The organism is Bacteroides sp., assembly GCF_030151085.1.
Taxonomy (GTDB): domain Bacteria; phylum Bacteroidota; class Bacteroidia; order Bacteroidales; family Bacteroidaceae; genus Bacteroides.
The window spans coordinates 57,672-112,894 of the sequence record NZ_JASLER010000060.1 but is presented as its reverse complement, the minus strand read 5'-3'; the positions used below and the strand labels follow the sequence as shown (position 1 = coordinate 112,894).

40 protein-coding genes (1 of these 40 only partly in view) are annotated in these 55,223 nt (G+C 40.7%); 24 read left to right on the top strand and 16 right to left on the bottom strand.

Features of this window, described 5'->3' with window-relative positions; all coding sequences use genetic code 11:
* Window positions 1-411: alpha-L-fucosidase (locus tag Q1W14_RS12695; protein ID WP_300701918.1), on the top strand; the 411-nt coding region annotated here is incomplete at its 5' end.
* Between the two features lie 126 nt (window positions 412-537).
* Window positions 538-1,233 (top strand): zinc metallopeptidase, encoded by a 696-nt coding sequence (locus Q1W14_RS12690; protein ID WP_300701916.1) that lies wholly within the window; start codon window positions 538-540, stop codon window positions 1,231-1,233.
* A 130-nt stretch (window positions 1,234-1,363) separates the two neighbouring features.
* Here Q1W14_RS12690 and Q1W14_RS12685 read toward each other — a convergent pair whose 3' ends face one another.
* Window positions 1,364-2,584, bottom strand: a complete 1,221-nt coding sequence (locus Q1W14_RS12685; protein WP_300701914.1) for a transglutaminase-like domain-containing protein — start codon at window positions 2,582-2,584, stop codon at window positions 1,364-1,366.
* A 275-nt stretch (window positions 2,585-2,859) separates the two neighbouring features.
* Between Q1W14_RS12685 and hisS the strand changes: the two genes are divergently transcribed.
* The 4 genes from hisS to Q1W14_RS12665 all read left to right on the top strand — a co-directional run bounded on the left by hisS (window position 2,860) and on the right by Q1W14_RS12665 (window position 7,758).
* Window positions 2,860-4,221, top strand: coding sequence for a histidine--tRNA ligase (hisS, locus tag Q1W14_RS12680; RefSeq protein ID WP_300701912.1), 1,362 nt, complete (start codon window positions 2,860-2,862; stop codon window positions 4,219-4,221).
* A gap of 203 nt (window positions 4,222-4,424) precedes the next feature.
* On the top strand, window positions 4,425-4,583 hold the full coding sequence (locus Q1W14_RS12675; protein WP_300701910.1) for a hypothetical protein: 159 nt from the start codon (window positions 4,425-4,427) through the stop codon (window positions 4,581-4,583).
* 173 nt (window positions 4,584-4,756) lie between these two features.
* Window positions 4,757-5,842 carry a HAMP domain-containing sensor histidine kinase gene (locus tag Q1W14_RS12670; protein ID WP_300701908.1) on the top strand — a complete coding sequence of 362 codons (1,086 nt, stop codon included), beginning with the start codon at window positions 4,757-4,759 and terminating at the stop codon, window positions 5,840-5,842.
* A complete protein-coding gene (locus tag Q1W14_RS12665) occupies window positions 5,839-7,758 on the top strand; it encodes a hypothetical protein (protein ID WP_300701906.1) in 1,920 nt (639 codons plus the stop codon). Before Q1W14_RS12670 ends, Q1W14_RS12665 begins: the two co-directional genes overlap by 4 nt.
* On the opposite strand, the gene Q1W14_RS12660 is transcribed toward Q1W14_RS12665, so the two are convergent.
* Window positions 7,759-8,610 carry a bile acid:sodium symporter gene (locus Q1W14_RS12660; protein WP_300701905.1) on the bottom strand — a complete coding sequence of 284 codons (852 nt, stop codon included), beginning with the start codon at window positions 8,608-8,610 and terminating at the stop codon, window positions 7,759-7,761. It lies immediately after the preceding gene.
* Between the two features lie 200 nt (window positions 8,611-8,810).
* On the opposite strand from Q1W14_RS12660, the gene Q1W14_RS12655 reads away from it, so the two are divergent.
* A complete protein-coding gene (locus Q1W14_RS12655; protein ID WP_004290132.1) occupies window positions 8,811-9,083 on the top strand; it encodes a co-chaperone GroES in 273 nt (90 codons plus the stop codon).
* A 42-nt stretch (window positions 9,084-9,125) separates the two neighbouring features.
* Window positions 9,126-10,763, top strand: a complete 1,638-nt coding sequence (gene groL / locus Q1W14_RS12650; protein ID WP_300701901.1) for a chaperonin GroEL — start codon at window positions 9,126-9,128, stop codon at window positions 10,761-10,763.
* A gap of 105 nt (window positions 10,764-10,868) precedes the next feature.
* Here groL and Q1W14_RS12645 read toward each other — a convergent pair whose 3' ends face one another.
* Window positions 10,869-11,066 (bottom strand): hypothetical protein, encoded by a 198-nt coding sequence (locus tag Q1W14_RS12645; RefSeq protein ID WP_300701899.1) that lies wholly within the window; start codon window positions 11,064-11,066, stop codon window positions 10,869-10,871.
* 204 nt (window positions 11,067-11,270) lie between these two features.
* On the opposite strand from Q1W14_RS12645, the gene Q1W14_RS12640 reads away from it, so the two are divergent.
* The 3 genes from Q1W14_RS12640 (at window position 11,271) to Q1W14_RS12630 (ending at window position 13,496) form a co-directional block, all read left to right on the top strand.
* Window positions 11,271-11,843, top strand: a complete 573-nt coding sequence (locus tag Q1W14_RS12640) for a hypothetical protein (RefSeq protein WP_300701897.1) — start codon at window positions 11,271-11,273, stop codon at window positions 11,841-11,843.
* A gap of 254 nt (window positions 11,844-12,097) precedes the next feature.
* Complete coding sequence (locus Q1W14_RS12635; RefSeq protein ID WP_300701895.1) at window positions 12,098-12,316, top strand: winged helix-turn-helix domain-containing protein; 219 nt, start codon at window positions 12,098-12,100, stop codon at window positions 12,314-12,316.
* 157 nt (window positions 12,317-12,473) lie between these two features.
* Complete coding sequence (locus Q1W14_RS12630; protein WP_300701893.1) at window positions 12,474-13,496, top strand: low specificity L-threonine aldolase; 1,023 nt, start codon at window positions 12,474-12,476, stop codon at window positions 13,494-13,496.
* Between the two features lie 392 nt (window positions 13,497-13,888).
* On the opposite strand, the gene Q1W14_RS12625 is transcribed toward Q1W14_RS12630, so the two are convergent.
* Window positions 13,889-16,399, bottom strand: coding sequence for a glycoside hydrolase family 9 protein (locus Q1W14_RS12625; protein WP_300701891.1), 2,511 nt, complete (start codon window positions 16,397-16,399; stop codon window positions 13,889-13,891).
* Window positions 16,400-16,704: 305 nt separating this feature from the next.
* On the opposite strand from Q1W14_RS12625, the gene Q1W14_RS12620 reads away from it, so the two are divergent.
* Together Q1W14_RS12620 and Q1W14_RS12615 are read left to right on the top strand one after the other, a co-directional pair.
* A complete protein-coding gene (locus Q1W14_RS12620; protein ID WP_300701889.1) occupies window positions 16,705-17,679 on the top strand; it encodes a J domain-containing protein in 975 nt (324 codons plus the stop codon).
* Window positions 17,680-17,692: 13 nt separating this feature from the next.
* Window positions 17,693-17,989 carry a chaperone modulator CbpM gene (locus Q1W14_RS12615; RefSeq protein ID WP_300701887.1) on the top strand — a complete coding sequence of 99 codons (297 nt, stop codon included), beginning with the start codon at window positions 17,693-17,695 and terminating at the stop codon, window positions 17,987-17,989.
* Between the two features lie 67 nt (window positions 17,990-18,056).
* Here the strand turns inward: Q1W14_RS12615 and Q1W14_RS12610 are convergent, their stop codons facing one another.
* The 5 genes from Q1W14_RS12610 to Q1W14_RS12590 all read right to left on the bottom strand — a co-directional run bounded on the left by Q1W14_RS12610 (window position 18,057) and on the right by Q1W14_RS12590 (window position 24,197).
* On the bottom strand, window positions 18,057-19,763 hold the full coding sequence (locus Q1W14_RS12610; protein ID WP_300701885.1) for an acyl-CoA dehydrogenase family protein: 1,707 nt from the start codon (window positions 19,761-19,763) through the stop codon (window positions 18,057-18,059).
* An 11-nt stretch (window positions 19,764-19,774) separates the two neighbouring features.
* A complete protein-coding gene (locus Q1W14_RS12605) occupies window positions 19,775-20,596 on the bottom strand; it encodes an energy transducer TonB (RefSeq protein WP_300701883.1) in 822 nt (273 codons plus the stop codon).
* Window positions 20,597-20,610: 14 nt separating this feature from the next.
* Window positions 20,611-21,630: an electron transfer flavoprotein subunit alpha/FixB family protein gene (locus tag Q1W14_RS12600; RefSeq protein WP_300701881.1), complete on the bottom strand. Its 1,020-nt coding sequence runs from the start codon at window positions 21,628-21,630 to the stop codon at window positions 20,611-20,613.
* A gap of 4 nt (window positions 21,631-21,634) precedes the next feature.
* The gene (locus Q1W14_RS12595) at window positions 21,635-22,528 is read right to left on the bottom strand and encodes an electron transfer flavoprotein subunit beta/FixA family protein (RefSeq protein WP_300701879.1); all 894 of its coding nucleotides are present in this window, start codon (window positions 22,526-22,528) and stop codon (window positions 21,635-21,637) included.
* 469 nt (window positions 22,529-22,997) lie between these two features.
* Entirely contained in the window at window positions 22,998-24,197 is a 1,200-nt protein-coding gene (locus tag Q1W14_RS12590) for a C1 family peptidase (RefSeq protein ID WP_300701925.1), read from the bottom strand.
* 95 nt (window positions 24,198-24,292) lie between these two features.
* Between Q1W14_RS12590 and Q1W14_RS12585 the strand changes: the two genes are divergently transcribed.
* The 9 genes from Q1W14_RS12585 to Q1W14_RS12545 all read left to right on the top strand — a co-directional run bounded on the left by Q1W14_RS12585 (window position 24,293) and on the right by Q1W14_RS12545 (window position 39,809).
* Window positions 24,293-25,141, top strand: a complete 849-nt coding sequence (locus Q1W14_RS12585; protein ID WP_300701878.1) for a patatin family protein — start codon at window positions 24,293-24,295, stop codon at window positions 25,139-25,141.
* Window positions 25,142-25,499: 358 nt separating this feature from the next.
* Window positions 25,500-28,571: a TonB-dependent receptor gene (locus Q1W14_RS12580; RefSeq protein WP_300701876.1), complete on the top strand. Its 3,072-nt coding sequence runs from the start codon at window positions 25,500-25,502 to the stop codon at window positions 28,569-28,571.
* Window positions 28,572-28,592: 21 nt separating this feature from the next.
* Window positions 28,593-30,377, top strand: a complete 1,785-nt coding sequence (locus Q1W14_RS12575) for a RagB/SusD family nutrient uptake outer membrane protein (protein ID WP_300701874.1) — start codon at window positions 28,593-28,595, stop codon at window positions 30,375-30,377.
* 67 nt (window positions 30,378-30,444) lie between these two features.
* Window positions 30,445-32,580, top strand: coding sequence for a GH32 C-terminal domain-containing protein (locus Q1W14_RS12570; RefSeq protein WP_300701872.1), 2,136 nt, complete (start codon window positions 30,445-30,447; stop codon window positions 32,578-32,580).
* 10 nt (window positions 32,581-32,590) lie between these two features.
* On the top strand, window positions 32,591-34,060 hold the full coding sequence (locus tag Q1W14_RS12565; protein ID WP_300701870.1) for a glycoside hydrolase family 32 protein: 1,470 nt from the start codon (window positions 32,591-32,593) through the stop codon (window positions 34,058-34,060).
* Window positions 34,057-35,415 (top strand): glycoside hydrolase family 172 protein, encoded by a 1,359-nt coding sequence (locus Q1W14_RS12560; protein ID WP_300701868.1) that lies wholly within the window; start codon window positions 34,057-34,059, stop codon window positions 35,413-35,415. The genes Q1W14_RS12565 and Q1W14_RS12560 overlap by 4 nt, the downstream gene beginning before the upstream one ends.
* 311 nt (window positions 35,416-35,726) lie before the next feature.
* Window positions 35,727-37,541 carry a GH32 C-terminal domain-containing protein gene (locus Q1W14_RS12555; RefSeq protein ID WP_300701867.1) on the top strand — a complete coding sequence of 605 codons (1,815 nt, stop codon included), beginning with the start codon at window positions 35,727-35,729 and terminating at the stop codon, window positions 37,539-37,541.
* A gap of 12 nt (window positions 37,542-37,553) precedes the next feature.
* On the top strand, window positions 37,554-38,720 hold the full coding sequence (locus Q1W14_RS12550) for an MFS transporter (RefSeq protein WP_300701866.1): 1,167 nt from the start codon (window positions 37,554-37,556) through the stop codon (window positions 38,718-38,720).
* 201 nt (window positions 38,721-38,921) lie between these two features.
* Complete coding sequence (locus Q1W14_RS12545; protein WP_300701865.1) at window positions 38,922-39,809, top strand: carbohydrate kinase; 888 nt, start codon at window positions 38,922-38,924, stop codon at window positions 39,807-39,809.
* Window positions 39,810-39,860: 51 nt separating this feature from the next.
* Here Q1W14_RS12545 and Q1W14_RS12540 read toward each other — a convergent pair whose 3' ends face one another.
* Together Q1W14_RS12540 and Q1W14_RS12535 are read right to left on the bottom strand one after the other, a co-directional pair.
* The gene (locus tag Q1W14_RS12540; protein WP_300701864.1) at window positions 39,861-40,688 is read right to left on the bottom strand and encodes a MerR family transcriptional regulator; all 828 of its coding nucleotides are present in this window, start codon (window positions 40,686-40,688) and stop codon (window positions 39,861-39,863) included.
* 222 nt (window positions 40,689-40,910) lie between these two features.
* Window positions 40,911-42,524: a serine hydrolase gene (locus Q1W14_RS12535; protein ID WP_300701862.1), complete on the bottom strand. Its 1,614-nt coding sequence runs from the start codon at window positions 42,522-42,524 to the stop codon at window positions 40,911-40,913.
* 268 nt (window positions 42,525-42,792) lie between these two features.
* Between Q1W14_RS12535 and Q1W14_RS12530 the strand changes: the two genes are divergently transcribed.
* Window positions 42,793-45,558 (top strand): substrate-binding domain-containing protein, encoded by a 2,766-nt coding sequence (locus tag Q1W14_RS12530; RefSeq protein ID WP_300701861.1) that lies wholly within the window; start codon window positions 42,793-42,795, stop codon window positions 45,556-45,558.
* 81 nt (window positions 45,559-45,639) lie between these two features.
* On the opposite strand, the gene Q1W14_RS12525 is transcribed toward Q1W14_RS12530, so the two are convergent.
* The 5 genes from Q1W14_RS12525 to Q1W14_RS12505 form a co-directional block, all read right to left on the bottom strand.
* Window positions 45,640-45,831: a hypothetical protein gene (locus Q1W14_RS12525; RefSeq protein WP_300701859.1), complete on the bottom strand. Its 192-nt coding sequence runs from the start codon at window positions 45,829-45,831 to the stop codon at window positions 45,640-45,642.
* A gap of 103 nt (window positions 45,832-45,934) precedes the next feature.
* Entirely contained in the window at window positions 45,935-49,189 is a 3,255-nt protein-coding gene (locus Q1W14_RS12520; protein ID WP_300701858.1) for a S41 family peptidase, read from the bottom strand.
* 104 nt (window positions 49,190-49,293) lie between these two features.
* A complete protein-coding gene (locus tag Q1W14_RS12515) occupies window positions 49,294-49,623 on the bottom strand; it encodes a PAS domain-containing protein (protein WP_300701857.1) in 330 nt (109 codons plus the stop codon).
* Window positions 49,624-49,723: 100 nt separating this feature from the next.
* Complete coding sequence (gene nifJ, locus Q1W14_RS12510; protein WP_300701856.1) at window positions 49,724-53,278, bottom strand: pyruvate:ferredoxin (flavodoxin) oxidoreductase; 3,555 nt, start codon at window positions 53,276-53,278, stop codon at window positions 49,724-49,726.
* 38 nt (window positions 53,279-53,316) lie between these two features.
* On the bottom strand, window positions 53,317-54,495 hold the full coding sequence (locus Q1W14_RS12505) for an AAA family ATPase (protein WP_300701855.1): 1,179 nt from the start codon (window positions 54,493-54,495) through the stop codon (window positions 53,317-53,319).
* 161 nt (window positions 54,496-54,656) lie between these two features.
* On the opposite strand from Q1W14_RS12505, the gene Q1W14_RS12500 reads away from it, so the two are divergent.
* Window positions 54,657-55,223, top strand: partial view of a hypothetical protein gene (locus tag Q1W14_RS12500; protein WP_300701923.1) — the 5' end (the start) only. Its footprint extends 630 nt past the window's final position; the window shows 567 of its 1,197 coding nt (coding positions 1-567); it begins with the start codon at window positions 54,657-54,659; its stop codon lies off the right edge, out of view.

The window sequence follows — 55,223 nt, the reverse complement described above, 5'->3', positions numbered from 1 at the left end:
AAAACTTTAATACAGTACCTGGTGAATGCTGCCGGAAAAGATGCCAATCTACTGATGAATATCGGTCCTCAGCCCGATGGTGAACTGCCGGCAGTTGCTGTGGCGCGCCTTGCGGAAGTGGGAGATTGGATGAAAATCTATGGTGAAACTATTTACGGAACCCGTGGTGGTTGTATTGCTCCGCATCCGTGGGGAGTCACTACGCAGAAGGGAAATAAATTGTATGTTCATATTCTGGATTTGCAAGATAAAGCACTTTTTTTGCCTCTCAAAGAGAAGAAAGTGAAGAAAGTTGTTAGCTATGCAGACCGCCTGCCTTTGAGAACTCAAAAATGTGAAGGAGGCATCATGCTGTATCTTTCAGAAATTCCGACAGATATAGACAAAGTTGTTGAACTGGAAATTTATTGATTTTAGCTAATTCTTCCTAAAAGATAAGGGAAACGAGGGCAATGTTCCTTGTTTCCTTTTATTTTTGGCAAACAATTTGTTCTACAACTAGAAACGACTAATTATTTACTAAAAAGAAAAAAGAAAATGGGAACAGGAATGATAGGAATACAATGGATTCTCTTTATTGGCATCGCTTTGGTGAGTTGGCTGGTCCAGATGAACCTCCAACGCAAGTTTAAGAAATATTCTAAGATCCCTACTGGCAACGGTATGACGGGACGTGATGTTGCGTTGAAAATGTTACATGATAACGGTATCTATGATGTTACCGTGACGCATACACCGGGACATCTGACAGACCACTATAACCCTGCCAATAAGACAGTGAATTTGAGTGAAGGCGTATACGAAGGCAATAGCATTATGGCTGCCGCAGTGGCCGCTCATGAATGTGGACACGCTGTACAGCATGCTCGTGCATACGCTCCGTTGACAATGCGTAGCAAATTGGTGCCGGTAGTATCTTTTGCTTCACAATGGATGACTTGGTTATTGCTGGGTGGCATCTTGTTGCTGAATTCTTTTCCGCAATTGCTATTGGCTGGTATTATCTTGTTTGCATTGACCACGCTATTCAGTTTTGTTACTTTGCCGGTAGAAATTGATGCCAGTAAACGTGCGCTCTCATGGTTGAGTAGTTCTGGTATCACTAATTCATACAATCATAAGTCGGCTGAGGATGCTCTTCGTTCTGCTGCTTACACGTATGTAGTAGCTGCTCTAGGTTCGTTAGCAACACTGATCTATTATATAATGATATTCATGGGACGTAGAGATTAGTTTATGCTGCATCTCTAAAGATAAAAAACAGACCATCTGTTCGTATGAAACAGATGGTCTGTTTGGTTTAAATAGATAGTCTGTTTACTTCAAACGCATCATCTGTTTTATGTAAATAGATCATCTGTTTTTATTTTTGATAAGGTGATTGCCAATACCATTCATCATCATTAATGATATAAGAACCTTTCTCCAAATCATTATAATAACCGTTGGGCATGAGTGCGGCATAGTCGGCAGGGTTGAATTTCTTGTCTTCTGCGCCGAATTCGCTACGTAGCGTACAACTCATATAATATAAGTTTTTGCTCATATAGTTATCAAGATAATTCTCTTTCAAGGTTTTCTCCTTATTATTCCAGTTAGCTTCTTCGTTCAGTACTAATGGGCGACCGTCGCATAAGCGTTCACGCACTTCCTTTATACTGAGCAGAGTGCCGTTTTCATCCATTACCCAAGCATTGTTGGTGGGGTCTACCCATATCCACTTATTTAAAGTGTTGGAGTAAACAGTATTGATGACATGGCAATCGCTGATGTATTTTTTAGGCATACAAGTTACAAAGCGTGCTTTGAAGCCCATGGCAAGATAACATTCATTTAATACGGTAGCAAGTCCCCGGCAGTTCAATCCTCGTGAACCATCTTTGCAGGCTTCTGCTAAAGCAATAGAGTTAAGATGTTTAGGGTTGGAATGTTGTCCGTCATGCTTGATTTTGTCATGTATAAAAGTGAGCAGTTTCTTTATTCTAGAAATTTCGTCTCCTGTACCTGCCACGCTATCTAGTTTGAAGTATTGGCGTACTTGTATCAAATTACTGTCATTTGGATTCATGTAGGTGAAATGGGGTAATGTGTCTTTCTTTTCACTTCTGACGTATTGCGGAGCCTTTTGCAAAATATAGAGATAATCACCTTCTTCTCTGATTTTAGCTAATGTTTCTTGAAATCTTTTTTCTTCGCGTAGATTGTCCAGATCGGTGTCTTTCAATATATGGTTATAGTTACTATATCCGTTTTGTTGAGCCAATTCAAAATGCTTTAAGGCTTCTTCCTTTTTTCCTTGTAAGGCTTGGTAGCAAGTCACGTCGTAGTAATAATATCCGTAATTCAATCCTATCATTTTTTGTACAGCTTCCGGTAGTTGCTCATAATGGTGGATAATATCCCAAATGCATTTCTCTACCTGTGTATAATTCTTTTCATTTAGCGCTTGTTTTTTCTCTTTACTAAGATTGTTGAATGTCTTGTAGAACTCATCTTTTAGTTTCTGTTCATCTTGAGTCTGTGCCAAGCTGAAAGTTGTATAACAAAAAAGTAGTGAGAGTAATAGATAGATTTGTTTCTTCATAATATGCTTTCTTTATTAGTTAGTATGATAAGTGAAACAAAAAATATGCCTAGAATATAAATGATTGATAAATAGAATATTGGGATAGTATCCACTTGTTCATTAATGAACACTTCGTTCGAAAACGATCACAGTTGTTTGCGATTGTGTGTACACGGTGCAGCCTGTCCTTTCTATTCAATAGTCATTAGTCTGATATTCTTTCTTTTTCTCTTTTCATCCTCGATAAAATACCGTAACTTTGCCGTCCGAATTTTAAAGTAATTGATACGAATATGGCAGCAAAACCAAGTATTCCGAAAGGAACCCGCGACTTTTCGCCCGTAGAAATGGCGAAGCGTAACTATATATTTAATACGATTCGCGATGTATACCATCTTTATGGTTTCCAGCAAATAGAAACTCCCTCTATGGAGATGCTATCTACTTTGATGGGTAAGTATGGAGAAGAAGGTGATAAGCTTCTATTTAAAATACAGAATTCAGGTGATTATTTCTCAGGACTTACGGATGAAGAACTGTTGAGCCGTAATGCCGTAAAACTTGCCAGCAAGTTCTGCGAGAAAGGACTTCGTTATGATCTTACCGTACCGTTTGCCCGTTACGTGGTCATGCACCGTGAAGAGATTACATTTCCTTTCAAACGTTATCAGATACAACCTGTTTGGCGTGCCGACCGTCCGCAGAAGGGACGTTATCGTGAATTCTATCAGTGTGATGCTGACGTAGTAGGTAGTGATTCTCTTTTGAATGAAGTGGAATTGATGCAGATCGTCGATACAGTATTTACACACTTCGGCATTCGTGTTTGTATTAAAATTAATAATCGTAAGATTCTGAGTGGTATTGCTGAAATAATTGGTGAGTCTGATAAGATAGTAGACATAACAGTGGCTATTGACAAACTGGATAAGATTGGTTTGGAAAATGTCAATACGGAACTGAGAGAAAAAGGAATTAGCGATGAGGCAATTGCCAAACTGCAACCTATTATTCTACTCAGTGGTAGCAATGAAGAAAAACTCGCCACCTTGAAAGAGGTACTTGCTGCAAGTGAAATCGGACTAAAGGGTGTTGAAGAGAGCGAATTCATCTTGAAAACTCTTTCTGTCCTTGGCTTGAAGAACGAGATTGAACTCGATTTGACCCTTGCCCGCGGTTTGAATTACTATACCGGAGCTATCTTTGAAGTAAAAGCTCTTGATGTCCAGATCGGAAGTATTACCGGTGGTGGTCGTTATGACAACTTGACCGGCGTGTTTGGTATGTCCGGCGTTTCGGGTGTAGGTATTTCTTTCGGGGCCGACCGCATTTTCGACGTATTGAATCAACTGGAACTTTATCCGAAAGAAGCTGTGAACGGTACTCAATTATTGTTTATCAACTTTGGTGAAAAGGAAGCTGCTTTCTCTATAAATATACTTGCACAAGTTCGTGCTGCAGGCATTCGTGCTGAAATCTTCCCAGATGCCGGTAAAATGAAAAAACAAATGAGTTATGCAAACTCCAAAGCGATTCCGTTTGTTGCATTAGTGGGAGAGAACGAAATGAATGAAGGCAAGGTTACTTTAAAAAATATGGAAACCGGCGAACAGAAATTATTGACTCCTCAGGAGCTGATTAGCGAATTGAATTAATAAAATCTGAAATACATTTAAAAGGGAGCACAAAATGCCCCCTTTTTTTGTATATTTGTTTGGACGATTATGAACTATATCATTAGTTGAATCAAATAAATTTGTTTTTGCTTTGGTTTTGCACTATATTTGTCATAATCGTGTAAGATAGATGTAATACATTGCACTTACTTTTGCAGTGACAATAAATAAAGGAGGTTTTTATGGTTTCAGTTGAATTAAAACAAGAAAAGCACAATGCCCTCGTCAGTTTTTTGATGATTGTCATAGCAGCATTGTTTTTGATCTATATGGGTAGTTCATTAGTACATTCTACCAAGGTGTTTTGGGAGAATTATTCTATTGAAGAGTTATTGGAGTAGGGCAGATTATATAAGTCCCCATTCTCTTAACATACTTTCTTTCCGCTTTTTAGTATTTCGGGTGTCAATAGTTCTTCTCCCGATCCTCTTATTTATTTAGTTTACTTAGTCATTAATTTCATTTTTAGTGTTACTTTTGTGGTTTAAACAACTAAATAAGGTGGAGATAGCAGATGAAGAAATATATTCTTCTTACTTTTCTAATCAGTATATCTATATTCGGATACGCCTACGAAGCTGATAGCATCGATTGGAGTACGGTACAACGTGCTATGCAACAAGAACAGTATCAAGAAGCATGTAGTCTTTACCATGATATATATATTAGTGCCATCAAGGATTATCGTAAAATAAACTCTGTTTATGTGGATGATTTACGAAAAAACTATTCTATTGATGAACTTGAACTCAATAACAATATCCAAAGAAACCGTCTGCTGAATTTTATTTGGGTTACCAGTATTTCAATCATCTTAATCATAACCGTATCTATCTTTTATCTTCGACGTCAAAACAAACGGATTGCCCTTTCAAAGAAAGAGTTAGAAGAAGCCAAAAGATTTGCCGAAGAGTCTATTCAAAATAAAAGCTTGTTATTGTCCAACATGAGCCATGAAATTAGGACTCCACTGAATGCTCTTGCCGGTTTTGCTGAAGTGCTGTCAATGGAAGATTTGGATGAAGACACCCGCAACCAGTCTAGCGAAATAATCAGGATGAATTCTGAGTTGTTGCAAAAGCTTATTAATGATATTGTAAATATATCATGTGTGGATGTGACAAATATGGCATTCAATATTCAATCTTGTGACGTCATTATGATAGGGAAAGGGATTGTAAAAACGATTGCTGCTATTAAACGCACCGAGGCGGCAATCTTGTTCGAATCGGAACTCAAGGAATTGACTCTACAAACCGATTCTGCCCGTTTGCAGCAGCTACTTATCAATCTACTGGTGAATGCTACCAAGTTTACCAAGACTGGAAGTATTACTTTGAAAATAGAAAAGACGGTCGGAGATATGATTCAATTCTCCGTTACTGATACAGGATGTGGTATTCCTTTGGAGTCCCAGTCACATATCTTCGATCGGTTTGAAAAATTAAATGAACATGTTCAGGGAACAGGTATAGGATTGTCTATTTGTCAACTTATTGTCAGTAGGTTGGGTGGCAAAATATGGGTTGATTCCACTTACACGAAAGGAGCCCGTTTCGTATTTACGCATCCATTAAAAGAGAGAGGGGGAAGTGTATGAAACGAGTTACTTTTCTTATATTTCTGTCTCTCATGTTTGTAACTGCAACGTGGGCTGTCGATATGAAGCCGGTGGATAAGCGTGCATGTGATAGCGTAATACAAATAGTGAATCGCATGCCTATGGATTCTACAAGAATCATCTATATGCAGCATGTTTTTCGGCATCACCGACAATTGGATTGGACTATCGAACTGTTGAATTTGTCATTAGGGCTTTCTCGTAGATTGGAGAAAGCCAGTCTGGAAATCAGCGTGCTTTATGATCTCTGTCGATATTACGAGTACCGAGAAAATCGAAACTGTCTGAAAAGTTGTTTGCAGGATTTAAGAACAGCTTGCTTGAAGTACAAGCAGTATGGACCGTACTTTAGTGCATGGAGTAATTTATTAACAGGTGAAAGTGGAAAGGGCAATACTGAACTGGTAACTATTGGTGTCGAACAGATGAAGCGAGAAGCCGATTCTTTAAAATATCCTCAGGGGCAGCTTATTGCTGATATTGTTTTAAGTGAAAATGTGCGACAAGCTCATCAACATGATGAAGCTTTGAAACAGAGCCTGAAGTTTTTGGAATTGCCGGAACTTACCAGTCAACAAAGAAGGGCGGTCTACCATAGAATTTCTATGATTTATTGTCAGCAGAATTTATATGATAAAGCAGTGGAAGCTTTGGATAAGAGTATGGAAGAGTTGAAAAAAGGAGAAATAACCGACTCTGTTAGTTATAGAGATGCTCTTATTGCAATTCTGTTGGATTATAGCAAGATTGGTCTGGCAATTCCTGATGTTGGGATGATGAAAAAATCATTGGAAGAAGTGAGACAATATTATGGAGATGACTGGCTTGTGATAAAGCAAGTTAGCTATCATACGTATTGGGGAGGATATTATTATCTGATTAATGATATGCCTAATTGCTACAAAGAGTTTGATCTTGCTGCTGAAATAGGCAAGGACTTACGGATAACCTATATGATAAGTGTCCATCAGATGAAGGGTGACTGTGCCGCATTCAGAAAGGATTATAAAGTGGCAGCGCTTAGCTACAAGAATGCTGTACATCTATGTTATTCTATTAATAGAGATATTGCACGTAATAATAAAGAGGCAGCGCTATCGAACTTTAAAATCAGGAAAGCTTTGCTTGAACATGAGATGGGGCAGGAGAGATTCAATATTGTGAAAGTCAGTGTAGCGGTATTGTTGTTAATAATATTGCTGGTTGTATTGAGATATATCTTTCGTGCAAATAAAGTGTTGCGTCATTCAGAGGAAGAAACCCGTAAAGCGTGGAAGCGGGCTGATGATGCCAATAGGATGAAAGAAATCTTCCTGCGCACTATCAACGAGGAAATAAAAGAACCGATTGAGACGGTTGTAGATTGTGCCGATATTCTATCCTTGTCGGACAATTTGTCTCAGAAAGATAGGTTGGAGTTCTCGGAGAAGATAAAGAAACATGCCGGACGGTTAATTCTCCTTGTTAATAATGTACTCGATTTGTCACGTTTGGAAGCTGGCATGATGAAGTTCAGTATAAATGAGCACGATTTGGTGCAATTATGCCAAGAGGCAAAGTCAATATTGGGTATGCAGGTTGCGAACACTTGGGTACAGCAATTCTCTACAGAACTTGATACTTTGGTGGCAAGGGTGGATAGTGCATGGTTCAGCCGTGTATTGGTTTTTGCCTTATCTGCTCCCGAAGATTGTGAGGAGAAGTTCGAGGTGAATTATACATTGAACACTACAGGACGTTTTGCACGAATAGTCATTCATATTCCTCTTGTGAAATTACATGCTTCCACTTCTAATGAACGTATTGGCCAAGATATAGCTCGCTTGTATTTGAAAGCGGCTGGAGGCTCTTACGAGATAGTCGAAGGAGAAATAGTAATAACTTATCCCCTCTGATTATCTTCGTTTTGCTATCCCTACATACACTAATAGAATCACATTCATCATCAATGCATAAATGATGGCGGGTATTGCTATAATATCGTTGTTGAATACAAACGGACTACTGGCAATGGCAATTGCTTGAGCTGCATTCTGCATACCTATTTCTATAATGAGTGTGCGTTGCTCTTTCCGGTTGAGGTGCATCCACTTCGATAGTAGTAGACCTCCACCCATAGCTAATAATATAAGAACAGAGATGCACAAGCCTAGTTTGCCGAATTGTGCTGTGATAGTAGCATGATGTTGAATGAAAAAGAGGGTTGCTAGCAAAATTAATGCAGGAAAAGCTACTTTAGATAAGATTTTATGAATTCTTTCCGCCACAAGCGGGCGATAACGTTTCACCAAAATGCCGGTTACAATCGGGAGAAGCATTAGTAAAAGGTTCTGTATCATAAGGCTACCTATAGGAAGGTGGACATCAATATTCAGGTTACTGCCTATAAGCCGGGTGGCAAACTCCATAATCACTGGGATAGTAAACAGAGTTATGATACTGCTACATGCTGTAAGCGATACGGATAGTGCCACATCCCCTTTGGCAATCATTGAGAAGATATTTGATGAACTGCCACCGGGTGAACAGGCTATCAACATGATTCCGATAAAAAAGAGAGGGTCGAGCTTGAATAGCCAGCCTAAGATAAACGCCAATATCGGCAAGAATATGATTTGTCCTATTATTCCAGCTATAATCGGGCGTGGACGTTTCTTGAATAGTTTGAAATCTTCTATTTGTAGCGTAAGCCCCAACTCAAACATTAACAGCGTGAGAATAGGAAGGACAATCCAGATTGCGTTCATTATTTATTATACTTTTAATTCGGGTTGCAAAGATGCTCTTTTTTGTAATAAATACCAATCCTTTTTGCCATTTTGTCAGCCTTTGCCTGCCAAAGGAACAGCTTTTCCGTTTGGCACACTTTTCGTAAGTTCTTTATCGCTTGCGTAATGGCAAGAAACTATTATAATTAATGTATAACATAAATAAAAACAAAAGAACTATGAACATTAAACCATTGGCAGACAGAGTGCTGATACTCCCTGCACCTGCAGAAGAAAAAACTATTGGTGGTATCATTATTCCTGATACAGCAAAAGAGAAACCTTTGAAAGGTGAAGTTATCGCAGTAGGCAACGGAACAAAAGACGAAGAAATGGTGCTGAAAGTAGGCGATACTGTATTGTATGGCAAATATGCCGGTACTGAACTGGAAGTTGAAGGCACTAAGTACCTCATCATGCGTCAAAGCGATGTACTCGCTGTTTTGGGATAATTTGTAATTAGTAATATATAATCTGTAAATAAGATAATCATTATGGCAAAAGAAATTTTATTCAATATCGATGCCCGTGACCAATTGAAGAAAGGTATCGACACACTGGCTAATGCAGTAAAAGTTACTCTCGGTCCTAAAGGTCGTAACGTAATCATCGAAAAGAAATTCGGTGCTCCCCACATCACTAAAGATGGTGTAACTGTTGCAAAAGAAATCGAATTGTCCGATGCATATCAGAACACCGGCGCTCAATTGGTGAAGGAAGTAGCTTCAAAAACTGGTGACGACGCAGGTGATGGTACTACAACCGCTACTGTTTTGGCTCAAGCCATCGTAGCTGAAGGTTTGAAGAACGTTACTGCCGGTGCAAGCCCTATGGATATCAAACGCGGTATTGATAAAGCTGTTGCTAAAGTCGTTGAATCTATCAAGACTCAATCTCAGACAGTAGGTGACAACTACGATCAGATCGAACAAGTTGCTTCTGTTTCTGCTAACAATGACCCGGTTATCGGTAAATTGATTGCTGACGCTATGCGTAAAGTATCAAAAGACGGTGTTATCACTATTGAAGAAGCCAAAGGTACTGACACCACTATCGGTGTAGTAGAAGGTATGCAGTTCGATCGTGGTTATCTTTCTGCTTATTTCGTTACCAATACAGAGAAGATGGAATGTGAGATGGAGAATCCATACGTTCTGATCTATGACAAGAAGATTTCTAACTTGAAAGATTTCTTGCCTATTCTCGAACCGGCTGTACAAAGTGGCCGTCCTCTATTGGTAATTGCCGAAGATGTAGATAGCGAAGCTCTTACTACCTTGGTTGTAAACCGTCTGCGTTCTCAGTTAAAGATTTGTGCTGTGAAGGCTCCGGGCTTCGGTGACCGTCGTAAGGAAATGTTGGAAGACATCGCAATATTGACTGGTGGTGTTGTTATCAGTGAAGAAAAAGGTTTGAAACTGGAACAAGCTACTATCGAAATGTTGGGTACTGCTGACAAAATCACTGTATCTAAAGATAATACTACCATCGTTAACGGTGCCGGTGACAAAAAGGCCATCAAAGAACGTTGTGAACAAATCAAAGCTCAGATTGTTGCTACCAAGTCCGATTATGACAAGGAAAAACTGCAGGAACGTTTGGCTAAGCTCTCAGGTGGTGTAGCTGTACTGTACGTAGGTGCTGCTTCTGAAGTAGAAATGAAGGAAAAGAAAGACCGTGTAGATGATGCACTTCGTGCCACTCGTGCAGCGATCGAAGAAGGTATCGTAGCAGGTGGTGGTGTAGCATACATTCGTGCTATCGACGCTTTGGAAGGTATGAAAGGTGAAAATGCCGATGAAACTACAGGTATTGACATCATCAAGCGTGCCATCGAAGAACCTTTGCGTCAAATTGTAGCTAACGCAGGCAAAGAAGGTGCAGTTGTTGTTCAGAAAGTACGTGAAGGTAAAGGTGACTTCGGTTACAATGCCCGTACCGATGTTTATGAAAACTTGAACGCTGCCGGTGTGGTAGATCCTGCTAAGGTTACTCGCGTAGCTCTTGAAAACGCTGCTTCTATTGCTGGTATGTGTCTCACTACTGAATGTGTGATCGTAGAAAAGAAAGAAGATAAGCCCGAAATGCCTATGGGTGCTCCCGGAATGGGAGGTATGGGCGGAATGATGTAATATCATTCTCTTCAATAGAACTATTTATATATAAGTTAAAGCCGTATCAGAGAGTATCTTTGGTACGGCTTTTTTAATACAAGAAAAAGTGAAGCCGTTAATAACTTATTCGTATAGTAAAATAAAATAAGAAACATTCATTGTATTTGCAGCAATCAAAACATTAGGGTATTGAGGTATAAAAGAAAGTAAATCCTTAAGAAGTGCTATGCCAGGCATAGCCTCTTGCAGCAAAATATTAAATGAATATAAATCATAAACAAATGGAATAGCATTTCCATTCTTATACTTATTAGAAGACATTGAGCTTTAGCTCTTATTCTCTGTTCTGAAAACCGCCAATTTAAAGTCCGTTGAGAATAATTAAGTGAAAGTTCACGCTGATTGGCGTGGACTATTCGTACTTATTCACGGACAAGGTACTTGGCGGTACCTCAGAACAGGATAGGTTATGAATGGTTCCGCCTTTTTTTATATACGATACTATGATACATATTGGGCAACTCATTGAAGAAGAACTTCAAAATGGATGATTCAGGGTTTTCTATTACTGTTTCTGCTATTGCAAATTGGAAGAATGGTGAATTATTAGATAGCCTTAATCTTAGTATATGTGATTATTGTAATGAAAGTGGAGAAAAAGTAAGAATAAGTCGAACCTCTATTGTATATGATAATAATTATTGGATTGCTTATAGAAATTGCAGAAATGCGGATCATTTGCAAATAATCAAAGAGGTTATAGCTGCTAATAAAAACACTTTTCCGCAGCAAATGGATGAATTTACGAGTATAGATCGTATAAGATACTCTCCTAATACAGGTAACTATGTTTTGCGTTTTACAGTGTCTGGGGGATTTGATAATGATGCATTGGATTATAATAAGATTGGCTCTGCAATAAGGAAAAATGCCATGCGACAACAGAGGTTATTGATAAAAAAATCAAAAGAGATTTGTGATTTCTACAAACTGCTGGAGAAGCAAAAAGTATTGATTAAGTATGAATATTACTCGGCTTCTACTAATAAACTTCTTTTCAGCTTTTCTTTGACACCTAATCAACTATTAAAACACTGACGGGAATTTATTCAAAACCTTCTTTGAAAGCACAACAAACTGCGATGACTTTTCATAAGACATCGCAGTTTGTTGTATTTTCTTCTTGATATGTGTCAATTGAAACCGTATAAAATTACGAAACTGTTACAAAAGTGATTAAATTTTATATCTTTTGTTCGTTTTCTGTGTTGTTAAAATTAAAAATGATATCTTTACGCTTCGTAGAGATAACCTAATCAAGAAACTATTAACCTTTTTAAATTGCAAAGAAAATGAACAAGAACGAAATTGGACTCAATGCCGGCAAAGTCTGGCAGCTCCTTAGCGATAATGAAAAGTGGAGCTATGGAGCATTGAAAAGAAAGTCCGGATTGAAGGACAAAGAATTGGGAGCCGCAATAGGCTGGCTTGCTCGTGAGGATAAGATTGAGATGTATCAGGAAGAAGAAGAACTCTACATCTCGTTGGGGGTAAACGTTTATATCGGATAGAACTAACAGACCGATTGAAAGTATCGTAAAAGAGACACAGATTTTGCATGCGGAAGGATTTCTGCTAAGTTGCGAAATCTGTGCCTTTTTGTTTTCTCATGTTGTGGAATATTCTTTCCTTTGCATATCTTTTAGAACAACAACATAAAAAGCAACAATGAGAAGTTTTGCATCAGACAATAATTCGGGTGTGCATCCATTGGTGATGGAAGCACTGAACCGTGCAAATCAAGACCATGCCGTAGGTTATGGTGATGACCCTTGGACAGAAGAAGCTGCCCGTAAAATCAAAGAAGTGTTTACCTCCGATTGCGAACTTTTGTTCGTATTCAACGGAACGGGAAGTAATGCGGTGGCGTTACAACTATGTACCCGTCCCTATAATTCTATAATTTGTGCGGAGACTGCACATATTTATGTAGATGAATGCGGTTCACCTGCTCGTATGACAGGGTGTCAGATTCGTCCGGTAGCAACTTTGGACGGTAAGTTGACGCCCGAGTTGATACTTCCTTATTTATGTCATTTCGGTGAACAGCATCATTCACAACCGGGAGCTATTTATATTTCTCAATGTACAGAGCTGGGCACAATCTATAAACCCGATGAGTTGCGAGCTTTAACAGAACTAGCCCATCAATATGGCATGTATGTGCACATGGATGGTGCTCGTTTGGCAAATGCTTGTGCTGCATTGAATCTTAGCTTTAAAGAGTTGACGGTAGATTGTGGCATCGATATTCTTAGTTTTGGTGGAACGAAGAATGGTTTGATGTTGGGAGAAAGTGTGATTATCTTTAATCCCGAGTTAAAAAAAGAAGCTTATTTTGTAAGAAAGCAATCGGCACAACTTGCTTCTAAATTGCGCTATCTATCTTGTCAATTCACTGCTTACTTGACCGATGATCTTTGGTTGAAAAATGCAATGCATGCCAATGAAATGGCGCGAAAATTATATGAGGGGTTGAAAGGTTTTCAAGGTGTAGAGTTTACTCAAGCAATGGAGAGTAATCAGTTATTTCTCACTATGCCTCGTCCGGTAATCGATAGCATTCTTAAAGATTACTTCTTTTATTTCTGGAATGAGGCAATCAATGAAGTACGCTTTGTGACGTCTTTTGATACTACTGAGGAGGATATTGAAGAATTGCTTCAAGCCTTGCGTGAAGCCTTTCAATAAAACTACTTCGGAGATGCTTCGATAAGCTCAGCATAATAGACAGTAGTAACTATATATGCTTAACTATCAATACGTTCTGTTTACATGTCTTTACATGCAAGTGTAAAAGACGTTACAGCTGTATGTAACGACCTTTACCCCTTAATGTAACGGTCGTTACTCCGTAATGTAAACACCTTTACTCCGTAGTGTAAAGAGCATGATGCTGTGAGGTAACTAAGAAAAAGCTCCTAACCTTCACAGGCTGGGAGCTTACTTCGTAATCTTCCCCTCTTGGGGGTGAGGGAAAGGTTTACTGAAAACAAACCGATTGAATATTTACCTTAATACCTTTGCATGATAACCTTTAACTAACCTTTTTATAATAATTGCTTTGCGAAAGAATGAACAATTTATATACCAACAGCTTCACGGAGTGGTACGAATGTATATCCCTTCCGTTTTAGCGTTTTAATCATTTTATCCAAATAGCCATTGTAAAACTTATCAGTTCGTCTGTCGTCTGTACCGAAGTGTATCAACATCAGATGACCATTCAGTCCTTTATTCTTTTCAACTTCCATGATTTTATCATAGATAAATTGGCTGCTGCGATACTTGGCCCCCATGTCCGGAGTCGTATAATCTGCATTACTCATGGTGCCAGGAGTGTAGTTTATCACCTGTATACCCATACTCTTTGCCCAAGCTGATATTTCTTTGTTATAATATTCGTATGGAGGTATATAGACGGGAGCATCTTTATACTCAATACCTGCCTTGCGTAAAGTTTCATAGCTTTTCAGCATATCCTGCTCGAACTCTTCCCGCGTAACTAATAAGGAATCACGGTTTTCCCAAGGCATGTATAGCAAATGTCCGAAACTGTGGCTTCCTACACAGTGCCCTTCGTTGAGTAAGCGTTTTACGACTTCGGGATAGAGTTCATAGAATTCACCTGTAAAAAAGAATCCGCCTTTAATACCGTGTTTCTTTAGAGTACTGATAATAGCATCGGCACCGTCTGCTTTGTCGGCGGCGGTAAATACAAGGGTTATTTGTTTTTTGGATGGATCGGTACGTATGATTCCGCCATCGACATATACGTTTTTATCATCTTTGATGTTACCTTGTTTCATACCTTCTTTCTGCATGGCAGAAAGGTAATAAGTGAGGCAGGCTGTTCCATCCATGGTCGGTTCGTTGGTAGAATAGTCGTGGATAGCATCATGATAGACCATTAGATCAGGCTGGAAACGTTCATAGTCTTGACCGGGTGTGCCGGGGATACCTGTCATATTGACACCGCGCAAACTTTCAAAAATAGTGCGGTAAACAGGACCGTCCACCAAACCTCCGGTAGTATTGCCTGCACCTGCATTCAGCAGAGAGGAGTGGGGTTGCGACGGATAATCACCGTAGAGTGGTAATTCTACAATCATACTGGTTCCCCAAGGATTACAACCGAACATCCAGTCCCGAAGGGCAGCTTCCATTTCTGCATAAGTATTGTCACCAGTTGTTTTACGATATAGACGACATTGGGTCAGCATGGCAGTTGTCAGATTATTGGAACACCAAGTATAGGGTATGCCATGTAGGAATGGGCTTTCAATGGCTTTCTCGTAAGTGCGGTCGATACCTGTGCGCATATTGCGAATAAATTCTTTGCTGATTCGTTTATTCTCCACTTTAGCAAGATGATAATGCCCCATGTTCATGAAAGGGTACCATTGGTAGTGGCGTGCGCTATCGGCACCCATCCATGGGGTGATAGGCTCACGACGACCGTATTCAAGAGCTTGGTCTAGATATTTTCTTTCGCCGGTGGCATTGAATAATTCCATAGCACCGAGCTCCATATCATCCACCCAGTTATCTTCTTCATAAATGTATGGAGATAAAACAGAAGCGGTTTGACATGCTCCCGGTTTCTTTACACCTTCTTGATAGGCAGTATCGGCTTTTGCTCCAATTTCAGTAGCGAACTCGGGATAGAAGTCTTTCAATATCTTGGCACCTAAGGCAAAACAAGATGCAAATTTACCTGCGGTACTGGCTACACCTGTAGTTGCGTTCATGAAATCTCCACGTACCTGTGGTTCGCCACTACAGAAGTAAACGGGGCGTCCTTTACCAGGTCCGTAGCCGTAATCTACCAAGTCTTTATTAGGCAAGCGCATACCGGCGTGGTCACGGTCATCGGCTATCTGGTTATAGAGTTCGCCGGGATTAGGGTTCATCCGATTCAGCCAATCCAATCCCCATTTTATTTCATCTATGATGTCGGGAATACCATTTGCTCCGGGGAGTCCGGCAGCATCGTATGCATCGCCAAATGATTCGGGATTCTCCTGATAAGCAAACATCATCTGATAAATGGCATTAGCAGAGGTGGTTGTATATTGCAGATAATCTGTTGCGTCATGCCAACCTCCTCGTACTTCAATATGCTGACCGGTTTTAGTTGGGTGATATACAATATAGCCATCGTGTACATGGCAACTGTCCTTTAGGAAAGGATTATAGCCACAACGTTGCTGGCGCATATAGTTTAATAGAAAATCTGCTGTACCGTTGTATACATGCGTATTAATCGGAAAGCGGGGAGAAATAGCTTTTCCTGCTTTTAAATAGTAAGTGCCCGGTTCTGTAAAGTCGCTGAAGTCGAGACGATAGGTACTTTTCATTCCTCCCATTTTGCCGGTAGCCTTGGACGTATTGAAATTACGTACTGTTTTGCCTGTGAAGGCATCGACCAGTGTATAATTATCTACACTAGTTCCTTCTTCACTCATGAATACAGCCACTTTTATAGATTGTGGTAAATAACCGAGTTGATTAATTCTAATCCATTCATCTGCTTTGCCCGGTAAGGCGATGAGAGCGAATACTACGAATAGGAGCCAATAATTACTTTTCATAAGCGGTATTGCTAATTTAAGGTTAGTGTCTGTTATAAAATGATTTAATTCATTACAAATAAAGCAGTTTCTATCATTCTTAGGAAGAATTAAGATGAATAATTAAATGACATTATATGTTGTTTACGTTATTTTAGAATAATAGTGACATGAAATGAAAGAAATGGAAAAGGTAAATTACTGGTATTTACATAATTAACTTTAATGATGATGCTTTTTAGATTTTGTTCACGCATTTTAATTCTTACTAAACCAAATTGGTGTGTTATTTGTTTTACTGTTTTTAGAATACAAAACTTATAACTATGGCTTATATTGATTATTATCAAGTCCTTGGAGTAGATAAAAAGGCATCTCAGGATGACATAAAGAAAGCGTACCGTAAACTGGCACGTAAGCATCATCCTGATTTGAATCCGAACGATCCTACAGCTAAGGATAAATTTCAGGCTATTAATGAGGCAAATGAGGTGCTGAGTGATCCTGAGAAGAGGAAGAAATATGACGAATATGGAGAACATTGGAAACATGCCGATGAGTTTGAAGCACAGAAGCGTGCTCAGCAACAAGCCGGTGCGGGAGGCTTCGGCGGATATGGCGGAGCTGGTTTCGGTGGCTCGGGAGGAGGTTTTGGCTCGGACGGAGATGGATCATATTGGTATTCTTCGGACGGACAAGAGTTCTCGGGTAATAGTTCCGGAGGATTCTCTGATTTCTTTGAGCAGATGTTCGGGCATCGTACACGTGGTGGAGGCGGTGCTAATGCTGGTTTCCGGGGACAAGATTTTCATGCAGACTTGAACTTGTCTCTTCGTGATGCTGCGCAAACCCATAAGCAGATTTTGACAGTAAACGGTAAGAATGTACGTATTACGATTCCTGCCGGTGTAGCGAATGGTCAGGTTATCAAGCTGAAAGGTTATGGAGGTGAAGGTGTCAATGGAGGTCCGGCAGGTGATTTGTATATTACGTTCGTCATTTCGGATGATCCTATATTTAAACGTATGGGCGATGATTTGTATGTGGATGTTTCTCTCGATCTTTATACTGCACTTTTAGGAGGTGAACAGTTGGTAGATACTCTGGATGGCAAAGTAAAATTGAAAGTGAAACCTGAAACTCAAAATGGTACAAAGGCTAGATTGAAGGGGAAGGGTTTTCCTATATATAAGAAAGAAGGACAGTTTGGAGATCTCATCGTGACTTATTCGGTGAAGCTACCTACGAACTTGACTGAGGAGCAGAAAGAAATGTTCCGTAAAATTCAAAGTATGAACTAAAATGTGTAGCATTATGCAGAACGAATTAATCATAGTAAGTGAATATTGCAGCAAATGTCACATAGAACCATCGTTTATAGATATGTTGCAGGAAGGTGGTCTGATAGATATTCAGATGGAAAATGGAGAGCGCTATTTGCTGTTCTCTGAATTGGCGAATGTGGAGCGTTACAGTCGCATGTATTATGATTTATCTATTAATATGGAAGGTATCGATGCTATTCACCATTTATTGGAACGGATGGAAACGATGCAGAAGGAGATACATTCATTACATAGCAAACTGAGATTCTTCGGAGTATTTGATTAGGGTAAATGTACAAAAAAACGTTTCATCAAGTAAGATGAAACGTTTTTTTATAATAGAAGTATCTTAATTACTTGCTGTAGCTTTCCAACTCTTCCGTCTTAAATTTGCGGATGAAATTGAAGTGCTTTTCTATCTCAGCTTCAGCATAATTCAAATAAACAACTGCTGATTTGGCAAACATATCGGGTGCTTTAGTTGCATCTTGAATCAGAAGGTGAGACATGATTATAGTTGCAGCCATTTCGTAGAGACGACGGGCAACAAAGTCCAGAAGTGTTTGGTCAGCAGTTTCTTTTACTGCGTTGGTACAAACGTCGAATTTGGATGCCATTTCTTTTAAACGATCCATTAAAGGTTGCATTTCTTCGCTACAAGGAATTGCTTCGTACTCGTGTATGGTTGCGATGTATGAACCGTTTGTTACATAACGGATAGCGGCAACAGTCTGCAACTGGGTAGTTCCTTCATAAATGGAGGTAATACGTGCGTCGCGGTAGATGCGTTGACAAGCATATTCCAACATGAAACCGGAACCACCATGGATTTGAATACCATCGTATGCATTCTGGTTACAGTATTCGGAGTTCATACCTTTGGCAAGCGGAGTAAAAGAGTCAGCCAGCTTAGCATATTTCTTCTGTTCCTGACGTTCTTCCGGAGTGAGTTTGCGTTCACGTGCAATATCGTCCAATGCTTTGTAGATATCTACATAGCGTGAAGTTTGATATAATAAAGCACGACCAGCGTCAAGTTTAGCTTTCATGCTAGCCAGCATTTCATATACTGCGGGGAATTCGATGATTGCTTTGCCAAATTGTTTGCGGTCTTTAGCATAAGCTAATGCTTCATTGTAAGCGGCTTGACTCAAACCTACCGACTGAGCGGCGATACCCAAACGAGCACCATTCATCAAAGCCATTACATATTTAATCAAACCAAGTTTGCGGTCACCACAAAGTTCAGCTTTTGCGTTTTTGTAAACGAGCTCGCAAGTAGGAGAACCGTGAATACCCAGCTTGTTTTCAATACGACGTACATTTACGCCACCTTCGCGCTTGTCATAGATAAACATGGATAAACCACGACCATCTTTAGTACCTTCTTCCGAACGAGCCAGTACAAGGTGAAGATCAGCGTCACCGTTCGTGATGAAACGCTTCACACCGTTCAGGCGCCAGCAATTGTTGGCTTCGTCGTAAGTTGCTTTCAGCATTACTGATTGCAAGTCAGAACCGGCATCCGGTTCAGTCAAGTCCATGGACATGGTTTCGCCTTGGCATACGCGAGGAATGAAACGGCTGTGTTGATCTTCGTTTCCGAACTCATACAGAGTTTCAATACAATCTTGCAAAGACCAGATGTTACCGAAACCTGCGTCAGCAGCAGCAACAATTTCAGCACACATCGTGTACGGAGTAATCGGGAAGTTCAAACCTCCGAAGCGGCGAGGCATGGTCATACCGTTCAAACCGGCTTTTACCATAGCGTCGAGGTTTTGTTTGGTACCGCTTGCGTATTCTACACGACCATCAGCACAATGAGGACCTTCTTCGTCCACACCTTCTGCATTAGGAGCGATGATTTCGCCGGTAATCTCACCGGTGATCTCAAGAACTTTATCGAAAGAGTCCATTGCATCCGCATAGTCCTGCGGAGCATAGTCAAATTTGTCTTTGTCTTCGTAACCACGTTCTTTCAGCTCGCAGATACGTTCCATCATCGGATTATCCAGATGAAATTTTAATTCGGGAACTTCAGTATAAAAGTTTGCCATATTCTTGTTATTTATTGGGGTATTCTGAAATATAGAGGTATTGTATATTTAACTCGCTTTGCTTCTCCATCCTGATAACCGGGTGACCATCGATAGACTTCTGCAATAGCTTTGAAAGCTCGTATTGCTTCTTTGTCAATGTCATAGCTTACTGATTGAATTACTTCGGGGAATTCCATACTGCCTTTCTCATTTACAATGAACTGTATGATAACTCTTCCTTCTGTTTTTCTTTTCATAGCTCTTTCCGGATATTGAATGATACCAGCTAACAACTTCATTAAATTTTCTATTCCACCAGGGAATGATGGATATATTATATAAGGTTGATGTGCTATCTCATTTCCATCTTTGTCGAAAAGCTTTCCATCGGTACATTGGTTTTCTGAATAATATTCCTCTCTGCGGAGCTTTCCATCAGGGTAATATTGCAGAAACTTTCCGTTTAAACGTCCGTCTTTGTAACTTTGCGCAAGTTGAATTGAGCCGTCAGGATAATAAACCATGACTTGTCCTTCAATACGATTGTCATTATATACTTCTGTTAGACTGTCCTTACCATTTGCATAAACTACTGTATGCAAACCTTCTCGTATCCTCTTACTTGGAGTATTTCCATATTTCGAGAAATGCCAGATTTCTTTCTTCTGCCCATCTATAGTAAATTCTTCTACTTTGATATGTTTCTTATCTTCTTCGGAGATAAGGGCATATTTGATAGCTTGAGTAGAATCGTTAGTCCATTTATAGCTTTTGTCTAACCAAATCTTCTCTTGAGCAAATGCAGAAGCAATAGTAGAAAGAAGAAAGAGTGTAAGAATCAATCCTTTCATGATTACCCCGATTATTACTTACTGTTTTGTTTATAGTATTTAATCATCTTCGGGATGACTTCTTCTATCGTACCATTGATAACATAGTCGGCAATGGTATTAATAGGTGCATTCTCGTCATTGTTTACGGAGATGATAATACCGCTTTCCTGCATACCGGCGATGTGCTGGATTTGTCCGCTGATACCACAAGCGATATACAGTTTAGGACGAACTGTAACACCCGTCTGACCGATTTGACGGTCGTGATCGGCATAACCGGCATCCACGGCAGCACGACTGGCACCCACTTCGGCGTGAAGTTCTTTAGCCAGGTCGAACAACATATTGAAGTTCTCGCGGCTTCCCATACCGTAACCACCGGCAATAACTATGGGAGAACCTTTCAGGTTGTGTTTTGCCTTTTCTATATGGCGGTCGATAACTTTAACTACATAGTCTGTTTCAGGAACATACTTTGCAACGTCATGGTTGATGACTTCACCTTTATAATTAGCATCGAGAATTTCTTTCTTCATTACGCCCTCACGTACAGTCGCCATTTGTGGACGATGTTCAGGGTTTACAATGGTTGCAACGATGTTACCACCGAATGCGGGACGAATCTGATACAACAGATTTTCATACGTCTTTCCTTCCTTCTTATCTTCGTGTTCGCCGATTTCAAGAGAAGTACAATCGGCAGTAAGTCCACTGGTCAGGGCAGAAGAAACGCGCGGACCCAGGTCACGACCGATAACGGTAGCACCCATCAGACAGATTTGAGGTTGTTCTTCTTTGAAAAGGTTGATGAGGACGGAAGAGTGGGGAAGAGAAGTGTAAGGGAATAAACCCGGAGCATCGAAAATATGGAATTTGTCTACTCCGAAGGGTAATACTTGCTTTTCGATACCTGCCAGATTACTTCCGGCAGCAACTGCTTCCAGTTGGCAACCCAATTGATTAGCCAATTTACGACCTTTGGTCAAGAGTTCAAGACTGACGTCGGCAACTGTAGTGCCTTCAATCTCTAAATATACAAATACATTATTCATAATCTTATCCTATCGTGTGGTTAGCTAACAGTTCAACAATCAAATCTTCTACATCCTGGTCGCTGCCTGTCAGTGTTTTGTTCTCTTTGGCTTGGAACGAAATGTTCTGAATGGCTTTTACCTTTGTGGGTGAGCCGCTCAGACCACATTGTGCGAGATCGCCACATACATCGGCTACACTCCACTCAGTGATGTTCAGATAGGGATATTTCTCATAAAGTGCAGCGTATGCAAGTTCTTCACCTTCTTTGGTGATAGCTGCTTTTTCCTGGGCGCCGAGTGCGCGTTTGTACTTTTGTACTAATTTGGCGTTACGCGGGCGGCAGGGAGCTGCACTTCCGTTTACGGTAATAACGATAGGCAGGGGAGCTTCTACAGTTTCTACACCACCGTCGATGTGACGCTTCACGATAATTTTCTTGGCAGCTTTGTCTACGCTTAGAATTTCTTCGGCGTAAGTAACTTGTGTTAATCCTAGTTTTTCTGCAACCTGAGGACCTACTTGTGCCGTATCACCGTCGATCGCTTGACGACCACCTACGATAATGTCGCAATCGCCTATTTTCTTGATAGCGGTAGCGATGGCATACGAAGTAGCCAGGGTATCTGCGCCGGCAAAAGCACGGTCAGTCAGCAGATAGCCGTTGTCGGCACCACGGAACATACCTTCACGGATAACTTCGGCTGCACGTCCCGGTCCCATAGTCAGAATGGTTACGGTAGAGCCCGGATGTTCATCTTTCAACCGGAGAGCCTGCTCAAGAGCGTTCAGGTCTTCGGGGTTAAAGATGGCAGGGAGTGCCGCACGGTTGATGGTTCCGTCGGCTTTCATGGCATCTTTCCCAACGTTACGTGTGTCAGGAACTTGTTTTGCCAATACAACAATTTTTAAACTCATGCTATTAATTATTAGTATTAGTATTTCTACATGTCAGTACCGGGAATCAGAGTAGTAGTATCCTGCTACTGAATTATCCGGTTAACTTGATTATCAGCGTGCAAATTTACGCAAAGTGTTGGTTCTGACAAGAGTTTGGAGCGAAAAATGCACAACTAGGCGACTTTTGAGCAAAAGAAGGGGATTTGATGGTGCTTAAAGTGTCGCTACATTCGGAAGTAATATTGTTTACAAAAAGCGGGCTGTAATATTCGGTCGTATACTTAAAGCAATTCAGTCGTATACTGAAATGGATTAAGTATACGACTGAATTGCTTTAAGTATACGACTGAAATAGGTATTATCCATGTATACTCATAATCAAATAGTTACATCTTTTTATTTGAATAGTTAGAAATTTAAACAATTTCTGATTTGTATGATTAGTGATTGACTTGTAAGTGTCAGCCAATCACTAATTACTATTCTCTTATTTTATTCCGATCTTCTTAGCAATTTCAGCAGGGATTGCATCCTTATGTACCAGAATATTGATGGTCTTGTAAGCAACAAATGCATTGGAAGCATACCAAGTACCTTTATATTTGCTATTAGTTCCCCAAGAATTCTTCACCATAAAGTAAGGTTTTCCGTTTTGATCTTTGGCAATACCATAGATAAGCATTCCGTGGTCATCACCAGTTTGCCAATTATCAAAACCTTCCTGACGCAATTCTTGTGTAACGTTGATTTCAGGGAGAGGCTTAGAGGTTAATTCTTTGCGCTTGTCTTCTTCTTTCATTCCTGTCCAGCGAGCCATGTCCGAACCGGTAAGTTCAGCACCACGGGCTGCGTCGGGCATCACTGCGATACCGTCACGAGTAAATCCTTGTTCGCTTACGTCACTTCCCCAAGCTACAGTATAACCGTTGTTTACAGCGTTTTCAATAACAGCCATAAATTCATCTAACGGCAAGTTCCATGAAGTTTCGTTGCGCCAGTTGTCGGGTACTTCAATATTTGCTTCGGTGTAGAAGGGATGATGAGTGAAAGAAGTCAGCGATATGTAATCATCCGGATTCAATCCGAGAGATGCTGCGAATGTTAGCGGAGTATATTCCTTACCTTTATAAGAGAATTTTTCCGGGCACTGACCAAGGTATGTATCATAGATAGCTGAAAGACCTTTTTTCCATACTGGGGTCAGTTTGGTTAGTCTGCCTTTGGCAATGGCATCGGTGTAAGCTCCGGCAACGGCATCCAATTCGTTGTGTACGGGCAATGTGTCACCATACATGATGCCCGGCATTATTTCCTGAGGTACCATTCCATAATTTTTGAGGCAATAGACTACGTCGTAAGCACTTCCGCCGGGAGCAAAAGAACTGTCTCCGTGGTAACGCACGTAGTTTTGGGCACGGTCTATCATGGTGTGGTGTACAACGAACATTTCAGAAAGATCATAATCCCCCTTGCCCATACGCAATAGTTCGCTTTCCAGGAAACCGATGGTTGAGAAGCTCCAGCACGTACTTGAACGATTTTGGTTCTTTACGGAGGTAATAGGATTAGCTTTTACGGTTGTAAAAACGAAGCCTTGTTCTTGTTTTGTTTTATCCTTAGCTTTGTCTTTTGCTCCGGCATTGAGGCTCAACATACCAAGAGCAGCAATAAGAATTAAATTTTTCATCATGATAAAAGTGTTATTAATTTATAGTTGTAACCGCAAATATAAATAGAATTTCGTAAACAAAAGCTATCTTTGGAGCGTTAATTGTGACACTTATGAAGAAATTAATACGTTTGAATGATTATACAGGTCTGGTACTTGAAGGTGGTGGTATGCGTGGCGTCTTCACTTGTGGCGTGCTCGATAGTTTTATGGATAGGGGAATACGTTTCCCTTATGCAATAGGTGTAAGTGCCGGAGCATGTAATGGACTCTCATATATGTCCGGCCAGCGTGGTCGTGCCAAATATAGTAATATAGACTTGTTGGAGAAGTACAATTATATCGGATTGAAGTACTTGCTGAAGAAGCGCAATATTATAGATTTCGATCTCTTGTTTCAGGAATTTCCCGAGCATATATTGCCTTATGATTACGAAGCCTATTTTAATTGTCCCGAACGTTATGTCATGGTAACTACTAATTGTTTGACTGGTGAAGCTAACTATTTTGAGGAAAAACAAGATAAAGATCGTGTTATTGATATAGCTCGTGCATCGAGTAGTTTACCATTTGTGTGCCCTATAGCCTATGTTGATGAAGTACCTATGCTCGACGGTGGTATTGTGGATAGTATTCCGCTAATGCATGCTTGTGAAGATGGGTATATTAATAATGTGGTAGTGTTGACTCGCAATCGTGGCTATAGAAAAGAAGCAAAAGATATTAAGATACCTTCTTTTTTATATAGAAAATACCCTAAAGTACGCGAGGCACTTGGTCACCGTTGTCGTGCTTACAATGAGCAACTTGAATTAGTAGAACGTATGGAGGATGCGGGAGAAATAACTGTGATTCGTCCTTTGAAACCAATAGTAGTAGACCGCATAGAGCGAGACATCAAGAAACTGACAGAGTTGTATGAAGAGGGATATCAGTGTGCGGCTCAGTTTGAGTTTAAGTAGTGATTATCTATATTTACCTATAATTGATCTCACTATAATTAACTATTTAGAATTATTCTCATCACCCACTAAGATAGATTCAATGTTTTTTCTTCTTTTGGGTAGTACGGGTTCTGTGTAAACTGTATCCGTTCTGCTTACCGTCTGTTTTTATTTGATTAATCGAAGTCATTTTTTTAAGAATTTCCTCCTAAATATCGTCTTTAGAAGGTGCTATAAACGATGATGTATCAAAAATAACACCTTTTGAAACATTTTTTATATAGGCTAATACTCCTTTCATCTACTTTTGCAAAGACAAAACTCAATAGGAGTTGAGAAAATAGATTTATTATAAACTTTAAACTAATAAGCAAGTATGTTGAAAAACATTAGTCTCAGACTATGCACATTAATTGTGCTTCTCTTTGCGGGTATTACTTCATTTGCCCAGCAAATTCAAGTGAAAGGTACTGTTGTTGAGAAATCGACTGGAGATGCTATCATTGGTGCCTCTGTATTGGAAGTAGGCTCGAGCAGTAATGGAGCCATAACGGACATTGATGGCAACTTTACTCTTTCAGTGGCTTCCGGTGCTACATTAACTGTGTCCTATATAGGATATAAAACTGTAACAGTAAAGGCACAACCAACTTTGCGTATAGATTTGGTAGAAGATTCCAAAATGATTGATGAAGTCGTTGTTACAGGTTATATGTCTGAAAAGAAAGCCAGTCTGACGGGTTCTGTTGCTGTTGTGAAGATGAAAGATGTAGCTGATATTCCTACAGGTAACGTCTTGTCGAGTTTACAGGGACGTGTATCAGGAATGAACATTACTACAGATGGGGCTCCCGGAGGTGGTAATACTTCAACTTTAATTCGTGGAAAATCTTCTTTCCGTAATGATGCCAATTCTCCACTTTATGTTATTGACGGAGTAATGACTCGTGAAAACATCGCATCTATTCTTTCTTCTAATGATGTAGAATCTATTCAAGTATTGAAAGATGCAGCTTCTGCTTCAATCTACGGTGCACAGGCTGCCAATGGCGTTATCATCATCACTACTAAACGTGCTAAAAAAGGAGAAACCCGGGTCGATTTTGACATGTCGCTTACCTTGCAAACCTACCAATGTGGCTTTGATATGTTGAATGCAGATGAATGGGGACAAACTTATTGGTCTGCTTATAAATATGCTAACAATGGTGCAACTCCCAGTAGTGAGATTTATGGAAATGGTACTACTCCCAAGCTCCAAGATTATATAGGGTTGAATAATACAAAAGTACATGCTGTTGATACCAACTGGCGTGATGTCATTTATCAGACTGCTTTGATGCAGAACTATAGTGCTACTCTTTCAAAAGGCTCTGATAATGGTTCTTTTTCATTGGCATTGAACTATCTTGATCATGACGGTATGGTTAAGAATACTAATTTTCAGCGCATTAATACTCGCATTAGTTCCAATTATCAATTTTTGAATAATCGTTTACGTATCGGTGAGAATGTTGCTATAAATCGTTGGACACAAACTCTTAGTCCGGCTGGCGTGGATGAAAATGCCATTAAACAACATCCTGCAAAATCCGTGTACGATGAAGAAGGCGGATATAATGATGCAATTAACGATGTTTTGGGAGATGCTCCTAATATGGCTCGCTTGCTTGAGAATGAAAAAAGAAACAACCATGAGTACTGGCGCATTTTTGGTAATGCATTCCTTGAAATCGAACCATTGAAAGATCTAGTTCTACGTACAAATTTTGGTATGAACTACTACGACGAATCGAATAAGGTTTTCGAAGCTGCTTGGGCACGTGATGAAGTTAACAAATTGACGCAATCATCCAAAAAAAGACTTGACTGGGTATGGACTAATACCGTTACTTACAATAAAACATTTGGGAAGAATAATCTGACTGCACTTCTTGCAACTGAAGCCAAGAAGAACCATGGTGAATCAATGTTCGGATATGGTACAGGATTAGCCGTTGAAGATGAAGATTATATTTATCTAAATGGAGTTACTGCCGGAAAAAATGTGGGTGCTGATGCTTCCAACTATGCCATGGTATCTTATTTCGGAAAAGTGAACTATGATTATGAAGGACGTTATTTGGCCTCTGTTACCTTACGTCGTGATGCTTCTTCACGTTTGGCAAAAGGTAATAATACCGGTTATTTCCCATCAGTTTCTGCTGGTTGGCGTATCTCAAGTGAGAAGTTTATGGAATCAACGAAGAACTGGTTGTCAGATTTGAAATTACGTGCATCTTGGGGTATAAATGGTAATGACATTATTGATGATGAGGCTCCTTACACTAAGTATCTTATCAGTTTAAAAGATGCAAGTTATAATATGAATGGTGATGGCACAACACTTTCTCCCGGCGGTTATAAAGTGAGATCAACCAATCCTGCTTTAAAATGGGAGAGTACAAGACAGTTTAATGTTGGTATAGACGCAGCTTTCCTGAATGGACGTTTAGGAGCTTCTATCGATTATTTTGATAAGGAGACACGCGATATGCTTGTTGAGAAACCCTATATCGCAGTAATTGGTGAAGGCGGATATTGTTGGTATAATGGTGGTACAATGAGCAATAAGGGCTTTGAAATGTCTTTAACCTGGAGAGATGAGATCAAAGATTTTAAGTATGATATAGCATTCAACCTTTCTTACTATAAAAATGAAGTGACGGATTTGACACAGGAAATCTATTATACTTATGGTGGAGGTAATGGTGTAAACAAAACCTTGGTAGGTCAGCCATTCGGTTCATGGATGGGCTTTAAGACAGATGGTGTATTCCGTACTCAGCAGGAAGTAGACGAATATAAGGCAAAATATGATGTACAGTTTGGTGCTCCCGGTGTAGGACGTATTAAATATGTAGATGCTGATGGTAATGGTGTTATCAATACGAATGACCGTGTATGGCTTGGTTCTGATAATCCGAAGGTAATTGGTGGATTAAATCTTGGTGCATCTTGGAAAGGTTTTGACCTTAGTATGTTCTTTAATGGAATGATTCGTGATGCTTATAATAATTCTAAGTATTATACTGATTTATTCCAATGTTGGAGCGGTAATCACTCTACACGCTTACTCGATGCTATGCATGCTTATGAGAATTTTGAGAAAACAGGTGTATATAATAGTAATGTACCTGCACTGACTACCCTCAATAGTAATAATGAACATGAAGTTTCTCAATTTTATATTGAAGATGGTTCTTATATTAAACTGAAGAGCCTGACTTTAGGCTATACACTTCCCAAAAGTATTCTTGATAAAATGAAAATGCAACATGCCCGTATTTATTTCCAAGCTCAGAACTTGTTTACAATTACTGGTTATACAGGTGCCGATCCTGAAGGATTAGGATATCCTTATCCGTTGCCTCGTACATTTTCTTTTGGATTATCATTTGGCTTCTAAACTTTTAAATAGATTATGATTATGAAACTGAAACACATATATATGATTGGCGCTTTTGCGCTGGTAGTTACTAGCTGTAACGAAGATAGCTTTTTGAGCTTGAAACCTCAAGGTAGCTTGAATGAAGATATTATGACTTCCACGAAGGGGGCTGACTTACTTGTGAATGCTGCTTATGCGGCTTTAGGTGGTCCCGAAGGACAGAGTTGGAGTGTATGGTGCCATCCTACTACTAACTGGACTTATGGTGAGGTTCGTTCGGATAATGCTTATAAAGGTGGAGGTGGCGTTGGTGACCTTAATGAAGTTCATCGTATGGAAACCTTTGATATGGATGCAACCAATGGTTTTCTTGATAGTAAATGGTATCATTTGTATTGTAGCGTACAACGTTGCAACTCAGCACTGCGTGTTTTGAATGCTGCTACGGATGAACAAGTGAAAGGACGCACCTCACGCATAGCCGAGATGAAAGTGCTTCGGGCCCATTATTATTTTGAGCTAAGCCGCCTTTTCAATAAAATACCTTATTTTGATGAAAATGTGGAAATATCTCAATATCCGGATATTGCAAATAACGAGTTTACTCGTGATGAAATATTAGGTAAGTTGGCTAAGGAGATGTTAGACGCTGCTGAGCAACTTCCTTCTACCCAGTCAGAAGTAGGGCGTATACATAAATATGTTGCATTGGCTTATGCTGCCAAGATCAAATTATATCAAGCTTATCAACAAGATGAGTCTACTCATGCAGTGACGGCTATAAATAAAGATTTGCTTAAAGAAGTAGTGTCGCTGTGCGATCAGGTAACTGCAAGTAATCGTTATGATTTGCTGAACGATTTCCAAGGATTAGATCTTGTAGCTAATGAGAATGGTAAAGAGTCCGTATTTGCTGTTCAATATTCTATGAATGATGGCACTGAAAGTGCCGGTCGCATCAATTGGAGTAACTTATTGAATTCTCCGGGTGGTGGTAGCCCTTATGGTGGTGATGGCTTTTTCCTCCCCAGTCAAGACTTGATTAATGCTTATCAAACAGACGCGAATGGTTTGCCGGATTTCAATTATCAATCAAAAGTAGATTATAGCCGGACGGTATTATCAAATGGCGTTTATACCTTGGAAAATACAACACCCAGTGTAGATCCTCGTCTTGATTTTGTTGTAGGACGTCCGAATATAACTTGGAAAACCTATTCTGAAAAACCCTGTGATGGTTGGGTACGTGATAAAGAAACGTATGGTTATAATTGTGCAAAGCGTTTTTGGGTTTCTCCTGAAAGTAGTGATATGTTTAAGGGATGGCCATGGGGGGCTTCTCAACTTAATTGGCAAATTATTCGCTATGTAGATATTCTGCTATGGAAGGCTGAAGCATTGATTGAAATAAATGAGGGTAATGGACTTGATACAGCTCGTGATTTAATTAACCAAATTCGTAATCGTGCTAAGAATAGTGCTTATGTCAAAGACTTCAAAAATGGTTCCAAGTATGCTGCTAATTATCTGATTAATCCTTATACTGCTACCGGATGGAATCAGGAGTATGCCCGTAAAGCTCTTCGTTCGGAAACCCGTCTGGAGAAGGCTTTAGAAGGTGAACGCTTCTTCGATTTGGTACGTTGGGGCATTGCTGAAACAACAATGAACAACTATATTGGAGCGGAAAAAGACAACCGTATTTATTATGCTAAAGCACATTTCACGAGTGGAAAGGATGAATTTTATCCTATTCCGAACAACCAGTACGGATTTTCCGGTGGTAAATATGTGCAAAACCCTGGATATGCTGACTTTAAATAATAATGCATAAATCATAAATGGAAGGGGAATATATACATTCCCTTTCCATCACAAAAAATCTGTTACTATGAAATACTACCTTTATTCCTTATTAGGAAGCTTTTTACTTTCCATAAACATTATTTGTGCTCAGAGAGTCTGGACGTTTGATGAACAAAATCCCTTACTTTCTACTGATTCTGAGTTACAACTGAATTTATCTACTATTAAACAAATACCGGAGTTTGTTGCCGGAATTAAAGGGAAAGCACTTCGTACAGATGGGTATTCAACTTGGCTAAATACTTCTGTAAAAGAAGATTTTTCGTCATTATCAGGTTGGTTTGCATTAGAATCTTATCCAACGGATACTGCCGCTTTTATGGGAGTGAAAGATTTATCGGGAAATTCTATTGCAATATGCACAGATCGTTATGGTGAACTATTGCTTGGAGTTGGAAAAGACAATTCATATTCTTATTACTCTTTAGATACAAAAATAGAACGTTTTAAATGGCTGCATTTATTGATTGATTTAGAGGGCAAATCTATTTATATGAATGGCTATAAAGTAGGTTCGAACCCATCGGAAAAACTAATTTCATCTAACAATATGTATATTCAGATTGGTAAGGATTTTCGGGATAAGAAAGTTTGGATGTACGATGTTACGGCAATAAATGGCCTGATTGATGAAATTAAAATAAGTTCAACTCCTGTTGAGTGTTCGGAACTAATAGCTGAAATTGCTTCTGATTTGAAAAAAACTCCTGTATTAGCTATTCCCGAAACACGATTTGCTGCTGATTTTAATCGCCCTCGATATCATTTGTTGCCGGCTGCCAATTGGACGAATGAGACACACGGGTTGATTCATTTTAATGGTAAATATCATATCTTCAATCAAAAGAATGCTTCTGGCATCTTCTTGGGGCAGATTAATTGGGGGCATTTCAGTAGTTCGGATTTAGTTCACTGGACAGAAGAAAAGCCAGCATTAACTCCTGACAGCTCTTATGATAAAAATGGAATATGGTCGGGTTGTGCTGTGATCAATGATAATGGAGTACCACAACTTATCTATACGGCAGGTGGCGATAAATTGGGAGTTGGCATTGCTTTCCCAAAAGATAGCGCATTGATTGAATGGGAGAAATATGAACACAATCCCGTTATTGCCGAGCATCCGGCAGGATATACCCGTACAGATATGCGTGATCAATATGTATGGAAAGAGGGAAATACTTGGTATATGATTATCGGTTACGGCATAGAGGATACTGAAACGCCACATGGAGCATTGTTGTTATATAAATCCATTGATCAGAAGAAATGGGATTTTATACATTTATTATTTGAAGGTAATCCTCAGTTTGATAATTCCGGTATATTTTGGGAGATGCCCGTCTTCAAGAAAATGGGGAACAAGTATGTGCTTTTAGTCAATAGAGTACCGTATAAAGGAGTACCGGCACGTTGTCAATATTGGATAGGAGACTTTAAGAATGAGAAGTTTATACCGGATGATCTTATGCCACAGAATTTAGAGATTATAAACCGTTTGTTGTCTCCTTCTGTAGTAGAGACACCAATGGGGGATATCGTTTCTATCTCAATAATACCGGATGAAATAGGAGGTGAGGCAACTTATAAACAAGGCTGGGCACATCTATATAGTATTCCAAGAAAATGGCAACTCAAAAATGGAAAGATTTGTCAGACTCCACATCCTGTTTTACAGCAATTACGTGAAAAGCATAGCGTTTTACCAAAGAAAAAAATAGGGGCGTCGCAACCTTATATTATCAGTAAACAAGGACATCAACTGGAGATTAAAGCAACTTTTTATCCAGGGGATTCAAAGCGCTTTGGATTTGTGTTGTGTAAGAATTCGGATAATAGTGAATCTAGTATGATATATTATGATGTTGAGAAGAAGGAACTCGTAGTAGATCAAACTCATTCTTCGGTACGTCAACATATTCCGCTGGAAATTCGTAAAGATTACTATCAGTTGGACGTTTCTAAGCCTATAGAATTTCATTTATTTATAGATGGTTCTGTGGTGGAAGGTTTTATTAATAATCAGGATGCCTTCACAACAAGGATATTCCCACTAAAAGAAAATAGCACACAGTTGGAACTCTTTTCTGATGGAAAGACTACAGAGGCAGCAGCTGAGATTTGGACATTGAAAGATGCTAAAGTAAGGATGAACTTTTAATAGAATAAATATGAAATTTACATTTGCGTTATATATATTTCTGTTGGCGGGAATAGTTTCTGTTAATGCCCAAGTAAGCTCAGATAGCTTGTATAGCGAAGCTTATAGACCTCAATATCATTTTAGTCCACAAAAAGGTTGGATTGGTGATCCTAGTGGATTTATATATTACCAAGGAAAGTACCACATGTATTGGTGGGGAAAGGTAGAATCTACAGATTTGGTGCATTATAACGAAATAACTCCTTTTGCAATGACTGGTGCCAACTCTAACATTGCATATTTTACAGGCTCAGTACTTATTGATAAGGATAATTCTGCCGGTTTTGGCAAAGATGCTTATATAGCAGCTTATACGGCCTTTGAGAAGGATTCAAAAAAGCAGGCACAAGGGATTTCTTTTAGTCATGATGGAAAGGCATTCCATTATTATGAAGGTAATCCTGTTCTTGATATATGGAGTACAGAGTTTAGAGATCCAACAGTGTTTTGGCATGAGCCGACTCAAAAGTGGGTAATGGTTGTGGCGAAAGCATTGGAGAAAAAGATAAAGTTCTATACATCTACTGACTTGAAGAATTGGACGTGGACCAGTGATTTCGGACCTGCGGGTGATCATGAAAAGTCTTGGGAGTGTCCTGATTTGTTTCAACTGCCTGTTGATGGTGATTTTAATAATAAGAAATGGGTAATGGTAGTATCGATCAATTGGGCACAAGAGCAATATTTTATTGGAGATTTTGATGGGACTTCTTTTACGTTAATGGATAATCATCCCGATACTCCCCTGTATCTTGATAAAGGATTGGACTTCTATGCATCACGCACTTTTCGCGATTATGATAATACTCTGAAGAATACAGTTTCAATGGGCTGGGTGGCTACATGGGATTATGCACAATTAGTCCCTTCTGGGTATGGAAAAGGTTTTTGGTCCATTCCTCGTAATTTGAATTTGAAAACATATAAAGAAGGAATTCGATTAATTCAGAATCCTATTGAACAACTACAAACACTTCGTTATAAACCCTTTTCAATAAAACGTTCTTTGCAAGTAGGCATACAAAATATACCTGGATTTGTGCCTGAGGAGAATGTGTATGAACTTGATGCAACTTTCTCTACTGACACTTCCAATACCTTTGGATTTAACCTATGTACAGGTGATGGTCGTAAAGTGGTGATTAGTTATGATACTGATTCCCACAACTTAGTGATTGATCGTACTCACAGTGCAGATGTTGCTATTCCTAAATTTAGTCGCATGACACATGCTTTGGTTGAACCAATAGACAATAAGATAAGATTTCATATCTTTGTAGATAAGTCTAGTATTGAACTATTTACTAATGATGGGAAAGATGTATTTACTTTACTGACTTATCCTAATGCTTCTCAAACAGGAATTGAACTGTTTGCACAAAAGAAAGGGACAAATATGGAATTGAATGCTTGGATGCTTAAATCTATATGGAAATGAAGAATATAATATCTGTTTTATGCTTGTTATTGCTGGTCTCTTGTACAAGAAGAACATCTCAAGTTACATTGGATTCACTTTTGGATGAGATGGTATCAGTTGAGGAGTCGGCACGCGGACTATTGCAGCCACATACCAGCTATACTCCGGATGGGAAAGGAGGAAGTACCTTATTCCTGCCCATACCTTTTGCAAAAGGTTGCAAAATAACCTTTGAAGATGAAGTTGGAATCACTGCTACCCCCAAATACTATCATATCAATTATCGTAAATATCCTAAAGGTACATTGGTAGAAACTTTTTCGGATAAGGTAGTTGCGGACGTCAGGCAGAAGATTGTAGTGGTTGATAATTTGCTATTACATCCGGAGGTTAAAACGGAGTTACAGGGAAGTGAAAAAAGACAATGGTTGCAACCGGGCGATTCTATATGTATAGATTTACCACAAGGAGAGAATGCTGTTTATGAAGTTAATTTTGAAATAGGTAAAGTCGATTCTACAAGGTATGCCCAGTTAATGCGCAATTTGATATTTATGGCATCTTTTGATAGTATTCTTACAGTTTGGGTGCCTTTGTCTGATTATTCAGGCGGAGGTATGGGGGCACCGGCTGTTCAAAGTTGGTTTTTATCAGCCGACGGACATGGAAAGGTTATTAGTCGTTGGCTGATGCCTTATCAGAAAGGGGCTCGTTTATCGATACGTAATATTTCTACTCAAAGTGTGGATGTAAATATGAAAGTAATGACTGCTCCTTTACAATGGGGAGAACGCTCATTGTATTTTCATGCTTCCTGGCGTCAGCAGAATCAGCTACCTGTATATGATCATCCGGACGAAGATCGAAATTGTAAAGAGTGGAATTTTGCTACATTAACCGGGAGAGGAGTTTATAAAGGAGATGTTCTAACTCTCTTTAATCATTCAAGGGCCTGGTATGGTGAAGGAGATGAAAAAATATGGGTAGATGCGGATACTTTCCCTTCTCATTTCGGAACAGGAACAGAAGATTATTATAATAGTTCGTGGGCTCCTGTTGTTATATTCCATACCCCGTTTGGCGGTGCTCCTCGTGCCGATCAGCAGAGTTCTCATGGATATAATACCTTTTTCCGTACTCGTAATTTGGATGGTATACCCTTCTCTTCTAAGCTTCAATTTGATATTGAGTTATTAAGTTGGATAAAAGGAACGGTGGATTACGCTACTACTGTTTACTGGTATGGAGATGCAGAAGCTAAAGCTGTTGGAACATCAGGAGAGGATGAAGCAGCCAAAGAATTATTGCCTATACCTGTTGATATATCAAAATATCACCGTGAAAATAGTATTGAATTTGAGGACTTAGGGTAGTACTTTCTGAACCTATTAATTTGGGGACTTTTGCTCCTGATAATGGAAAACTTACTTTGGAAGTTACCGTAATAGGAACGAATCCTAAGACTGTAGGAGAGAAATACATGTTTGGCTTAGATTGCATACAAATACTTTAAGAATATAGTTACATGAAAATAGATTGGTTTTTATGAGATAATTAATAACGAGTCTTATATGTAACATTTGTACTATACTTTGTAACAAAATAGATAGCCTCAGAATAGTTTAGCGCTTATCTTTGTGCCATAATTAAATATAAATTTATTATAATCTTAATACCAAAAAACATGATTCAGTTTAGAAAGATCTGGCGTTCTACTTATCGATTATTGTCTGTATTAATCATAGGTGCAGCAGCTACAGTTATAACATGTCAGGCTGTAAATCCTCCTTTCGTGATTAAACATTTAGGTGACGGACAGAGTATTGTTCAAATAGATGAGCAAAGAAAGTATCTGTTGCTACCGGTAGAAGAAGCTTCACCGGAAGCTAAATTGTATATGATAGCTAATAATGACGTTGTGCGTAGCATGAATGTGCGTCTTGCTATTAATAAGATAGATTATTTTGTTCCGGTGGATATGACCGGATTCGAAAACAAGCAACTTTCATTTAACTTCCAACTGATTGCTGATTCGGCATTGTGTTGGGATGAAATAAAGCTTGCTGACGAATTCGACTTTTCAAACCGAGAAGTGTTTCGTCCGGTCTATCACTTTACGCCGGCTTACGGTTGGATGAACGATCCTAACGGAATGGTATATAAAGATGGTGTTTATCACCTTTTCTATCAACACAATCCATACGGCTCAATGTGGGGAAATATGCATTGGGGACACGCTACTACAAAGGATTTGATAAACTGGGAACATCAACCGGAAGCTATATTGCCCGATGCATTGGGAACTATCTTCAGTGGTTCGTGTGTAGTAGATAAAGACAATACCGCCGGATTTGGTGCCGGAGCTATCGTTGCATTCTATACCTCAGCAAGCGAACGCCAGGTACAAAGTATGGCATACAGCCTCGATAATGGCAAAACCTTCAAAAAGTATGCGCGGAATCCTATATTGACTTCCACTCAACGTGACTTCCGTGATCCTAAAGTGATTTGGCATAAAGACACACAAAAGTGGATTATGATTCTTGCCGTAGGGCAGGAGATGCAAATCTATTCTTCGCCTAACCTGAAGGATTGGGCTTATGAGAGCAGTTTTGGTGAAGGACAAGGCGCTCATGGTGGCGTTTGGGAATGTCCCGATTTGATAGAAGTCCCTATTGAGAATACCGAGTTGAAGAAATGGGTGTTGATTTGTAACCTCAATCCGGGAGGACCTTTCGGCGGTAGTGCTACCCAATATTTTGTGGGCAACTTTGATGGCAAGACCTTCGTGAACGACTCTCCGAAGACGACCAAATGGATGGACTGGGGAAAAGATCATTATGCTACTGTTACTTGGAGCAATGCTCCCGAAGGTCGTCACATCGCCTTGGCATGGATGAGCAATTGGCAGTATGCCAATGATGTACCTACCAAGCAATATCGTAGTGCAAACTCTGTACCTCGCGACCTTTCGCTTTATACCTCCGATGGAGAAACTTACGTAAAAGTGACTCCTGTTCCTGAACTTCTGAAAATGCGTGATAAAGGTACTAAGAAACGTACATTCAAGGTAGATCGTACCTATAACTTAGATAAGCTCTTGAACGACAATACCGGTACTTATGAAATAGAAATGACTATTCAAAATAAGAATGCAGATGTTATCGGTATGCAGCTCTTCAATTCGAAGGGTGAAGAAGTAGACCTGTACTACAATGTGGTTGAAAAACAATTCTCAATGGATCGCACAAAGAGTGGGGATGTAGCTTTCAGCAAAGAATTCCCGGCAGTAACGGTAGCTCCTGTAGATGGAACTGACGAGATGACGCTTCGCTTGTTTGTTGATAAGTCGAGTATCGAGGCTTTTGGTAATGACGGACGTATTGCTATGACAAACCTCGTATTCCCCTCGGAACCTTATAATCGCATCAGCTTTTATGCAAAGGGAGGAAGCTATGCTGTAACTTCATTCACTGTTTATAAACTCAGTTTAAAATAAAAATCCAACATTATGGAAAATACTAAAAACGCCTCATTGATGAAGCTCATACCTGTGATGCTTTGCTTTTTTGCCATGGGTTTTGTTGACCTTGTGGGCATTGCATCCAACTATGTGAAGGCAGACCTTGGCTTATCAGATGCCCAGGCAAATATCTTCCCTTCGCTCGTTTTCTTTTGGTTTCTTATCTTCTCTGTGCCCACCGGCATGTTGATGAATCGTATCGGAAGGAAGAAAACAGTACTTCTCAGTCTGATAGTGACCTTTGCTTCTTTACTACTGCCTATATTTGGCGACAGCTATACATTGATGTTGCTCTCTTTTTCCTTATTGGGAATCGGTAATGCTTTGATGCAAACATCGTTGAATCCATTACTTTCTAATATCGTAAGTGGCGAGAAGCTGGCAAGTAGCCTCACCTTCGGACAGTTTGTAAAGGCTATTGCTTCTTTTCTGGCTCCATACATTGCCATGTGGGGTGCTACGCAAGTCATCCCTTCGTTCGACATGGGTTGGCGGGTACTATTCCCTATTTATATGGTGATCTCTGTGGTTGCTATTCTACTACTTAACGCTACTTCGATCAGCGAAGAGAAGGAAGAAGGCAAACCGTCTACCTTTACCCAATGCCTTGCACTTTTGGGTAAGCCGTTCATCCTGCTTTCTTTTATCGGAATTATGTGTCATGTGGGCATTGACGTGGGTACTAATACTACAGCCCCGAAGATATTAATGGAACGTTTGGGCATGACGCTGGATGATGCGGCTTTTGCTACCAGCCTTTATTTTATCTTTCGTACGGCGGGTTGTTTGCTCGGTTCGTTTATTCTCCAAAAGATTGCTTCACGAACCTTCTTAGGTATCAGCGTGTTATGTATGTTGGCAGCAATGGCAGGACTATTCTTCTTTCAGGATAAGACGATGATTTATGTTTGCATTGCCCTGATTGGTTTTGGTAATTCTAATATCTTCCCTGTTATCTTCTCGCAGGCATTGCTGACGATGCCGCAGAAGAAGAATGAAGTTTCCGGTCTGATGATAATGGGGCTTTTCGGTGGTACGGTCTTCCCTATTGCTATGGGACTGGCTAGTGACGCCATGGGGCAAAGCGGGGCTGTAGCTGTGATGACGGTCGGCGTATTGTACTTATTTTTCTATATGATAAAAATGAAGCGCTGATGTCATTGTTTATGAAAAATCAAGTAAAAAGCGGCTTCACAGTACTCTCTGGATGGGGTAGCCTCACATAACGACAGAGGCAACCTCACATAACGACTGAGGCTATCTCACATAACGACAGAGGGTGCCTCACATAACGACAGAGGCTATCACCATCAAGGAGAGACGTGAAATGAATGAATTTATTAAATTATAATTACCATGAATAATATTGTTGTAGGAATGGGTGAGGCACTTTGGGATGTGCTGCCCGAAGGGAAAAAAATAGGTGGTGCTCCGGCAAACTTTGCTTATCATGTATCACAGTTTGGTTTTGATAGCCGCGTGGTCAGTGCAGTAGGTAATGATGCCGACGGAGACGAAATTTTGAAGGTATTCGGACAAAAAGGTTTGCGTACCCAAATAGAACGTGTACCTTATCCTACCGGAACCGTGCAGGTTACTCTCGATGCGGTTGGTGTGCCCTGCTATGAAATAAAAGAAGGTGTTGCATGGGATAATATTCCTTATACCGACGAACTGAAACGCCTGGCATTGAATACCCGTGCTGTTTGCTTTGGTTCTTTGGCGCAGCGCAATGAGGTGAGTCGCAACACTATCAATCGTTTTCTCGATACCATGCCCGATGTTGAGGGGCAAATAAAGATATTCGATATTAATCTTCGCCAAGGATTTTATACTAAAGAGATACTTTGCGAATCCATGCGCCGCTGCAATGTCCTTAAGATAAATGATGAAGAGTTGGTGACCATCAGCCGTATCTTCGGCTATCCGGGCATCGATCTTCAAGACAAATGCTGGATACTGCTTGCCAAATACAATTTGAAGATGCTTATCCTGACTTGCGGCACAAACGGAAGTTATGTATTTACTCCGGGAGTGGTATCTTTTCAGGAGACTCCAAGAGTTCCGGTAGCCGATACGGTAGGGGCGGGTGATTCGTTCACAGCAGCTTTTACTTCTGCCATATTGAGTGGAAAACCTGTGCCTGAAGCACACAAACTGGCAGTAGAAGTATCTGCCTACGTCTGCACACAGAGTGGTGCAATGCCGGAATTGCCGGAAGTGTTGAAAAACAAGTTGAAATAAAAATAAGCTCATCCGATAAATTCGTCATTTATCGGATGAGGCTTTTTAGGACTATCCCTTCACGGGAAGTTGTATTTCTGTTAACCACTCCTCTTCCGATTCTTTGTTCCAGATACCGTCTATCTGACAGAAGCGGGGACGTTCGCTCGCTTCGTAACCATTTGCTTCGGCATAGGTATACAGTTCGGCAAACGTGTGAGGCATATTCTCGTATGGACCGTAATGGTTAATGCAGAGTGCACGGGGTACTTCGGGAAGTACCTTGAATTTAATGAGTTCGGAGTCTGTACCTTTCTCGGCTACAGCTTCAAAAAATTCTATATCTATGTCTACACCATATTCATCGTTGTACTCTACTGTGAAGCAGTATTGTGGTTCGGGACATTGGCATCCCAAACGATGCATCTCAGGTCCGATGATGTTAGGACATAAGTTAAATAATTCCTGATACGAATCAATTGTACGCCGGTGTGTGGCAAATACTCTGCTGGGTAATGACTTCTCAAATACTTTTTCCATTTTGTTTTCTGGTTGTTGGAGCATGTTTCCAAGTCGGACAAGTTCCGATTGCCGTTTCGTCAATCGCTTAATCTCGATTTGGCAGATGTCGGCTTTCTTCTTTATGGTCTCGGCATCCGGATATTCTTTGCCTGCCTCAAATAGTTCGGCAATCTCATCAAGGCTGAATCCCAGTTGCTTGAGATAAGCAATCTTGTTCATCAGTCTCAACTGGCTGATGTCGTAATAACGGTATCCAGTCCATTCATCTACTTCGAAAGGTTGTAGTAATCCTCTTTCTTCATAGTGCCTGAGCGTCTTCACCGTCACTTGGCAGAGCTTGGAAAATTCTCCGATTTTAAACTTCATTTTACTTTTCATAAACTTTTGCGCAATGGTTTATGTTGCAAAGATAAATGCTGCCCTAAGGTACGAGTCAAGAGAATTGCAGAAAATATTTTCATAATCTATGTAATTTTTATATCTGGGGGCATAAAGATAGAGTTTTCATTGGTTTAATAATAGAATTCCCTTTTTCTTTCCCGTTGATACGGTCAGAAAAAGGGAATTATCACTGGTTAACGAGAATTGAATGATTCTTTTTTAATACTGACTGGCAGCTTTTATAACGATCTTCTCCAAAAGTTCCTGCATCTTGCCAATTACCGGATTGCTTTCCATGTCATATTCGGCAGCCATCAGATTCATTTGTGGGAAGGAGGCCCATACACTGCCGTTCTTATCTTCCCATACTGAAATTTTCAGGGGTAATTCGATGGAAATGCTTGGGTTCTCTTGCATCAAGGCTGTACCTACTTTGGGAGAACCGAAAACTATTACTTGATTGGGACGTAGCTTCAAACCTACTTCTTCGGCATTCTTACCGTGGTCGAACTTTGCGAATACAGGTATCCCCATAGTTTTGAGAACCTTTTCTATTTTGGACATGGTTTCGTCTACGCTGAATAGGCTTTCGTAAGTATAGAGCAAGTCGTCGTTAGCGCCTGTGCCCATTTTGCTACTATCAAAAGCTGCGGCTATTTTACGTCCTAAATTGGTGAGGTCGACTCCTTCTTTATTGGCGAGTAGAGTAACGCATACCAGTTCGGAAGCATCGGTAAAGCGGCTTAAGAATGCTGAATGACCGGAGACGTTGCCTTTGATGTCCATTAAGCCTTTATGATTGTAGAATTGCCATCCTGCCATTGCCGGAACGGTCTTGCCATTTGCTAGTTTGGTAGGCTTGTATATGATATCCCGGTTTTCAGGTTTCTCAATCAATACACTACCTGCTAGTCCTATGTCCCAATGACTTACATTTTCGGCTGAGGCCCAAATGTCTGCGAAACCTTTCAGGCTGGTCGGGCTGATTGTAGGGGCAACTACCAGTTTTCCTTCTTTTTCTACATATCCGGTTGTTGTTTCAGAAGGGTTGATGTAGTCTTTATCTTTCTTGAAAGTTTGGTGTACATTGGCGGTAGTGGTTACATCTTCTTGTTTCACATTAGGAATATCTTCGCCGAAATAAGTCTGTTTCAGTCCCAGATAGTCTATTTGGTGCTTTTTCACGAAGTCGTGATAAGGCATCTTAGCTACTTTTTCAATGATGGAGGTCAATAGTAAGAAGTTGGTTGCACTCTGTTTCACGTCAGTGCCGGCATCGAATGCGAGAGGCAGTGTGGCTACCATTTGTACTAACTGCTCGGGTTGGTAATTGGCGGATACATCGAATGCTTTCTGTTCCCGATAGTCCGCAATGCCCGAACTATGCTGCATCAATTGCAGAATACTGATAGATTTCCAGGGTTCCGGAATCTCTTTCAGATATTTACCGATAGGATCGTTTAAATCCAGTTTACCTTTTTCATAAAGTTGCATGATGGCAACGGCAGTGAACCCTTGGGAGATGGGGCCGATAGGCCAAAGTGTTTTGGCTGCGGCAAGGTTTCCTTTTTCAATGTCGGTAACTCCATAACCCACAATGCGCGGAATATAGGGAGCCTGCACGATGGCGAGTGTCATGCCCGGTATTCCTTGTTCTTCCATAAACTCATAAATCATTTGGTCGATGGCTTTACCTTGGTAAGCCACACGCACATTTCCTCTGCCTTCTTGGGGCAATTGGCTTTCAAACTTCTTCATATCATTTCCTCCGTTTTGCGCTGACATCATTCCTGAAATCAGCAATACTACTAAGATTAAAAAACTCTTCTTCATAATGTTTTTATTCATTTTTCCACAACGTAATTACTCTTGTTTTGTTTGATCTCTTTTGATGTTGCAAAGATAGGGTGCTTATATGTAGCGGGAAATGGCGATATCACATGTTGAGTTAGCTATTTTTCCCGAAGTACTAAAAAGTACCGGATATAGGGTTATTGTATGAACGGTAATTATTTACGCTTTCTTATCTTAGAATTAAAGGCCGATATATCCTTCTAATTCAAATATTAGACTATTTTTGTAACTCAATTTGTAATATACCATGAAAAAACTACTTGTACACTACTTTGGTATGCTATCCTTTCTGATTGTGCTATGGGGAATTCTTCTTTCTTGTTCCCATCATGAGCCCCATTTCCGTATTGGAGTTTCTCAGTGCAGTGAAGACGAATGGCGTCATCAGATGAATAGTGAGATACTGCGTGAAGCTAATTTCTATGATGATGTGGAAGTTGATATACGTACTGCCGGCGATGATAATGCCCGTCAGGCGGAAGACATCCGCTACTTCATAAATAAAGGAGTCGATTTATTGATTGTGGCTCCCAATGAAGCAGCACCGATTACTCCGGTAGTAGAAGAGGCGTATAATCAGGGTATTCCTGTGATTGTAGTAGATCGGAAAATCCTCTCGGATAAATATACGGCTTATGTCGGTGCCGATAATTATGAAATAGGAGTAGCTGTAGGAAACTACATTGCCAATACGTTGCACGGTAAGGGAACCATCGTCGAAATATCAGGCTTAGTCGGCTCAACTCCTGCCATTGACCGTCATCAGGGATTTATGAAGGCTATATCAGGCTATCCTGATATTCGCTTATTGGATACAGAAGATGGTGCTTGGCTTCGCGTTCGTGCGGAAGAAAAGATGAACAATTTATTAAATCTTTATCCGCAGATAGATGTGGTCTATGCTCAAAACGACCGTATGGCTGCCGGAGCTTATTCGGCAGCTGTTCGTCAGCATCGTGAAAAGGATATTCGCTTTGTGGGTATTGATGCCCTCCCGGGTGAAGGTTACGGAGTGGAGCAAGTACTTGCCGGTGAACTGGATGCGACTTTTATTTATCCTACCGGTGGCGACCGTGTCATGCAGATTGCCATGGATATACTGAATAAACGTGATTTTCCTCGCGAAACCCTTCTCAATACTTCAGTCGTGGACCGTGATAATGCACTTATCATGAAGATGCAGACCGGTCATATCAGTACTCTTGATGGAAAGATTGAAATGCTGAACGGTAAGATCAATCAAACCTTGACACGTTATGCTACCCAGCAAGGTATGCTCTTGGTCAGTTTGGTTGCTCTCTTGTTGGTGGTTGGCTTGTTGGTAGCAGTGTATCTTTCTTTGCGAGCCAAGAGCCGTTTGAACCGTGAGTTATCTTTGCAGAAAAAGAAACTGGAAGAGCAGAAGACGCAGTTGATAGAACAAACGGAACTATTGGAAGAGCAGAAAGAACAGTTGCAACAACTTTCTCATGAACTGGAAGCGGCAACGCATGCCAAACTCGTATTCTTTACCAATATTTCCCATGATTTCCGTACTCCGCTGACTTTGATTGCCGATCCTATCGAACAACTTCTTTCCGATAAGACAATTAATGAGCAACCCCGTCAGTTATTGGAACTGATGAAAAAGAATGTATATATCCTTTTGCGCCTGGTCAATCAGATTCTTGATTTCCGTAAAGTAGAAAACGGGCGTATGGAATTACATTTGGAGCCTTTCGATCTATTGAATAGTTTCCAAGGTTGGAATGACTCTTTCCGTATGGCTCTTTTGAAGAAGCATATATCATTTAACTTTGAAACAGGCGATGCCGACTACCGGATGATGGCGGATGCGGAGAAAATGGAACGTATTTATTTCAACCTCTTCTCCAATGCCGTAAAATATACACCGGAGAATGGAAAGATAAATATACGCTTGGAAGCGGAAGAACAAAACTATCGTTTGTCTATCTTTAATTCAGGCAGTTATATTTCATCGACCGATGTGGAAGCCATATTCGAACGTTTCTATCAGGTAGACGGTCATCAGGCTGGTACAGGTATCGGTTTGGCATTGGTGCGTGCTTTTGTCGAGATGCATGGTGGCAATATCGCTGCCCATAGTAATGAGAAAGGGACTACTTTTATGGTAACTTTCCCCAAACAAGATGTTGCACAATACCATCCTACAATCGTAACATTACCTGCCGAAGAAAAAGAAGTCTCGTCTATTTTGGTAGATACGGAAATACTGGTAGGGGAAGAAGCGGTAGAAGCTGATTGCCCGATTGTACTTATTATTGATGATAATGCTGATATCCGTACATATGTGAAATCATTGCTTTCTAAAGAATTCCGTGTATTGGATGCTGCTGATGGTGCTGTCGGAATCCGTCTTGCCATGAAATATGTACCTGATATCATTATCTCCGATGTGATGATGCCCGGTATGGATGGCGTGGAATGTTGCCGCCGTTTGAAGAGTGAGTTACAGACTTGCCATATTCCGGTTATTCTGCTTACTGCCTGTTCTTTGGATGAACAACGTATCTTGGGATATGATGGTGGGGCAGATTCTTATATATCCAAGCCTTTCAATTCGCAATTACTGTTATCCCGTATTCGTAACCTTATTACCAATCGTCGGCAGTTGAAGCAGTTCTTAGGCGATAATCAAACGATAGAGAAAGAGTCTGTCAGCGATCTTGATAAAGACTTTGTATCTCGCTTCAAAGCGCTTATCGAGGATAAAATGAAGGAACCGGACTTGAATGTAGAGGACTTAGGGCGTGACATGGGAATGAGTCGCGTACAGTTGTACCGTAAGTTGAAATCACTCACTAATTATTCTCCTAATGAGTTATTACGTCAGATCAGATTAAAGAAAGCGGCCTCATTGTTAGCCTCTTCTGAAATGACGGTATCGGAGATTGCATACGAAGTAGGTTTCTCATCTCCTTCGTATTTTACGAAATGTTATAAAGAGCAATTTGGTGAAAGCCCCACTGATTTCTTAAAGCGAAAAGGATAGTAACTCAAATAAATAGAAAGCATACGAGGTTGTTTTTGAAAGAAAACAACCTCGTGTGTTAAAGAGTAAATGCATGGAATCTTATTTCAGCATTTGCTGTAAATTATCTCTTCCCCAGAAGTAATATACTGCCAAGCCAATCCAACTGGTGAGAATTACAAGTATGATTGCTACCAACTTCTTTTCAGTAGCAACATTTCTCCATCGCCACATTTCCATGGCTGCTTTGATAGTCAGTATTACACCAACAATCCAGATAACAAATCCAATCATAATGTTCGTTCTTTTTCTTTGTAAAACAAATAGAGACTGAATCCGGTTCAGAAACAGTCTCTATTTTTTGATTTAGCTTATTCAGTTATTTCGTCGGGAGTAATTATTCTACTCCCAAGTCCTTCATTGTTCTTGGTGCGGGAACTCCCGGTAGTGGCTTGCGGTCTTTCAATTGCTCCAATGCTACTTCAATAGCTTTGTTCAATTGTTCGTCCACACCCATCTGTTCTTTGATCGGGTCGTTATCAATGAGAATGTCAGGATCTACTCCATGATTCTCTACAATCCATTGACCGGTCTTAGCATCGAAGTTGGTAAAGAAAGGAACGCGTATATCAGTACCATCCATATAAGGTAATGAACCACTGATACCTACAATGCCACCCCATGTGCGTGTACCGATTACTGTACCGATTTTTGTAGCCTTGAAGCTCCATGGGAATAAGTCACCATCCGAAGCTGAGTATTTGTTGATAAGCAATACCTTTGGCCCTACTTGAGTACCTTCGGGGATAGTACCCACTTTTGTGGAACCACGACGCATCGTCAAACGATACGGATCACGAAGCAGACGCTCGATAACCATGGGCGAAATATTGCCGCCACCATTGGCACGGTCGTCAATAATCAATGCTTCTTTGTCCAGTTGCGGATAGTAGTAACGGGTAAATTCATTCAAACCTTCCGGTCCCATATCAGGGATATAGATATAACCTACACGTCCGTTAGTCGCTTTTTCTACTTTCTTTATGTTGTTTTGCACCCAATCGTAGTGATACAAAGGAGCTTCATCGTCTATCGGATTCACCACAACTTTACGTGCACCCGCTTCGGAAGGACTGCTATTGACAGTTAGTTCAGTCAAAACCCCGGCTTTGCCAGCCAAGAGGCTGTATACATTCTGAGTGGTAGTAGTTGGAACGTCATCAATGGCTATGATGTAATCTCCCTCTTTCACATTCATACCCGGTTCGGTGAATGGAGAGCGAAGTTCGGGGCGGTAGTTGGCACCCGATAGAATCTTTTCGATACGATAGTATCCACTCTTATCTTTACTAAGTTCTGCACCCAATAATCCCATCTTGATGCGTTTGGGAGACGGGTATTCGCCCGGACTGACGTAAGCGTGTCCGCAAGCTAGTTCGCCAATCAACTCTCCGATGATGTAGTTCAGGTCGAGACGGGTTTTAACGTAAGGCAGCAACACGGCATATTTTTCTTTTAACGCTTTCCAGTCTACGCCGTGCATGTTTTCCAGATAGAATCCATCACGGTAAGCTCTCCATGCTTCATCATAAATCTGTGCCCATTCTTGCGGATAGTCTATGGGGGCAATCATATCATTCAGATTTACAGCCTCGTCCAAGGTGGCTTTTCCTGTGGGAGGGTCGATAACGTAGAGGCTATTGTCCTTGAAGAAGAGTGCTTTCTGATATCCGGCTTCCATGGACATAGCTGCACCCTCGGCTACGGTCTCTTCTTTTTGTTTGGCAAGATCGAATGATTTGGTATCTCCATTGGTGGAGTACCATACTTTCTTTCCATCAGAGTAAAAGTTCCTATAATAACCTGCTGTTAAAGGCAGTTTTAGAATGCGTTCCGAAATACCTTCAGGATCGAATTTTACGGTGGTAGCATCATTTATTTGTTTTTCTGCTGATACCGACTTTTTCTTATCGTTTGTTGCTTTAGGCTGCTGAGTATCAGCTTTTATTTCCACTTCTGCATCTTTGGGCAGGAAGGGGGAAGGGGTATCGCTTGCTAATAGAGCAAGGTAAACACCTCTCATACGATTATAAGCAAAGTTCCACTCTACCTCACTATAAATAGGGTTGAAGTCACGTTCGGAAGAGAAGATTAGGTATTTCCCGTTGGTGCTGAACACAGGGGAAGAAGAAGAATACCACTTTTCTGTGATGGGGTATTCTTTGCCTGATGTCAAGTTATAGACATAGACTACGCTCATATCATTTTCACCCGATTTTGTGTAAGTTATCCATTGGCTATCGGGAGCGAAACTTACTCCGTAATATTCACCCATCGGGTTCTGCATGAGAGTCTTCTTGGTTTTGGAAGCTACGTCTATTAATACAATCCGGTTCTTGCGGTCAGTATAGAGTACTTTTTTGCTGTCCGGGCTCCATGTCATAGTACGGATATAAGTATCATTGTTTTGGGTCAGTTGGGTAGGGTTGCCACCTGCGGCTGATTGCAACCAAATTTCTGTTTCACCGGTACGGTCGGAGATATAGGCAATGTATTTTCCGTCAGGACTCCAATTAGCCTCACGGTCGTTGGCTCCGGGTGTACGGGTGATGTTGCGGGTTACACCTTTTTCAGCGGGAACATCGAATACTTCGCCTCTTGCTGTTAAAGCCAGTCTGCTTCCATCGGGTGAGAGACTTGCCGTGTTGATGTCATCAGACACCTTTTTCATCTCTTTGCGTGCATAGATGTTTTCGGCATTCAATGTGATATTGATTTTTTCGGCCTTACGACTGCTGGGATCGAATTTATAGAGATATCCGGCATTCTCGAAAACGATGATTCTCCCGTTTGTACTAGGGAACTTCACATCATAGTCAGTGAAGTTTGTTACCTTTTCGGTCTGTTTGGTTTGGGTATTATAGACGAAGAGGTTCATGATGCGATCACGGTCGGAGATGAAGAAGATTTCATCACCAATCCACATAGGCATTATATCTTGGGCGATGTTATTGGTAACATTCTCTACTTTTTGAGTAGCGGGATCATAAATCCAGATATCGTCCGCCATACCGCCTTTATAATATTTCCAGGTGCGGAATTCGCGGAACACACGGTTGTAGGCCAGTTTCTTGCCATCGGGAGAGTAACTACAGAAGCCACCTTCAGGCAATGGAATAGCTTCGGACATGCCGCCATCTTTGGAGATAGTCCAGAGTTTACCCATGAATCCGTCGCTGATACGATTGCGGTAAACTATTTGTTTTCCATCGGGACTCCAGGTCATTACTACATTGTTGGGACCCATGCGGTCGCCTAAGTCATCGCGGTTATTGGTAGAGGTATAGGTGAGTCGTTGAGGTTCTCCACCGTTAGCAGAAAGAAGGTATACTTCTCGATTTCCGTCATATTCACCTGTAAAAGCAATAGATTTTCCGTCGGGTGAGAAACGGGCAAACATTTCATATCCGATGTACGAAGTGAGTCTTTGAGCTTCACCACCGGTTAGAGGGGCTTTGTATAAATCTCCTGCATAGGAGAAAACTACTTCCGAACCGTTGGTAGTGGGGAAGCGCAACAATCTAGCTTCATCGGCATATCCGGTGAAAGCTGTCCCGGCAAGCAGCAGGGCGAGTAGGAGCTTCTTTTTCATGAAGATGTATTTAGTGTTAAGAAATTGGTTTCCGATTATTTTATTTTCGGATAACAAGCAAAGATATATCTTTTATTTGTGAATGCAGATATGCAAGACCAGTTTTATTGGCGTATGTAGTGTGGCATCTCGCCCGGCAATTCCATTGAGATCTCAACAAGTCCTTTGACTATATCGTCTTCTTTCCATGCCGTCTGATAAATCATTTTCTTTATTCCATTTTTTTCAATGGTGTAGCAGTTACTTCCTCCATTAGCCAGCATATCCTTTATCTTTTCAATAGATTTCGGACTGTGACAATCAAAGAGATTCTTTCCAATTAAGTCACCATACTTCGCAAACGTATTGCATGCTTTATTATTCATATAAAGTATGTTCCCTTCTGTGTCGCATACGGTTACGGCACAATTCATTTCTTTAGCCCATTCGTACATAGTATTTATTTTTTTCGTAAAGATAAAAAGAAAAAGGGGAAAGAACCTTATCAATCCTTTCCCCTTTTGGAGATTTATCGAAATCTTAATCAGATATCAATTATTCAGCAACACCCCAAGCTTGGTTAGCCAGACGCTTGTAGTTGTTGAAACGCCATTTAGCATTGTCTTCAGCTGCTTGGAACAGTTCACCGGCTTCAGCAGGATATTGCTTCATCAATGAAGAATAACGAACCTCATTCTTCAAGAATGGTTGGAAGTCGGCCCAGTTCGGCTCTTTGCTATCCAGCGTGAACGGATTCTTGCCTTCAGCTTCCAAAGCCGGGTTGTAGCGCCACAAGTGCCAGTAGCCACATGCAACAGCCTTTTCTTCTTCTTCCTGGCTCTTACCCATACCAGCCTTCAAACCGTGGTTGATACACGGAGCGTAAGCGATAATGAGTGATGGTCCGGGATATGCTTCTGCTTCGCGGATAGCCTTCAAAGTCTGAGCTTGGTCAGCACCCATAGCGATTTGAGCAACATATACATAACCGTAAGTAGTAGCCATCAGACCGAGGTCTTTCTTACGTACACGTTTACCTGATGCAGCAAATTTAGCGATTGCACCTACCGGAGTAGCCTTAGAAGACTGACCACCTGTGTTAGAGTAAACCTCTGTATCAAGTACCATGATGTTAACGTCTTTGCCGGAAGCGATTACATGGTCGAGACCGCCGTAACCGATGTCGTAAGAAGCACCGTCACCACCAATGATCCACTGGCTGCGTTTTACCAAGTATTGAGTCAATCCCTTCAGTTCCTTGCTGATCGGACAACCGGCAGCAACGCCTTGTTCGATGATAGCCTCGATTTGAGGAGCAAGTTCTTTAGTCTTGTCTGCATCGTACATGTTTTCAATCCATGCTTTCAGCACTTCTTTAGCTTCAGCAGGAGCGTTGTCCTTAGACAGGATTTCGTTGAACAGTTTCACGATACGGGCACGCATCTTTTCGTTTGCAAGCTCCATACCCAAACCGAATTCGCAGAAGTCTTCGAACAAAGAGTTAGCCCAAGCAGGACCGTGACCCTTTTCATTCTTAGTATAAGGAGTAGAAGGAACTGAACCGGAGTAGATAGAAGAACATCCGGTAGCGTTAGCAACCATTTCACGGTCACCGAACAACTGAGTAATCAGCTTCACATACGGAGTTTCACCACAACCTGAACAAGCGCCGGAGAATTCGAACAACGGAGTAGCGAACTGTGAGTTCTTCACGTTAGCCTTGATGTCAACCAAGTGTTGTTTGCTCTTCACGTTTTCAGCACAGTAAGTCCAGTTTTCAGCTTGTGCCAATTGGCTTTCAAGATGCTTCATAGACAGAGCTTTGCCACCCTTCTTCGGGTTACCCGGACAAATGTCGGCACAGTTACCGCAACCCAGACAGTCGAGTACGTCTACCTGAATACGGAAAGTCATACCATCAAATGCTTTACCTACAGCCTTCAACATCGGGAAGTTAGCACCCTTCTGTTCTTCTGCATCGAGAACGAATGGACGGATTGAAGCGTGAGGACAAACGTATGCACATTTGTTACACTGAATACAGTTTTCAGGTTCCCATTCAGGAACGAAAGCAGCAACACCACGTTTCTCGTATTGAGAAGTACCTTGTATCCAAGTACCGTCTTCGATACCCTTGAAAGCAGATACCGGCAACAAGTCACCGTCTTGTGCATTGATAGGACGAACTACTTCGTTGATAAATGCAGGATCGTTGTTGGTTGCCTTAGCATCATCTGCCAAGTTAGCCCAAGCCGGATCGATAGTCAGTTGTTTGTATTCACCACCACGGTCAACGGCAGCGTAGTTCTTGTTAACTACATCTTCACCCTTCTTACCGTAAGACTTAACGATGAACTTCTTCATCTGCTCAACAGCTTGTTCTACAGGAATTACACCTGTGATACGGAAGAATGCAGACTGAAGGATCGTATTGGTACGGTTACCCAAACCAATTTCCTGTGCAATCTGAGTTGCGTTGATATAATAAACAGAGATATTATTTTGAGCGAAGTATTTCTTCACTTTGTTAGGCAAGTTCTTAGCCAAGTCTTCACCTTCCCAGATAGTGTTCAGCAAGAAAGAGCCGTTCTTACGCAAACCACGAGTTACATCGTACATGTGCAGATAAGCCTGAACGTGACAAGCAACGAAGTTCGGAGTATTTACCAAGTAAGTAGAACGGATAGGAGTATCACCGAAACGCAAGTGCGAACATGTGAAACCACCTGACTTCTTAGAGTCGTATGAGAAGTAAGCCTGACAGTGTTTATTGGTGTTGTCACCGATAATCTTAACAGAGTTCTTGTTAGCACCTACTGTACCGTCAGCACCCAAACCGTAGAATTTAGCTTCGAATACGCTGGCACCACCCAATGCGATTTCTTCTTCTTGAGGAAGAGAGGTGAAAGTAACGTCGTCTACAATACCTACAGTAAAGTGGTTCTTCGGCATCGGTAAAGCCAAGTTCTTGAATACAGCGATGATCTGAGCAGGAGTAGTGTCCTTAGAACCCAAACCATAACGACCGCCAACGATAACCGGAGCATTTTCTGCACCATAATAGCAGTCTTTTACGTCGAGATACAACGGCTCACCGTTAGCACCCGGTTCCTTGGTACGGTCAAGTACTGCAATAGTCTTAGCAGTCTTAGGCACAGCAGCCAGGAAGTGTTTTGCAGAGAATGGACGATACAAGTGAACAGCAACCAAACCTACCTTTTCGCCATTGGCAACGAGGTGGTCGATAGCTTCACGGGCAGCTTCTGTTACAGAACCCATAGCGATGATAACGCGTTCTGCATCTTCTGCACCATAGTAATCGAACAGTCCATATTTACGACCGGTGATCTTAGAAATTTCATTCATGTAATCTTCTACAATTTCAGGAACTGTAGTGTAGAAGCTATTGCATGATTCGCGGTGTTGGAAGAAGTGATCAGGGTTTTCAGCCATACCACGAGCAACCGGATTCATTGGGTTCAATGCACGAGCACGGAATTCGGCCAATGCTTCTTGGTCAAGCAGCGGAGCAAGGTCATCGTTTTCCAACATCTCGATCTTTTGAATTTCGTGAGAAGTACGGAAACCGTCGAAGAAGTTAACGAACGGTACACGAGATTTGATAGTTGCCAAGTGAGCAACACCAGACAAGTCCATCACTTCCTGTACAGAACCTTCGGCCAACATAGCGAAACCAGTCATACGAGTTGACATAACATCCTGGTGGTCACCGAAGATACACAGAGCGTGGCTAGCCAATGTACGTGCTGATACGTGGAACACACAAGGCAGGAATTCACCGGCTATCTTGTACATATTCGGGATCATCAGCAACAGACCCTGAGAAGCTGTGTACGTTGAAGTCAGCGCACCTGCTTGCAAAGATCCGTGTACAGCACCGGCAGCTCCAGCTTCCGATTGCATTTCCTGTACCAATACTGTTTCGCCGAAGATGTTCTTGCGGCCTGCGGCAGCCCATTCGTCTACGTATTCAGCCATCGTAGAAGAGGGAGTGATGGGGTAGATAGCAGCTACTTCAGAGAACATATACGAGATATGCGCAGCAGCTTGGTTACCATCACAAGTAATGAATTTCTTCTGTTTAGTCATAACTAAATTGAATTTATTAAGTAAAAAATATCTCTCAATTAATATAGGAAACCAAACATCCACAAAGGAATCTGATTACCTCGTCCGATTTCGGCCTTATGCATTGCATAGGTTACTCCCGGGTTGTTTTTTATTTTTGTTCCTTCCATACAAATCCGGAACGGCATTATTTCGTCTACCATGAACGAGATGTTCTTATCGCCTTTGGTCACTTTATGGTCTTTCCATAAGGTGTTTGCAAAGAATGTTTCGAGTACATCTTGTTCTTCCACCTTTACGGGATAGATAGAAAACATCAGGTTAGAGTTATGCATCATAATCTTCGATGGTTTCTTGGGGAACTCTTCTCCCTTGGGATATACCATGTTGATGAGGCGTGCGTCTGCCAGATATTTGATGTAGTTCATCACGGTAGCACGTGAGGTCTGTATGTCATTTGCCAGTTGGCTTACGTTTGGAGCTTTCGGCCCGTCTACGGCCAGCAAATATAGTAATTTCTTAATTTTCGAAAGGTATTTCAGCTCAATTTGTTTAATGAGCAGGATATCTACTTCTACCATCATATTCATGGTTTTAAGCAGATTCTCTGAAAAGTTACGCTTTTCAAGGAAGAAAGGATAGAATCCGTGGTGCATATAATCTTGAAAGAAATCCAGCGGACGCACTTTGGAAAGTATGCCTTTGGCAATGAGTTCGTGATTGCTCAATATCTCTTCGAGCGTATAAGCACGAAACTTCATGCCTGTTTGTAAGTTCAGATATTCACGGAATGAGAAACCACGTAGATTATAGCTCTTGACGATGTCACGCAATTCCAGGTTTTCTTCTTTCAAACGCATCACGGATGAACCGGTGAATACGATTTTCAAGTTTGGAAAGCGATCGTAACACATGCGCAATTCTTTGCTCCAGTCGGGATATTTAAAAACTTGGTCTATCAATAATACTTTTCCACCCCGACGCTGAAATTCAGTAGCAAACTCTATAATGCTATGTCCGGAGAAGTAGAAGTTATTCATATTGATAAAAAGACAGGAACGGTCTGTACCAAATTTTTCTTTGGCATATTGCAAGAGAAATGTAGTTTTACCTACGCCACGGGTACCTTTGATACCGATAAGGCGGTCGTTCCAGTTTATCTCATCCATGAGATCGCGGCGGACAGGGGCGTTAGTATGCTCTACGAGAAAGGCGTGTGTACGGTAGAATGACTCCATGCTTTATATTCGGTTTATCGGGCGACAAATATACAACTTTATTATGTATTTGCAAAGTAGAGATGGCAAATTATCTTTTTCTTAGTGAAGTTTTATATATTTGGCTGCTATGCTTTTTCTCTGTAATTTTGTAGTACGAAAAAATAATGAACTATAATATAATGAACCTTTACGTTTTCAATCCGGACTCGGATATGGCACTTGCCCATAATGACGAAAATTATATGGCTCCTGCTTCTATCCGGCAAATGGAGCAAGATTTGGCTTTATTGCCAATGTGGTATGCACAGCCCGGAAGTGCAGTCTTGGCACCCTCAGCCTATAATGCAGCTTATTTGAAAACGATGCAGCAACTTTTCTCTTTGCCGGTACAACTAATTACAAAACCTGAATTACCGGAATATGCCGAAGCACAAATAATGCCTTGGGGATGGAATCCGGCTTTTCGCAAATGTATGTTGAAAGGTGGCATTGCGGAGCATAAACTTCCTACACCTGAAGAATTGAAAAAACTCCGTAACTTGTCTTCCCGTGAGTTAGCGATGGTGGTGCTTGAAGGATTCAATGGCATTGAGAATTGTTGCGGTACTTCTTACTATCTGAATGATATTTCCGATTGTAAGGAATTCGTAGAGAAATATGAACGTACAGTACTGAAAGCGCCTTGGTCAGGTAGCGGTAAAGGACTGAATTGGTGCAACGGGAAATTTACTGATTCCATTACAGGT

Excerpts from the sequence above, each read along its gene's own strand:
- Q1W14_RS12585 (WP_300701878.1), top strand. The coding sequence starts at position 24,293 with ATGAAGAAATTAATACGTTTGAATGATTATACAGGTCTGGTACTTGAA.
- Q1W14_RS12560 (WP_300701868.1), top strand. The coding sequence starts at position 34,057 with ATGAAGAATATAATATCTGTTTTATGCTTGTTATTGCTGGTCTCTTGT.
- Q1W14_RS12600 (WP_300701881.1), bottom strand. The coding sequence starts at position 21,630 with ATGAATAATGTATTTGTATATTTAGAGATTGAAGGCACTACAGTTGCC.
- Q1W14_RS12525 (WP_300701859.1), bottom strand. The coding sequence starts at position 45,831 with ATGATTGGATTTGTTATCTGGATTGTTGGTGTAATACTGACTATCAAA.
- Q1W14_RS12615 (WP_300701887.1), top strand. The coding sequence starts at position 17,693 with ATGCAGAACGAATTAATCATAGTAAGTGAATATTGCAGCAAATGTCAC.
- Q1W14_RS12505 (WP_300701855.1), bottom strand. The coding sequence starts at position 54,495 with ATGGAGTCATTCTACCGTACACACGCCTTTCTCGTAGAGCATACTAAC.
- Q1W14_RS12675 (WP_300701910.1), top strand. The coding sequence starts at position 4,425 with ATGGTTTCAGTTGAATTAAAACAAGAAAAGCACAATGCCCTCGTCAGT.
- Q1W14_RS12660 (WP_300701905.1), bottom strand. The coding sequence starts at position 8,610 with ATGAACGCAATCTGGATTGTCCTTCCTATTCTCACGCTGTTAATGTTT.
- Q1W14_RS12570 (WP_300701872.1), top strand. The coding sequence starts at position 30,445 with ATGAAATACTACCTTTATTCCTTATTAGGAAGCTTTTTACTTTCCATA.
- Q1W14_RS12635 (WP_300701895.1), top strand. The coding sequence starts at position 12,098 with ATGAACAAGAACGAAATTGGACTCAATGCCGGCAAAGTCTGGCAGCTC.
- Q1W14_RS12685 (WP_300701914.1), bottom strand. The coding sequence starts at position 2,584 with ATGAAGAAACAAATCTATCTATTACTCTCACTACTTTTTTGTTATACA.
- Q1W14_RS12645 (WP_300701899.1), bottom strand. The coding sequence starts at position 11,066 with ATGTCTTCTAATAAGTATAAGAATGGAAATGCTATTCCATTTGTTTAT.
- Q1W14_RS12530 (WP_300701861.1), top strand. The coding sequence starts at position 42,793 with ATGAAAAAACTACTTGTACACTACTTTGGTATGCTATCCTTTCTGATT.
- Q1W14_RS12655 (WP_004290132.1), top strand. The coding sequence starts at position 8,811 with ATGAACATTAAACCATTGGCAGACAGAGTGCTGATACTCCCTGCACCT.
- Q1W14_RS12575 (WP_300701874.1), top strand. The coding sequence starts at position 28,593 with ATGAAACTGAAACACATATATATGATTGGCGCTTTTGCGCTGGTAGTT.
- Q1W14_RS12665 (WP_300701906.1), top strand. The coding sequence starts at position 5,839 with ATGAAACGAGTTACTTTTCTTATATTTCTGTCTCTCATGTTTGTAACT.
- Q1W14_RS12625 (WP_300701891.1), bottom strand. The coding sequence starts at position 16,399 with ATGAAAAGTAATTATTGGCTCCTATTCGTAGTATTCGCTCTCATCGCC.
- Q1W14_RS12580 (WP_300701876.1), top strand. The coding sequence starts at position 25,500 with ATGTTGAAAAACATTAGTCTCAGACTATGCACATTAATTGTGCTTCTC.
- Q1W14_RS12690 (WP_300701916.1), top strand. The coding sequence starts at position 538 with ATGGGAACAGGAATGATAGGAATACAATGGATTCTCTTTATTGGCATC.
- Q1W14_RS12605 (WP_300701883.1), bottom strand. The coding sequence starts at position 20,596 with ATGAAAGGATTGATTCTTACACTCTTTCTTCTTTCTACTATTGCTTCT.
- Q1W14_RS12590 (WP_300701925.1), bottom strand. The coding sequence starts at position 24,197 with ATGAAAAATTTAATTCTTATTGCTGCTCTTGGTATGTTGAGCCTCAAT.
- hisS (WP_300701912.1), top strand. The coding sequence starts at position 2,860 with ATGGCAGCAAAACCAAGTATTCCGAAAGGAACCCGCGACTTTTCGCCC.
- Q1W14_RS12520 (WP_300701858.1), bottom strand. The coding sequence starts at position 49,189 with ATGAAAAAGAAGCTCCTACTCGCCCTGCTGCTTGCCGGGACAGCTTTC.
- Q1W14_RS12515 (WP_300701857.1), bottom strand. The coding sequence starts at position 49,623 with ATGTACGAATGGGCTAAAGAAATGAATTGTGCCGTAACCGTATGCGAC.
- Q1W14_RS12565 (WP_300701870.1), top strand. The coding sequence starts at position 32,591 with ATGAAATTTACATTTGCGTTATATATATTTCTGTTGGCGGGAATAGTT.
- Q1W14_RS12620 (WP_300701889.1), top strand. The coding sequence starts at position 16,705 with ATGGCTTATATTGATTATTATCAAGTCCTTGGAGTAGATAAAAAGGCA.
- Q1W14_RS12610 (WP_300701885.1), bottom strand. The coding sequence starts at position 19,763 with ATGGCAAACTTTTATACTGAAGTTCCCGAATTAAAATTTCATCTGGAT.
- groL (WP_300701901.1), top strand. The coding sequence starts at position 9,126 with ATGGCAAAAGAAATTTTATTCAATATCGATGCCCGTGACCAATTGAAG.
- Q1W14_RS12555 (WP_300701867.1), top strand. The coding sequence starts at position 35,727 with ATGATTCAGTTTAGAAAGATCTGGCGTTCTACTTATCGATTATTGTCT.
- Q1W14_RS12545 (WP_300701865.1), top strand. The coding sequence starts at position 38,922 with ATGAATAATATTGTTGTAGGAATGGGTGAGGCACTTTGGGATGTGCTG.
- Q1W14_RS12550 (WP_300701866.1), top strand. The coding sequence starts at position 37,554 with ATGGAAAATACTAAAAACGCCTCATTGATGAAGCTCATACCTGTGATG.
- Q1W14_RS12630 (WP_300701893.1), top strand. The coding sequence starts at position 12,474 with ATGAGAAGTTTTGCATCAGACAATAATTCGGGTGTGCATCCATTGGTG.
- Q1W14_RS12670 (WP_300701908.1), top strand. The coding sequence starts at position 4,757 with ATGAAGAAATATATTCTTCTTACTTTTCTAATCAGTATATCTATATTC.
- Q1W14_RS12595 (WP_300701879.1), bottom strand. The coding sequence starts at position 22,528 with ATGAGTTTAAAAATTGTTGTATTGGCAAAACAAGTTCCTGACACACGT.
- Q1W14_RS12535 (WP_300701862.1), bottom strand. The coding sequence starts at position 42,524 with ATGAAGAAGAGTTTTTTAATCTTAGTAGTATTGCTGATTTCAGGAATG.
- Q1W14_RS12540 (WP_300701864.1), bottom strand. The coding sequence starts at position 40,688 with ATGAAAAGTAAAATGAAGTTTAAAATCGGAGAATTTTCCAAGCTCTGC.
- nifJ (WP_300701856.1), bottom strand. The coding sequence starts at position 53,278 with ATGACTAAACAGAAGAAATTCATTACTTGTGATGGTAACCAAGCTGCT.